The organism is Actinocrinis sp. (assembly GCF_035650855.1).
Lineage (GTDB): Bacteria > Actinomycetota > Actinomycetes > Streptomycetales > Catenulisporaceae > Actinocrinis.
This window is the reverse complement of sequence record NZ_DASRGV010000378.1, coordinates 1-46,337: the sequence shown is the minus strand read 5'-3', so window position 1 is coordinate 46,337 and position 46,337 is coordinate 1. Positions and strand designations below refer to the sequence as shown.

34 protein-coding genes are annotated in these 46,337 nt (G+C 70.0%); 19 read left to right on the top strand and 15 right to left on the bottom strand.

Features of this window, described 5'->3' with window-relative positions; all coding sequences use genetic code 11:
- A partial coding sequence (locus VFB40_RS26655; protein WP_324855443.1) for a LacI family DNA-binding transcriptional regulator occupies positions 1–954 on the bottom strand: 954 nt, incomplete at its 3' end.
- A gap of 59 nt (positions 955–1,013) precedes the next feature.
- Positions 1,014–2,294 carry a glycoside hydrolase family 6 protein gene (locus VFB40_RS26650; protein WP_324855441.1) on the bottom strand — a complete coding sequence of 427 codons (1,281 nt, stop codon included), beginning with the start codon at positions 2,292–2,294 and terminating at the stop codon, positions 1,014–1,016.
- A gap of 717 nt (positions 2,295–3,011) precedes the next feature.
- Here VFB40_RS26650 and VFB40_RS26645 point away from each other — a divergent pair.
- The 7 genes from VFB40_RS26645 (at position 3,012) to VFB40_RS26615 (ending at position 11,501) form a co-directional block, all read left to right on the top strand.
- Positions 3,012–4,400 carry a cellulose binding domain-containing protein gene (locus tag VFB40_RS26645; protein WP_324855439.1) on the top strand — a complete coding sequence of 463 codons (1,389 nt, stop codon included), beginning with the start codon at positions 3,012–3,014 and terminating at the stop codon, positions 4,398–4,400.
- A gap of 188 nt (positions 4,401–4,588) precedes the next feature.
- The gene (locus tag VFB40_RS26640; protein ID WP_324855437.1) at positions 4,589–5,320 is read left to right on the top strand and encodes a FadR/GntR family transcriptional regulator; all 732 of its coding nucleotides are present in this window, start codon (positions 4,589–4,591) and stop codon (positions 5,318–5,320) included.
- Between the two features lie 229 nt (positions 5,321–5,549).
- A complete protein-coding gene (locus tag VFB40_RS26635; protein ID WP_324855435.1) occupies positions 5,550–7,100 on the top strand; it encodes an amino acid permease in 1,551 nt (516 codons plus the stop codon).
- 2 nt (positions 7,101–7,102) lie between these two features.
- Positions 7,103–8,470: a glutamine synthetase family protein gene (locus tag VFB40_RS26630; protein ID WP_324855433.1), complete on the top strand. Its 1,368-nt coding sequence runs from the start codon at positions 7,103–7,105 to the stop codon at positions 8,468–8,470.
- Positions 8,467–9,231 carry a gamma-glutamyl-gamma-aminobutyrate hydrolase family protein gene (locus VFB40_RS26625; RefSeq protein WP_324855431.1) on the top strand — a complete coding sequence of 255 codons (765 nt, stop codon included), beginning with the start codon at positions 8,467–8,469 and terminating at the stop codon, positions 9,229–9,231. Before VFB40_RS26630 ends, VFB40_RS26625 begins: the two co-directional genes overlap by 4 nt.
- Positions 9,228–10,685 carry an aldehyde dehydrogenase family protein gene (locus tag VFB40_RS26620; protein WP_324855429.1) on the top strand — a complete coding sequence of 486 codons (1,458 nt, stop codon included), beginning with the start codon at positions 9,228–9,230 and terminating at the stop codon, positions 10,683–10,685. The genes VFB40_RS26625 and VFB40_RS26620 overlap by 4 nt, the downstream gene beginning before the upstream one ends.
- Positions 10,686–10,718: 33 nt before the next feature.
- Entirely contained in the window at positions 10,719–11,501 is a 783-nt protein-coding gene (locus VFB40_RS26615) for a 3-oxoacyl-ACP reductase (protein WP_324855427.1), read from the top strand.
- A gap of 60 nt (positions 11,502–11,561) precedes the next feature.
- Here the strand turns inward: VFB40_RS26615 and VFB40_RS26610 are convergent, their stop codons facing one another.
- From VFB40_RS26610 to VFB40_RS26595, 4 genes are all read right to left on the bottom strand, one after another.
- Positions 11,562–12,881 (bottom strand): SGNH/GDSL hydrolase family protein, encoded by a 1,320-nt coding sequence (locus tag VFB40_RS26610; RefSeq protein ID WP_324855425.1) that lies wholly within the window; start codon positions 12,879–12,881, stop codon positions 11,562–11,564.
- A 36-nt stretch (positions 12,882–12,917) separates the two neighbouring features.
- Positions 12,918–15,338, bottom strand: a complete 2,421-nt coding sequence (locus tag VFB40_RS26605) for a glycosyl hydrolase family 95 catalytic domain-containing protein (RefSeq protein ID WP_324855423.1) — start codon at positions 15,336–15,338, stop codon at positions 12,918–12,920.
- Positions 15,339–15,367: 29 nt separating this feature from the next.
- A complete protein-coding gene (locus tag VFB40_RS26600) occupies positions 15,368–17,218 on the bottom strand; it encodes an alpha-galactosidase D (RefSeq protein ID WP_324855421.1) in 1,851 nt (616 codons plus the stop codon).
- Between the two features lie 94 nt (positions 17,219–17,312).
- On the bottom strand, positions 17,313–18,485 hold the full coding sequence (locus VFB40_RS26595; RefSeq protein WP_324855419.1) for an ROK family protein: 1,173 nt from the start codon (positions 18,483–18,485) through the stop codon (positions 17,313–17,315).
- A gap of 254 nt (positions 18,486–18,739) precedes the next feature.
- Between VFB40_RS26595 and VFB40_RS26590 the strand changes: the two genes are divergently transcribed.
- Positions 18,740–20,398 (top strand): lectin, encoded by a 1,659-nt coding sequence (locus VFB40_RS26590; RefSeq protein WP_324855416.1) that lies wholly within the window; start codon positions 18,740–18,742, stop codon positions 20,396–20,398.
- A gap of 23 nt (positions 20,399–20,421) precedes the next feature.
- Here the strand turns inward: VFB40_RS26590 and paaK are convergent, their stop codons facing one another.
- Positions 20,422–21,804 carry a phenylacetate--CoA ligase PaaK gene (gene paaK, locus VFB40_RS26585; protein ID WP_324855414.1) on the bottom strand — a complete coding sequence of 461 codons (1,383 nt, stop codon included), beginning with the start codon at positions 21,802–21,804 and terminating at the stop codon, positions 20,422–20,424.
- 133 nt (positions 21,805–21,937) lie between these two features.
- Here paaK and VFB40_RS26580 point away from each other — a divergent pair, with 133 nt between their 5' ends.
- Entirely contained in the window at positions 21,938–22,753 is an 816-nt protein-coding gene (locus VFB40_RS26580) for a phosphatase PAP2 family protein (RefSeq protein WP_324855412.1), read from the top strand.
- Positions 22,754–22,791: 38 nt separating this feature from the next.
- On the opposite strand, the gene VFB40_RS26575 is transcribed toward VFB40_RS26580, so the two are convergent.
- From VFB40_RS26575 to VFB40_RS26565, 3 genes are all read right to left on the bottom strand, one after another.
- Complete coding sequence (locus VFB40_RS26575; RefSeq protein WP_324855410.1) at positions 22,792–24,231, bottom strand: flavin-containing monooxygenase; 1,440 nt, start codon at positions 24,229–24,231, stop codon at positions 22,792–22,794.
- A gap of 119 nt (positions 24,232–24,350) precedes the next feature.
- Entirely contained in the window at positions 24,351–25,166 is an 816-nt protein-coding gene (locus VFB40_RS26570) for an SDR family NAD(P)-dependent oxidoreductase (RefSeq protein WP_324855446.1), read from the bottom strand.
- Positions 25,167–25,255: 89 nt separating this feature from the next.
- On the bottom strand, positions 25,256–26,662 hold the full coding sequence (locus VFB40_RS26565; RefSeq protein WP_324855408.1) for a cytochrome P450: 1,407 nt from the start codon (positions 26,660–26,662) through the stop codon (positions 25,256–25,258).
- Positions 26,663–26,843: 181 nt separating this feature from the next.
- On the opposite strand from VFB40_RS26565, the gene VFB40_RS26560 reads away from it, so the two are divergent.
- On the top strand, positions 26,844–27,461 hold the full coding sequence (locus VFB40_RS26560; protein ID WP_349261645.1) for a TetR/AcrR family transcriptional regulator: 618 nt from the start codon (positions 26,844–26,846) through the stop codon (positions 27,459–27,461).
- 173 nt (positions 27,462–27,634) lie between these two features.
- Positions 27,635–29,461, top strand: coding sequence for an arabinofuranosidase catalytic domain-containing protein (locus VFB40_RS26555; RefSeq protein ID WP_324855404.1), 1,827 nt, complete (start codon positions 27,635–27,637; stop codon positions 29,459–29,461).
- A 65-nt stretch (positions 29,462–29,526) separates the two neighbouring features.
- Here VFB40_RS26555 and ligD read toward each other — a convergent pair whose 3' ends face one another.
- Positions 29,527–30,405: a non-homologous end-joining DNA ligase gene (ligD, locus tag VFB40_RS26550; RefSeq protein ID WP_324855402.1), complete on the bottom strand. Its 879-nt coding sequence runs from the start codon at positions 30,403–30,405 to the stop codon at positions 29,527–29,529.
- Between the two features lie 60 nt (positions 30,406–30,465).
- Here ligD and ku point away from each other — a divergent pair, with 60 nt between their 5' ends.
- Positions 30,466–31,542, top strand: coding sequence for a non-homologous end joining protein Ku (gene ku, locus VFB40_RS26545; protein ID WP_324855400.1), 1,077 nt, complete (start codon positions 30,466–30,468; stop codon positions 31,540–31,542).
- A gap of 78 nt (positions 31,543–31,620) precedes the next feature.
- Here ku and VFB40_RS26540 read toward each other — a convergent pair whose 3' ends face one another.
- The gene (locus VFB40_RS26540; protein WP_324855398.1) at positions 31,621–32,868 is read right to left on the bottom strand and encodes a chitinase; all 1,248 of its coding nucleotides are present in this window, start codon (positions 32,866–32,868) and stop codon (positions 31,621–31,623) included.
- Positions 32,869–33,093: 225 nt separating this feature from the next.
- On the opposite strand from VFB40_RS26540, the gene VFB40_RS26535 reads away from it, so the two are divergent.
- Both VFB40_RS26535 and VFB40_RS26530 read left to right on the top strand, forming a co-directional pair.
- Complete coding sequence (locus VFB40_RS26535) at positions 33,094–34,137, top strand: LacI family DNA-binding transcriptional regulator (RefSeq protein WP_324855396.1); 1,044 nt, start codon at positions 33,094–33,096, stop codon at positions 34,135–34,137.
- A gap of 87 nt (positions 34,138–34,224) precedes the next feature.
- Positions 34,225–35,433, top strand: coding sequence for a hypothetical protein (locus VFB40_RS26530; protein WP_349261644.1), 1,209 nt, complete (start codon positions 34,225–34,227; stop codon positions 35,431–35,433).
- On the opposite strand, the gene VFB40_RS26525 is transcribed toward VFB40_RS26530, so the two are convergent.
- A complete protein-coding gene (locus tag VFB40_RS26525) occupies positions 35,370–36,245 on the bottom strand; it encodes a DeoR family transcriptional regulator (RefSeq protein WP_324855392.1) in 876 nt (291 codons plus the stop codon). The two genes, VFB40_RS26530 and VFB40_RS26525, sit on opposite strands and share 64 nt — an antisense overlap.
- A gap of 41 nt (positions 36,246–36,286) precedes the next feature.
- Complete coding sequence (locus VFB40_RS26520) at positions 36,287–39,181, bottom strand: RICIN domain-containing protein (protein ID WP_349261642.1); 2,895 nt, start codon at positions 39,179–39,181, stop codon at positions 36,287–36,289.
- Positions 39,182–39,853: 672 nt separating this feature from the next.
- Here VFB40_RS26520 and VFB40_RS26515 point away from each other — a divergent pair.
- Genes VFB40_RS26515 through VFB40_RS26500 form a run of 4 tightly spaced genes read left to right on the top strand, consistent with a single transcriptional unit; the run spans position 39,854 to position 44,626 of the window.
- Complete coding sequence (locus VFB40_RS26515) at positions 39,854–40,972, top strand: ABC transporter substrate-binding protein (RefSeq protein ID WP_324855389.1); 1,119 nt, start codon at positions 39,854–39,856, stop codon at positions 40,970–40,972.
- A gap of 5 nt (positions 40,973–40,977) precedes the next feature.
- Entirely contained in the window at positions 40,978–42,642 is a 1,665-nt protein-coding gene (locus VFB40_RS26510) for a sugar ABC transporter ATP-binding protein (RefSeq protein ID WP_324855387.1), read from the top strand.
- Positions 42,639–43,604 carry an ABC transporter permease gene (locus VFB40_RS26505; RefSeq protein WP_324855385.1) on the top strand — a complete coding sequence of 322 codons (966 nt, stop codon included), beginning with the start codon at positions 42,639–42,641 and terminating at the stop codon, positions 43,602–43,604. Before VFB40_RS26510 ends, VFB40_RS26505 begins: the two co-directional genes overlap by 4 nt.
- On the top strand, positions 43,601–44,626 hold the full coding sequence (locus VFB40_RS26500) for an ABC transporter permease (RefSeq protein WP_324855383.1): 1,026 nt from the start codon (positions 43,601–43,603) through the stop codon (positions 44,624–44,626). Before VFB40_RS26505 ends, VFB40_RS26500 begins: the two co-directional genes overlap by 4 nt.
- Positions 44,627–44,728: 102 nt before the next feature.
- Here the strand turns inward: VFB40_RS26500 and VFB40_RS26495 are convergent, their stop codons facing one another.
- On the bottom strand, positions 44,729–45,754 hold the full coding sequence (locus tag VFB40_RS26495; RefSeq protein WP_349261643.1) for a LacI family DNA-binding transcriptional regulator: 1,026 nt from the start codon (positions 45,752–45,754) through the stop codon (positions 44,729–44,731).
- Positions 45,755–45,969: 215 nt separating this feature from the next.
- On the opposite strand from VFB40_RS26495, the gene VFB40_RS26490 reads away from it, so the two are divergent.
- The coding region (locus VFB40_RS26490) for an aldose epimerase family protein (RefSeq protein WP_527249215.1) at positions 45,970–46,337 on the top strand (368 nt) is incomplete at its 3' end.

Here is a 46,337-nt window from a genome sequence, read left to right as displayed (position 1 = left end):
CTCCCCGTTCATCAAGCCGATCAGCATCTTGGCCATCTCGCGTCCCAGCGCCTGAATAGGCTGGTTGACGGAGGTCAGCGGCGGGTCCGTGTGGCGGGCGATGGGCAAATCGTCGAACCCTACGACGGCGACGTCGGCCGGTACCGAGCGGCCGTGCGCCTTGAGGGCTCGCATCGCGCCCGCCGCCATGCTGTCCGAGGCGGCGAACAGCGCGTCCATGTCCGGGTGAGCGGCAAGCAGCCGGGCCGTGGCGCGGACCCCGCTCTCCTCGGTGAAGTCGCCGTACTCGATCAACGTGTTGTCGAGGCCTGCGACGGCCAGCGTCTCCTGGAAGCCGCGCAGGCGTTCGGCGCCGGCCCGGGAGTCGATCTCGCCGGTGATGGTGGCGATCCGGCGGCGGCCGAGCGCGATGAGGTGTTCGGTGGCCAGCCGGGCCCCGCCGCGATTGTCCGCGTCGACGTACCAGGCCGGTTCGCCGTGCAGCGGCCGTCCGCCGATGACGACGGGCAGGCCCAGCTGCTCGGTGAGGCGGTAGAGCGGGTCGTCACCGCGCAGCGACAGGAGCATGACGCCGTCGGCCCGCCGGGAGCGCAGCACCCGCTGGACCCGCTCCCGCCCGTGCGGCGAGTTGGCCAGCGCGAGCATCAGCACCAGGTCCGTCGTCTCCAGCGCCGCGCTGATCCCGACGATGATCTGGCCGAAGAACGGGTCGGCGAACAGCGCCGGGTCGTTGTGCGACACGGCCAGGATGACGGCCGTGGCCTGCTGGGTGGCCAGGGCCCTGGCGCTCGGATTGGGCACGTAGCCCAGCTCCTGGATCGCCTGCTCGACGGCCTCGCGGGTGGCCCGGCTCACGTGCCGGGCGTTGTTGATGGCGCGCGAGGCCGCCGAGCGGGAGACACCGGCGCGCAAGGCGACCTCGTCGAGGGTCGGTCGGCGCGTCGGCGTCTCCACGTAGGCGGGTCCTTTCCTGGGCTGGCGCGAAGGGCTGAAGCGGTGCGCGGGTGCTGCGCTCAGCCTAGATCGAAGTTGAACCTGAGGGCGGGTACCGCGTTGCCGGCGAGCGTCATCGCCTGCGTCGGCCACCACACCCCGGCCGCCGGGTCGACGGTGCCGCCGTAGACCGGGTCGCCGGGCCCGGCGGTGCCGCGGGTGCAGCTGCCGTCCGACTGGCCGATCGTCTTGATGTAGAGGTACGCATCAGCCAGCGGCACGCCGGTGTTAGCGGTCGGCCTCGCGCCCATGCCGCGGCCGGGCGGGTTGCACCAGGTCTGCGAATCAGGGTACGAGGTGCCCGCCGGAGGGGTCCACGCGCCGAGTCCGTTGCGGCTGGTGTCCACGACGAAGTGGGTCAGCTGCGCGGTCGGCGCGGCCGCGGTGTTCTGGGTGAACCAGTCGTCGGTCCAGTGCCAGGTGCTCGGATCGGTGGACGAGACCGAGTCGCCGGGCAGGCCGTCGTTGGGCGCGGCGGGGGAGTAGTACTGGCTCGCGCACCAGCTGGCGTGGCCGATCGCCCAGCTCGGGCCCTGGGTCGCGAACCAGATGCACTTCGAGACCCAGGTGCCGTAGTGGTCGGACTGGTCCGTGGGCTGATAGTTCGAGACGTTGAGCGAGAAGCCCTGCGTGTCCGCGACGTCCGCGTCGATCAGCCGCTGGGCGATGTCGCCGACCGCGTGCCACTGGCTGTTGCCGGCGTCCAGGTAGACCGCCGTACGCGGCTGCGCTTCGAGGACCGAGACGGCATAGCGCAGGTCCGCCATGCGCGCAGCGGTCAGTGCGCCGGTCGGGTCCGTGGTCGGCCCGCAGTCCTGCGGCAGGTTGGCCAGCGCGTCGGGTTCCAGGACCACCGCGGCCCTGGCCTGCCCGATGGCGTGGGCGAACGCCGCGATCCACTGGCGGTAGGCGGCGTCCGAGGACGCGCCGCCGCTGGAGTACTGCCCGCAGTCGCGCAGCGGAATGTCGTAGGCGACCAGCACGGGTACGGCCCGCTGCGCTCGGGCACCCCGCATCAGCGCGCTGACCTGCTGCGCCACCTGGTCCGGGGTTCCGCTGGTGAACCAGGTGGCCTCCGGCCAGCTGGCCAGCTGCGCCATCGTCAGCGCGCCGCGCAGGTCGCCGGCCTTCACATCGGTCAGCGCCTGCTTGGCCGCGTCGCTGTTCGGCTCGACGTAGAAGCGGGAGTCCGACGGGAGTGTGTGGTCGGCGGTCTGCGTCGCCGCGACGGCGGGCGCGGAACCGAGCGCCAGCGCCGCGGCGGCGAGGGCCAGGGCGGGTTTGAGCCGGTGAACCTTCAAGGGGGACTTCCTTTCGGGCGGCGCAACGGGACAAGAGGGGTGCAGTGCAAGCAGGCGTGAGAGCGCTCTCACGCCTTCCGTGCGACCGACCGGGACGGCGTTCGCTGGGTTTGGTTGACCGCTGACCGGCTGCATCGTGCCCCTCCCCGATCGCCTGGGGGCCGTCGGGGAGGGACTGGCAGCTCCGGTTGCACAAGGCCGGAAGCGCTTCCAGGCGGACCCTAGCGACAACGCAGATCGCTGTAAAGAGTCGGCTATCCACGACGATGGGTGACGCGACGGGGCGCCAGCTCATCCACGCTGGATCGCGGGCACTCTGGCGACTGGACGACGCTGGGAGCGCTTCCAGTCCTGTCCCAGTCGGCGGCTGTTTGTGGGGCTCCGGCGGGCGTCGCGGTCATGCGCGGCCGGTTCGAGCCGCCATCGCACCGTGTAACTTTCGGACCACGGCACGGCGCCGCCCCGGAGCTGCGCCGCCCCGAGCCGCGCTCTGAGCTGCGCTGTTCGACTCGGAGCAGCGAACAGCCGCCGCGGCCGCAGTCGGTCCCGCTCTTGAGCTTCCGGCGCGGACTTGGCACCTTCCCCCAGCGATGCGGTGTACGCCGACCAGCACATCCCATCACCAGCAAGCGCCAGTAATCGCCTGACGAGTCAGCAGCGTGAGCGCCCCGGCGCTCCGCCACCGCCTCGGCGGGCCATTGAAGGGATGACAACCGGATGTCACACAGACTCCTGCGGCCGCGCGCACTGGCGGCGGCGCTGGCGATCGCCGTCGCGGCGGCGGTCTCCACGGCCGCCGCACCGGCCGCACAGGCCGCCACCACCACCTGCTCGGGAACCGGCACGATCGCGGCCGGGGACTACATGATCCAGGCCAACGAGTGGAACTCCAGCGCGCAGCAGTGCATCACGTACACGGGCGGCACCGCGTGGAACGTGAGCACCGCCAACTTCAACCTGGGCACGAACGGCGCGCCGGCCACCTACCCGTCCATCTTCAAGGGCTGCCACTGGGGCCTGTGCACAGGCAACAGCGGAATGCCGATCCAGATGAGCAAGCTGGGCAGCGCCACCTCGTCGTGGAGCACCACCCAGCCCTCCTCCGGGGCGTACGACGTCTCCTACGACATCTGGTTCAACTCCACGCCCACCACCAGCGGCCAGCCCGACGGCACCGAGGTGATGATCTGGATCAACAGCCGCGGCGGGGTGCAGCCCTTCGGCTCGCAGACCGGCAGCGCGAACATCGCCGGCATGAACTGGAACGTGTGGACCGGCCGGCAGACCTCGTGGAACATCATCTCCTACGTGCTGAACCCGGGAGCCACCTCGGTCTCCAACCTCGATCTCAAGGCGATGTTCAACGACGCGGTGGCGCGCGGCTCGATCAACCCGAACCACTACCTGATCGACGTCGAGGCCGGCTTCGAGATCTGGCAGGGCGGCCAGGGCCTGGGCACCAACAGCTTCTCGGTCAGCGCCTCGACCGGGAGCAGCGGCGGCGGGGACACGACTCCGCCCTCCGTGCCGGGCAACCTGTCGGTCACCGGCGTGACCAGCTCCTCGGCCTCGCTCTCGTGGTCGCCGTCCACAGACAACGTCGGCGTGAGCGGATACCGGGTGTACCGCAACGGCACCCAGGTCGGCAGCACCGCCGGAACGTCGTTCACTGACACGGGCCTGTCCGCCTCGACGCAGTACACATACACGGTCGCCGCCTATGACGCGGCCGGCAACGTCTCCTCGCAGTCGTCCGGCGTGACCGCCACGACGTCCGCGAGCAGCGGCGGCGGTGGCGGCAGCAGCGGATGCACCGCGGCCTACACGGTGTCCAACCAGTGGGGCACCGGGTTCACCGCCAACGTCACGGTGACGAACAGCGGGAGCGCGGCCACCCACGGCTGGAAGGTGACCTGGAACTGGGGCGGCAACCAGCAGATCACCAACGTCTGGAACGCGGTGGAGAGCCACAGCGGACAGAGCGAGACGGTCACGAACGCCAGCTACAACGGCTCCATCGCCGGCGGCGGGAACACCTCGTTCGGATTCCAGGCCAACTACTCGGGCAGCAATCCGTCTCCGACGCTGAGCTGCACGGCGAGCTGAGGGCAAGCCTGACGCAGAACCCACAAGGCCGCCCGCCCGGAACCCGTCTCCGGGCGGGCGGCCTTCGCCACTCGGGCGCGAACATTTCAGGCAGGGTGGAAAGGCGCCGCGGCCGACCGCGTGGACAGCGGTCCGACCAGCCGGAACAATGGGCGACGAACAGACCTTGCGAGAGGGGCGGTCGGGCGGTGACTGCGTCCAACGGGAGCACGGGCGGGATCGTCGCATTCCAGCCGGTGCGGGCGGGTAACGCCTTCGAGGAGACAGTCGAGCAGCTGCTGCGGGCCGTCAAACTCGGCGCGGTGCCGCCGGGCCAGCGGATGCCGCCGGAGCGCGAACTCGCCGGCACGCTGGGCGTGAGCCGGGACACCCTGCGCGAGGCGATCCGGGTGCTGGCGGCCGAGGGGATCGTGGAGAGCCGGCGCGGCCGCTCCGGCGGCACCTATGTGCTCAAGGTGCCCGCCCCCGCAAAGACCGGGGGACTGCGCGACGCGCTGGCCGACCTGCCCGGAGGCCTTGAGGACACCCTCGTCTTCCGCCGCGTGGTGGAAACCGGCGCGGCCGAAGCGGCGGCGGGCCGCGCGCTCGAGCCGGCGTACCGCAGGCTGCTCACCGAGCGGCTGGTCGCCGCGGAGGAGGCTGACCTGCCCGACTACCGCCTCGCGGACACCCGCTTCCACCTCGCGGTCGCCGAACTGTCCGGATCCAGCGCCCTGGCCGCGGCGGTCGGTGAGGCCAGGCTGCGGATCAACGCGTTGCTGGACGCGATACCGATGCTCCAGGTGAACCTCAAGCACACGGCCGTGCAGCACGAGCGGATCGTCGCGGCCATCCTCGGCGGCGATCCCGAGGCGGCGCGACGCGCGATGGCGGAACACCTCGAGGGCACCGAGGTGCTGCTGCGCGGCTTCCTGGACTGACGGAGTCTGTATCAGCACCGCCTTGGGCTTACGGCGTCTGGACTAACGCGGTGCACGGCTCGAAACCGCCGCGCAAAAAATCAATGACCTGAGTTAACTTCCGGAGGCCGCGCGCCGTCCCCCTATTGACAGCGCGCCGGATCCCACCACACTAGGAGCAATAAAAGGACGAGCGATCGTCCATTTATGTGCCGCCCGATCCCGCACCGCCCGCCCCCGGGAGTCGCGCATGTCTCTTGACACCCCCTCCACAGACGCACCGCACCCGTCAGCCGAACGCACCGCGGACGAGCAACGGCTGCACCAGCTCGGCTACGCGCAGGAGCTCTCGCGCAGTATGTCGGGCTTCTCCAACTTCGCGGTATCCTTCACGATCATCTCGATCCTGAGCGGCTGCCTGACCCTCTACGGCTTCGGCATGGGCACCGGCGGCCCGGTCATGATCGTGTGGGGCTGGCCGATCGTCGGCCTGATGACGTTGCTGGTCGGCCTGGCCATGGCTGAGGTCTGCTCCAGCTATCCGACCGCGGGCGGCCTGTACTACTGGTCCGCGAAGCTGGCCGGGCGCAACGCCGCCGCCTGGTCCTGGTTCACCGGCTGGTTCAACTTCCTCGGCCAGGTCGCGGTGACCGCGGGCATCGACTTCGGCGCGGCGCTGTTCATCACCGCCTTCGCCAACCTGCAGTGGAACCTCTCCGCGACGCCGGGACACACGATCCTGATCTTCGCGGGCGTGCTGCTGCTGCACGGACTGCTCAACACCTTCAACGTCCGCCTGGTCGCGATCCTGAACCAGGTCAGCGTGTGGTGGCACCTGCTCGGCGTGCTGATCATCGTCGGCGTGCTGGCCATCGCCCCCTCCCACCACCAGTCCGCCTCCTTCGTGTTCGGGCACTTCGTCAACAACACCGGCTGGACCTCAGGGCTCTACGTCGCCCTGCTCGGCCTGCTGCTCGCGCAATACACCTTCACCGGCTACGACGCCTCGGCGCACATGACCGAGGAGACCAAGGACGCGGCGCGCAGCGGTCCGCGCGGCATCGTCATGTCGATCCTGGTCTCGCTCGGCGCGGGCTGGGTGCTGCTGATCGGCATCACCTTCGCCATCCAGAACTACTCCGGCGAGGCGGGCTCGGCCACCGGCGTGCCCCCGGCGCAGATCTTCATCGACGCGGTCGGCGCCACCGGCGGCAAGCTGCTGCTGCTCATCGCGATCGGCGCGCAGCTGTTCTGCGGCATGGCCTCGGTCACCGCCAACTCGCGGATGATCTACGCCTTCTCCCGGGACGGCGCGCTGCCCGGCTCCGCCTTCTGGCACCAGATCAACAAGCGCACCCGCACGCCCACCAACGCGGTGTGGCTCGCGGCGGTCGGCGCGTTCCTGCTCGGCCTTCCCTACCTGTGGAACGCCACCGCGTACGCGGCGGTCACCTCCATCGCCGTCATCGGGCTCTACATCGCCTACGTGATCCCGACCTTCCTGCGGTTGCGCCAGGGCGAATCCTTCGAGCGCGGGCCATGGCACCTGGGCCGCTGGTCCCGGCCGATCGGCATCATCGCGGTGGCCTGGGTCGCGTTCATCACCATCCTGTTCATGCTGCCGACCCTCTCACCGATCACCAAGGCCAACTTCAACTACACCGTCGTCGCGGTCGCGGTGGTGCTCGGCTTCGCCGGAACCTGGTGGCTGTTGTCCGCGCGGCGCTGGTTCACCGGGCCGAAGGTGCAGGGCAGCGCCGAGGAACTGGCCGCCATCGAGGCTGAACTGGAGGCTCTCTGAGCATGGCCGCACGACCCGGGATGCTGACCCTCGACGAGCTGCGCGCGCTGGCCGCGGCCGGGACCGTCGACACCGTCGAACTGTCGTTGACCGACATGCAGGGCCGCTTGCAGGGCAAGCGGCTGTCCGCCGAGTTCTTCCTCGACGAGATCGCCGCGCACGGCGCCGAGGCGTGCAGCTACCTGCTCGCCGTGGACGTGGAGATGAACACCGTCGCAGGATACGAACTGTCGTCCTGGGAGACCGGATACGGCGACTTCGTGCTGCGCCCTGACCTCTCGACGCTGCGTCTGCTGCCCTGGCAGCCGGGCACGGCCGGGGTGCAGGCCGACGTGCTGTGGGAGAGCGGCGAGCCGGTCGCCGCCTCTCCCCGGCAGGTGCTGCGCACGCAGCTTGACCGGCTCGCCGAGCGCGGCCTGACGGCGTACGCCGGCACCGAGCTGGAGTTCATCGTGTTTCAGGACACGTACGAACAGGCCTGGAGCAAGGGCTATCGCGACCTGGTTCCGGCCAACCAGTACAACGTGGACTATTCGGTGCTGGGCACCGCGCGCATCGAACCGCTGCTGCGGGCGATCCGCAACGGCATGACCGGCGCCGGGATGTACGTCGAGTCGGCGAAGGGGGAGTGCAACCTCGGCCAGCACGAGATCGCGTTCCGCTACGCCGACGCGATGCGGACGTGCGACAACCACGTGCTCTACAAGACCGGCGCGAAAGTCATCGCGGCGCAGCAGGGGTGCAGCCTGACCTTCATGTCGAAGTTCGACCGGCGCGAGGGCAACTCCTGCCACATCCACCTGAGCCTGCGCGCCACCGAGAGCGACGCCCCGGTGCTGGCCGGCGACGGGGAGCACGGCTTCTCCCCGCTGATGGAGCACTTCCTGGCCGGCCAGCAGGCCGCGATCAGGGAGCTGACGCTCATGTACGCGCCGAACATCAACTCCTACAAGCGGTTCGTCGCCGGCAGCTTCGCGCCCACCGCGGTGGCCTGGGGCCAGGACAACCGCACCTGCGCCCTGCGCGTCGTCGGGCACGGCATGTCGCTGCGCGTGGAGAACCGGGTGCCCGGCGGAGACGTGAACCCATATCTCGCCATCGCCGCGATGATCGCCGCGGGACTGGACGGTATCGACCGGCAGCTTCCGCTGGAGCCCGAGTTCATCGGCGACGCATACGCGGCCCAGCGCGAGCGCGTTCCGGCCTCGCTGCGCGAGGCGGCCGAATGCTTCGCGGCCAGCGACCTGGCCCGCAGCGCCTTCGGCGACAAGGTCGTGGCGCACTATCTGAACGCCGCGCGCATCGAGATCGAGTCCTTTGACGCCGCGGTCACCGATTGGGAACGCTACCGGGGGTTCGAACGACTGTGAGCGTGCGGGAGAAGTGGTCCGGTGCCGGTGCCGGGCCACTGATCGGGATCAGCGCGTACCGGGAGGTCGCGGCCTGGGGCGTGTGGCGCCAGGACGCGGCCGTGCTGCCGTACGCCTACGTGGATCAGGTCGCGTACGCCGGCGGAGTGCCGGTGCTGCTGCCTCCGCTCGGCGGACCGCGCTCGGCGCGCGTCGCGGCGGCCACTGTCGGGCCGCTGGACGCGCTGGTGCTGGCCGGCGGCCCGGACATCGACCCGCCGAGGTACGGCGCGCGGCCGCAGCCGACGACGACCGAGGTGCGCCCCGAGCGCGACGCCTGGGAGCTCGCGCTGCTCGAAGCCGCGCTGGAGCGTGACATTCCGGTGCTCGGGATCTGCCGGGGCGCGCAGCTGCTGAACGTCGCCTGCGGCGGAACGCTGCATCAGCACCTGCCGGACCAGATCGGGCACGCGGGCCACCGCCCCGCGCCGGCCCAGTACGGTCCGATCGAGATCGCCTTGGAACCCGAGGCGCTGCCCGGCGGGCTGCTCGGCCGCCGCGTGTGCGTACCCTGCTACCACCATCAGGCCATTGACAGGCTTGGCCGCGGCCTCGCCGTCACCGCGCGGGCGCTGGACGGCACGATCGAGGCGGTGCAGCTGACCGGACGCGAGTTCGTCGTCGGCGTGCAGTGGCACCCGGAGCAGGACAACGACCGTCGGCTGTTCGACGCGCTGATCGCGGCGGCGTGCGTCGGCGCGAGCGAGGGGGAGCGAGTATGACCTCGGCTGTTCACGAGACGGCAGCGCACGACAACACAGCGCACGACAACACAGCGCATGACAACACAGCGCATGGCAACACAGCGCGGGACAAGACCGTGCACGAAGTCGTCAACCCGGCGACCGAGCAGGTGATCGCCGAGGTCCCGGCCTCCAGCCCGCAGGACGTGGACGCCGCGGTCGCCCGGGCCCGGCGCGCGTTCCCGGCCTGGCGCGACCTGGCACCCGGCGACCGGGCCCGGCTGCTGCGCCGCTTCGCCCAGCGCGTGGATGAAGACCTCGAACACCTCGCCCAGCTCGAGGTGGCCAACGCAGGGCACACGATCGGCAACGCGCGCTGGGAGGCGGGCAACGCGCGCGACGTGCTCGACTACTACGCCGGGGCGCCCGAGCGGCTGTTCGGCCGGCAGATCCCGGTGCCCGGCGGCGTGGACCTCACGTTCAAGGAGCCGCTCGGCGTGGTCGGGGTGATCGCGCCGTGGAACTTCCCGATGCCGATCGCCTCCTGGGGCGTGGCCCCGGCCCTGGCCGCCGGCAACACCGTGCTGCTCAAGCCCGCCGAGCTCACCCCGCTGACCGCGCTGCGCCTGGCCGAACTCGCCCTCGAGGCCGGGCTGCCGCCGGACGTCTTCCAGGTGCTCCCCGGCCAAGGTGCGGTGGCCGGGGCGCGCCTGGTCGAACATCCCGACGTGGCGAAGATCGTGTTCACCGGCTCCACCGCGGTCGGCCGGCGCATCGCGCAGCAGTGCGCGAGCCGGATCATCCCGGTGACGCTGGAGCTCGGCGGTAAGAGCGCGAACATCGTCTTCGCGGACAGCGATCTGGAGCGGGCCGCGGCGAGCGCGCCCTACGCGGTGTTCGACAACGCCGGCCAGGACTGCTGCGCCCGCTCGCGCATCCTCGTCGAACGCTCCGTGTACGAACGCTTCCTCGAACTGCTCGAACCCGCCGTCGCGGGCGTGCGCGTCGGGGACCCGGCGCAGGAGGGGGCTCAGATGGGTCCGCTCATCTCCGCCGCGCACCGGGAGCGGGTCGCCTCCTTCGTCGACGACACGACGCCCATCGCCTTCCGCGGCACCGCGCCGGACGGGCCGGGATTCTGGTACCCGCCCACCGTGCTCGCCCCGATCGCCCCGGACGCGCCCGCGTTCACCGAGGAGATCTTCGGGCCCGTAGTCGCCGTCGTGCCGTTCGAGGACGAGGCGGACGCGGTGCGCATCGCGAACGACAGCCCGTACGGACTGTCCGGATCGATCTGGACCGGCGACGTCGGCCGGGCGCTGCGGGTGGCGCGCGCGGTGGAGGCCGGGAACCTGTCGGTCAACTCGCACTCCTCGGTGCGCTACTGGACCCCGTTCGGCGGCTACAAGCAGTCGGGCCTTGGCCGGGAGCTCGGCCCGGACGCGCTCGACGCGTTCACCGAGACGAAGAACGTCTTCATCGCGACCAACTGAGGCAACGCGAACAACTAAGCAAAGGGACGAGCGATGGTGGAGCGGTACAGCGGCAAGGTCGCGGTTGTCACCGGCGGCGCGGGCGGCATCGGCCTGGCCACGGTGCGGCGGCTGGCGGCCGAGGGCGCGAAGGTCGTCGTCGCGGACGTCGACAAGGCCGCGGGGCAGGCGGCCGCCGAGGAGGTCGACGGCCTCTTCGTGGCCACGGACGTCACCGACCAGACCCAGGTGGAGGAACTCTTCCAGGCGGCCGTCGACACCTACGGCTCGCTCGATCTCGCCTTCAACAACGCGGGCATCTCGCCGCCCGACGACGACTCGATCCTCGACACCGGCATCGAGGCCTGGCGCCGGGTGCAGGAGGTCAACCTCACCTCGGTCTACCTGTGCTGCAAAGCCGCGATCCCGCACATGCTGCGCCAATACGAGGCCGAAGGCCGCAAAGGCTCGATCGTCAACACGGCGTCCTTCGTCGCGCTGATGGGAGCGGCCACGTCGCAGATCTCTTACACTGCGTCCAAGGGCGCGGTCCTCGCCCTCTCCCGCGAGCTGGGCGTGCAGTTCGCGCGGCAGGGCGTGCGGGTCAACGCGCTGTGTCCGGGACCGGTGGACACCCCGCTGCTGCGCGAGCTGTTCGCGAAGGACCCGGAGCGGGCCGCGCGCCGGCTGGTGCACATCCCGCTGGGCCGCTTCGCCCAGCCCGAGGAGATCGCGGCCGCCGTCGCCTTCCTCGGCAGCGACGACGCCTCGTTCGTGACCGCCTCGACTTTCGTCGTCGACGGCGGCATCAGCGGCGCCTACGTCACCCCGCTCTAGCAAGCTATCGCGCCGTACTAGCCCTCGTGCCGGCGCGGGCTAATACGGCGCGATCGCGCGTCAACTACGCAGCAGACCTAGATCGACGGTGTCGGCCAGCGCCTGCATGCCCGTGTCGTTGGGGTGCAGGTGGTCGCCGGAGTCGTAGACGGGGTTGAGGTCCGCGATGTTGTTGGGGTCGCGCATGGCCTGGTCGAAGTCGATGACGCCGTCGAAGGCGCCGCTACTGCGAATCCACTGGTTGATGGTCTGGCGAAGCGTTTCCGCGGTCGGCGTGTAGTAGCCGTTGCCCTGGATCGGCAGCAGGGTCGCGCCGATGATGCGCACGTGCGCCGCGTGCGCCTCGTTGATCAGGGTTCGATATCCGTTGATCAGGTCTTGGGCGGTCAGCGGCGTGCCGTTCGGCCCGGCGTTGTTGCCGATGTCGTTGATGCCCTCCAACAGGATCACGTCGCGCACGCCGGGCCGGCCGAGCGCGTCGTGCTCGAAGCGTTTCAGGGCGCTGACGCCCTGCCAGGGGTTGGGTACGTCGGTGAGCACCCGGTTGCCGCCGATCCCCGCATCGACCACGCCGAGCTTCTGTGGGCCGGGTCCGGCCGAGAGCCGGCGGGCCAGGAAGTCCGGCCAGCGGCTGTAGGTGCTGACCGACGAGTTGTACCCGTCCGTGATCGAGTCGCCGAACGCGACCACGGTCCCCTTCGCGGTGGTGGCGACGAGGTCCAAACCGGAGAGGTAGTACCACGACGTGGTCGTGCTGCCGAAGGCCGCCGCGGTGTCGTCACCGACGTGGTTGCCGGAGGCGAGGTAGGTCCGGTCGAAGGCGTCCGAGTGCCAGGTGGAGGTGCCGGTGGGGCCGGGCACGTAGATGCTGACGAGCAGATTCTCCCCGGCGGTCACCGAGACTGGGATGACGTCGCTCACCGCCTCCTGACCGGCGGGCACGGTGACCAGTGCCGATTGGCCGAAGGTCGCAGTGCGCGTGGTGCCGCGTATCGCGTTGCCGCCACTGTCCTGCACGGCGATGTCCACGGCAGCGACAGTGAGCGGATTGCTGCTGTATCGGTTGGACAGGGTGATGCGCGCGTCCGAGCCGGCGACACTGCTGTGGGCGACCATCCGGATGGTCTGGTCGGTGAAGGAGGGGCCGCCCGTCGTCATGCCCGGCGACCAGGCGCTTACCCGGACTGGCCTGCTATCGCTCGTGTTCGCGGTGCCGGTCGTGCTCGCAGTGCCGGTGGAACTCGCCGTCGTCGCGCCGGAGGCGTGGCCGGCTCCAGACGGCACGACCGTGAGCGCCAGCCCGGCCAGCGCGGCGGCGAGGTATCGCAGGCCACTGCTGCTCAGGCGCCGAGGCGCGGCAGGGCGGAATCCTGCAGACATCGCTGACATCATCGTCGAATCACTCCGCTTTCCGCGTCAAAGGTTCGTCAGATTGACGGACCGGCCGACCTGGACGTTGACGTCGCGGGAGGTCCCGTTGGCCACGACCGTCGTGCTGCGCCCGCCGACACTGTGCAGCGTCGCCTTGGTGACCCTGCCGTTCTTCCAGCTCAGGTCCGCCACGAAGCCGCCGCGCACGCCCACGCCGGTCACCGAACCGGCCGCGGCCCAGGCGGCGGGCAGCGCGGGCAGCAGTTCGACGTGTCCGGGACGCGAGTAGATCAGCATCTCGACGACGGCCGAGGGGCTGCCGAAGTTCGCGTCGATCTGGAAGGCACCGCTGCCGGCCGAGAGGTTGAGGACGTCGAACAGGTTCTGCGCGGTCCCGTTGCTCCCGTCGGTCGACGGCTTCAGGTTGTTGATGTAGAGCTGATAGGCGTTCGACCCGTTCTTGAGCCGCGACCAGCACAGGCTGCGCCACGCGTTCGCCCAGCCGTAGCTGTTCATGCCGCGCGCGGTGAGCAACGCGGTCGCGCCCGCGAGGATGTCCTTCGGCGTCGAGTCGTCGGGGCGGATCCGGTCGCCCGGGAACAACCCGACCAGCGGGGAGAGGTGACGGTGCTGGGGGTCGCCGAGGTTGTCAGGGGTCATCCACTCTTCGAGCCAGCCGGTGGTCGGGCTGACCACGGGCAGGTACAGCCGCTGCCGGAGCCCCTGGATGGTCTGCGCGTAGGCGAGGTCCTCGCCGAGGATCTGCGTCGTGGACCGGTAGTGGCCGAACAGGTTCCACACCAGTTCCTGGGCATAGGTGATGCCCTTGGCGTCGAGCGGGCCCTGCTCCGGCGACCAGTCGCTGTCCGCGATCAGCACCTCCCGGGTGGAGCCGTCGGGCCCGGTGACCGTGGTGGTGATCAGCCGGGCCTCCCAGAACTGCACCGCGCCTTTGATCAGCGGGTAGATCTTGGCGAGGTACGCGCGGTCCTGGGTGTACTCGTAGTGCTCGAAGAGGTTGAGGCACAGCCATGCGTTCCCGGCCGGGTGCCACCACCAGCCGCCTCCGCCGTAGGGGTTGGTGGAGATGGCGACCGTCCAGCCGGCGATCCTGCCGCTGGAGTTGCGGTAGCGGTTGTCGGGGGAGTTGAAGAGCCGCTGGGTGATGTCGGTCCATGAGGGCAGTTGCGCGAGGCAGTAGTCGGTGAAGGTGTCGAAGCAGTCTGGCAGTCCGACCCGGTCCGGCATCCAGTAGTTCATCTGGATGTTGATATCGGTGTGGTAGTCGGCGAACCAGGCCGGGTTGTTGTCGTCCAGCCACATGCCCTGCAGGTTGAGCGGCAGGCTGCCCCGGGAGCCGGAGACCATCAGGTACCGGCCGAACTGCACGTAGGCCGCCTCAAGTTCCGGGTCGGGGACGTTGTCGCGCCACCGGGCCTGGATCCGGTCCCAGGTGTCCATCGCCTTCTGGTACGCCTGGGAGGCGCCGAAGTCGAGGGCGAACGCGCCGAACGCGGCACGGAAGTCGGCGACGTGTGTGTACAGCAGCGTGGTCGGCGACTGCCGCGCCGCCGCGAGGACCTTCGCTTTGGCCAGGGCCGGCGGGTCGATGGACGGATCGCGGAAGTTCGCGGCGAAGTCCGGTGCGTAGTCGGTGCCGCCGCTGACGATGACCGTCAGGTCCTTGCATCCGGTGAAGGAGAGCGTGGCGCCGCTGACGCTGACGCTGATCCGGCCGGTGCCGCTGTGCGCGGTGACTGCCGCGCCGTACTTCAGGCCGTTGGCGAGCGCGGTGCCGAGCGAGGCGAGAGGCCCGGCCTTGTCGGCGGCCGTGGATTCGCCGTGGGCGCCGGCGAGGGAGACGGTTCCGGTGTAGGAGCCGCCGCCGCTCTGGGTGAATCGCAGGACGATGACATCGTCGGGCCGGCTGGCGTAGATCTGCCGCTGGTAGGTGGTGCCGCCGATGTCGTATGTGGTGGTCAGGAGGCCCTGGGCCAGATCGAGCGTGCGGCGGTAGTCGTCGACCACGCTCAGGTCGTGCGCCGGGATGGCCACGGTCAGTTCGGCCAGCACGTTGAAGGACCCGAAGTCGTCCGCGCCGTACGGGAATTGGCCGTCGCTCTGCAGCGTGTCGTTGCGCCCGCCGGTCCACAGCGTGTCGTCGGTGATCGTGAGGTATTCGCTGGCGGGATCGTTGCTCGCCATCGCGCCGAGCCGCCCGTTGCCGACCGGCAGTCCCTGCACGATCATCGAGGACGGCGAGGCGGGCGCCGCCCACCACAGCTGGTTCTTCGCGGCCTGCGCTGCGGGCAGCAGCGGCGACTGCGTGGGACGCAGCGGGGCCGGGGAGGCGGCGAAAGCGGGCCGGACGCCGAACGCGGTGACCGCGCCGGACGCGGCGGCGAGGCCGAGGAAGCCTCTTCGGGTAGGGGGCAGGGTTCCAGTCTCGGTGCCAGGTATATCCATGGTCTTACACTCCGCGTCTGGATGAGCGGTCAGGAGGAGGTCGGCACGTCGATCTTGTCGAGGTCCGGCGAGTACCAGGTGCCGCTGTCGAAGGTGATCGAGTTCGAACCCGCCTTCAGGCCCAGCTGGAAGCTGATCGTGTGCACGGTGTTCCAGTCCCCGGTGTTGGGGAAGCGCAGGTTCGTGCCGCTGCCGGAGTTCGAGTAGACGGTCGCGGTCCGGTCCGAGTCGCCGCTGATGTAGGCGACGGTGATCGTGTACAGCCCGTCCTTCTGCACCGTGACGTCGTTGAACTGCAGCTTGCCGCCGAGGTAGAGGTTGCCGACCTTCTCGCCGCCGGAACAGGCCGGGCAGGAGGCGATCGATGCGTTTCCGGTCAATGTGTTGTTGCTTGCTTCGGCCTCGTAGCTCGTGGTGGTCAGCTTGCCGCCGCGGGGCCACACGGTGAACAGTCGCGAGCCGTGCGCGGGCAGCGCTTCGGTGATCTGGTTCTGGTGGCCGCCGAGGTTCTGGTGGTTCCACAGGTCGCGTACCGTGGCGTTGCCCTTGAAGCCGAGCGCCGCCCAGTAGGCGGTGACGGCCTCGGGCGCGGCGGCCAGGTTGAACAGCGCGACGGTGTAGCTGCCGTCAGCGTTCTTCGTCGCCCACACCTGCTGGTCGCCCATCGTGCTGACCGGCCGGGCGACCGGCGAGCTGTTCTGGTCGACGGCGATGACCTCGCGGTTAGTCAGCAGCGAGAGGCCGTAGCTGTCCAGCCGGGTCAGGTCGTCGCCGGTGAACAGCGGCGACTTGTTGATCGCCCACAGCGTCATGTAGCTCTGCCGCTCGGCGTTGGTGATCCCGTCCATGGCGCCGTTGCCGGCGTCGAGCGAGTCGAGGTCGTTCCATCCGCCCGGGCCGGCCTTGTCGCTCCACGCCGGGGCGTCGTTCCAGCGCGCCTTCACCGAGTTGTCCCAGGTGACCAGGGTGCCGCAGTAGCACTCCACGTCGGTGTCGATCCGCCAGCCGTTCGAGTACTGCTTCCAGTCGGCGGCGTTGCCGATGTTCAGCGACCAGGACAGCTCGAGGTGGATCGGGCGCCCGGTGGCGGCGATGGCCTGGTGCCAGGCGGCCACGTCGGGGACGTTGTCGTAGTTGGCGCCGGACTTGCCGGAGCCGGGACCGACGCCGTCGAGCTTGAGGAAGTCGTAGCCCCAGCCGGCCAGCAGCTGCGCCTGGGAGTCGACGTACTTCTGCGCGCACGGGTTGGCGAAGTCCAGCTTGTAGGAGCTGTCCCAGCCGTTGGTGGTGCGCAGGTCCGGGTAGACGACGTCCGCGGTGGTGCAGCCGGGGGCGTTCCAGATCGGCACCGCGCCGCCGCCGTACGCCTCCTTCTCCAGCCCGACCGGGAGGTATATACCGGCCTTGAGTCCCTTGGCGTGGATGTGGTCGGCGACCGCCTTCATGCCGTCGGGGAAGCGGGTCGGATCGGCGGCCTGACGTCCGTACTGGTCGTACTCCGGGTTCCACTGGTAGTCGCGCCACCAGCCGGCGTCGATGTTGACGTAGTCGTAGCCGTAGGCCTTGAGCTTGGCCGCGAGGGCGTCGGTCTGCGTCAAGACGTTGGCTTCGGTGAGGTAGCTGTAGCCGCCGTTCGGGTTCAGCCCCGGATACGACGAGGACTGCTGGCTCCAGCTCGACCAGCCCATGTACGGCGTGGCCGCGATCGTGGTGGCGAGCGCGGTGTCGGCCGCGGCGTTCGCGGCCGGGGCTTCGGCGGTGGTGGTCGTGGCGCCGGCCGGAGCGGCCGCGGTCAGGGTCGTCGTGACCAGGCCCGCGGCGGCGAGGGCCAGCGCCGCGCCGGCGAATCCGGGTTTGCGCGGGTGCGAGGAAGACAGCATGAGGCGAACCTCCGGTGATGTGGAATGCGGTTCTGATGACGACTCAGCCAGCCCGAACAGGATGAGCCCGAGGGTGTTGTAGCGAGGGGTTGTGTTAGGTAGCTGATTCGATGAAGGACTGGATCGCGCTGGCCGCCGCGCCGCGGGCCCACTCCTCGAAGGAGAGCGGACAGGTCATCACGTCGCACTGTCCGGCGGTACCGAACGCGGCCGCGGCGAACGCGTCCCGGATCCCCTCGGCGAACAGGTCGTACGCGGCCAGCCCTTCGCCCGAGATGATCACCCGGCCCGGTCCGAAGAGGTTGACCACGGCGCCGATCGCCTTCCCGATGGCCGCGCCGGCCCGCGCGTAGACCTCCCGGACCCCGGGTTCGCCGTTCAGGGCGAGTGCCAGCGCCTCGGCGGCGCTGGCCACCGGTTTGCCGGTGACCGCGCGCACGTCGCGCACGATCGCCGGATCCGCCGCGATGGCCTCCACGCATCCGTGGTTGCCGCAGTGGCAGACGGGACCGAGCGGATCAATGGGCAGATGCCCGATCTCCCCGGCCACGCCGTGGGCGCCGGAAACCACCCGCCCGTGCACCACCAGGCCGCAGCCGATGCCGGCCCCGACGGTCACGAGCGCGAAGTCGGACAGGCCCACGCCGGCACCGAACCACTGCTCGGCGACGGTCAGCGCGCGCACGTCGTTCTCCACCGTGACCGACAGCCCGGTGGCGGTCGCGACCATCTCGGCCAGCGGTACGTCCCGCCACTCCAGAAAGGGGGAGTAGCGGACCATGCCCTCGGCGCGGTCTACGTCGCCTGAGACGGCGATGCCCAGACCCCGCACCCGCACGCCGAAGCCGTCGGCCTCGGCGAGCAGTTCCTGCGTGAGCGCGGTGATCGACGGCAGCACCGCGGTGAGTTCGCGGTCGGACACCGGCACATGCCGGGCGACCCGGATCCGGCAGCACAGGTCGGTCAGGACGGCGATGATCTCGTCGCCGGTCACCTTGATCCCGATGAACAAGGCCTTGCCCTCGTTCACCCGCACGTGATTGGCCGGGCGCCCGAGTGCGGCCCGCGCACCGTCGTTGAGGTCTTCGACGAGATAGCCGACCTCCATGAGGGGGCGCACCGCCTTGGTGACCGCTGCGGCGGACAGCTCGGTGCGCCGCGCGATCTCGGTCCGCGTCAGCGGGCCGTGCGAGAGCACGGTCGCGAAGACCAGCGACGCGGCCGGCGTGGTTACCGGAACCGTCTCGTCGGCGAGGATGGGCTGCACGGCCGGAAACATAGGAGCATTCTTTTCTGTTGTCAATGAAAGAAGTTCGGTGCTTAGGAACCCCTTCCGCTGCCCCGCCCATCGCCTTTATTTCGATCCCATATCTGATGCTCTGCCTTGGATTACAAGTCAGGTCTCGACTACGCGAGCGCCCCTCGCAACTTCTCAACGGCACAGTAAAAAATCTCAACTTTTCGTTGAAAACACCGTAGTCATCTCTGGACTCGCGCCACCCGGTGCGCTAGAAACGCCGCATGAGCCTGTCACGCCGCGCCGTGCTCACCACGGCCGTCACCGCGGTCGCCGGGTCGGCCGCCGCGTCCGCAACCGCCCTCTGGCCGACGCCGGCGTCTGCCGCGAGCCCGGCCGGCGACGTGGTCGGCAAGATCACCGTCGGGTACCAGGGCTGGTTCGCCTGTGTCGGCGACGGGGCGCCGATCAATGCCTGGTGGCACTGGAGCCAGAACTGGTCGCAGGCTCCCTCGCCGAGCAACAACGTCATCAAGGCGTGGCCCGACATGCGCGAGTACGCCAAGACGTATCAGACCGCGTATGCGAACCTGAACAACGGTCAGCCGGCGACGCTCTTCTCCTCCTACGACCAGTCCACCGTCAACACGCATTTTCTGTGGATGCAGCAGAACGGCTGCGACACCGCGGCGCTGCAGCGCTTCAACCCCAACAGCAGCGAGGGCCCGACGCGCGACGCGATGGCGGGCAAGGTGCGTACCGCCGCCGAGACGTACGGCCGCAAGTTCTACATCATGTACGACGTCACCGGCTGGGCGAACATGCAGTCGGAGATCAAGACCGACTGGACCGGCAAGATGTCGGCGCACACGGCGTCCGCCGCCTACGCGCGCCAGAACGGCAAGCCGGTCGTGTGCATCTGGGGCTTCGGCTTCAACGACGCCAACCACCCCTGGGACGCCGCGACCTGCCTGGACGTGGTGAATTGGTTCAAGGGGCAGGGCTGCTACGTCATCGGGGGAGTGCCGCGCGAATGGCGCACCGGAACCGGCGGCTCGCGGTCCGGGTACCTGGGGGTCTACCACGCGTTCGACATGCTCTCGCCATGGATGGTCGGCGCGATCGGCAACGTCGCCGACTCAGACAACGCATATAACACCTACACGGTCCCGGATCAGGCCGACTGCACCGCCAACGGGATCGACTACCAGCCCTGCGTCCTGCCCGGCGACGTCTCGGCGAACCAGCGCGCGCACGGCGACTTCATGTGGCGCCAGTTCTACAACATGGTCCGCGCTGGAGTTCAGGGTATCTACATCTCCATGTTCGACGAGTACGGCGAGGGCAACCAGATCGCCAAGACCGCGGAGAACCAGGCGATGACCCCGGCCGGCTCCGGACTGCTCGCCCTGGACGCCGACGGCACGGCCTGCTCCTCGGACTACTACCTGCGGCTGACCGACGACGGCGGCCGCATGCTCAAGGGCCAGATCGCCCTGACCGCGACCCGCCCGACCCAGCCGGTACTCGGCGGCGGAGGGAACCCGTCAACCGTGGTCAGCCTGCGCGCCATGGCGGACAACGACTACGTGACCGCGGAGAACGCGGGCGCCTCGCCGCTGATCGCCAACCGGACCGCGATCGGCGGCTGGGAACGGTTCGACCTGATCAACAACCCGGACGGCACCGTCAGCTTCCGCGCCCACGCCGACAACATGTACGTGTGCGCCGACAACGCGGGCGCCTCGCCGCTGATCGCCAACCGGACCGCGATCGGCCCGTGGGAGTCCTTCCAGCTGGTCCACAACTCCAACGGCACGATCAGCCTTCTCGCCAAGGCAAACAACATGTACGTCACCGCGGAGAACGCGGGCGCGTCCTCGCTCATCGCGAACCGCACCGCGATCGGCACCTGGGAGCAGTTCACGCTCATCAACGATTGAACCGAACCGGCCGGCGCGCAGCTCTACCGGTCTCGCAGATCCTTGACTCGTTGCAGCTTGCCGACCGACCGCTCCAAGCAGTCGGGCTCGACGATCGCGACATCGACCGTCACGCCGATCCCGTCCTTGACGGCCGCCGCGATCGCCGGGCCGGCGGCGGCGCGCTGCGCGGGTTCGGCCTCGGGCCGGGCCTCGGCGCGCACGGTGAGGTGGTCCAGCCGGCCCCGCCTGGCCAGCTCGAGCTGGAAGTGCGGCGAGACGCCGGGCGTGCGCAGGACGATCTCCTCGATCTGGCTCGGGAACACGTTGACGCCGCGCAGGATGATCAGGTCGTCGCAGCGGCCGGTGATCTTCTCCATCCGCCGGAAGGGGGCCCGCGCGGTGCCCGGCAGCAGCCGGGTCAGATCCCGGGTGCGGTACCGGATGATCGGCAGCGCTTCCTTGGTCAGCGAGGTGAACACCAGCTCGCCGCGCTCTCCCGGCGGCAGCACGGCGTCGGTGTCCGGATCGACGATCTCCGGATAGAAGTGGTCCTCCCAGATGTGCAGGCCGTCTTTCGCGTCGACGCATTCCTGCGCGACGCCGGGCCCGATGACCTCGGACAGGCCGTAGATGTCCACCGCGTGCAGGCCGGCGCGCTCCTCGATCTCGGCGCGCAGCTGCTCGGTCCACGGCTCGGCGCCGAAGATCCCGACCCGCAGCGAGGAGTCGCGCGGGTCAATGCCCTGACGCTCGAACTCGTCGAGCAGCGTCAGCATGTAGGACGGAGTAACCATGATGATCTCGGGCTCGAAATCCCGGATCAGCTGCACCTGGCGCGCGGTCATGCCGCCCGAGGCCGGGATCACGACACAACCGGCCCGCTCGGCGCCGTAGTGCGCGCCGAGACCGCCGGTGAACAGGCCGTACCCGTAGGAGACGTGCACCTTGTGGCCCGGGCGCCCGCCGGCCGCGCGGATCGAGCGCGCCATCACGTCGGCCCACATGGCCAGGTCGTTCTCGGTATACCCGACGACCGTCGCACGCCCGGTGGTGCCGCTTGAGGCGTGGATGCGCCGCACCTCGGACATCGGCACGGCGAACATGCCGAACGGGTAGGTCTCGCGCGGATCCGCCTTCGTGGTGAAGGGGAACCTGGTCAGGTCGGCAAGCGTGCGGCAATCCTCCGGCTTGGCGCCGGCCGCGTCGAACTTGCGGCGGTAGTGCTCGACGTGCTCGTACGCGTGACGCAGCGTACTGCGAAGCCGGGCGAGCTGGAGTGCGCCCAGTTCCTCGGCGCTCAGGCGCTCGCCTTCGTCGCGCAGCTCGTCGGGCAGCGGATCGCCGAGCCGCCGCCGCGCGCCCTGCGAAGGCGCGGGCGCATGCGCAGGCGGGGGAGCGGTGGAGGTGCTTGATTCGCTCGTCACTGGGGACTCCTGCAGGCGACCGGCCGAACGTTCGGTAGCTTCGACCACGCAGGCTGCGCCGTCAAGAGCGGCGCGCGGAGCCTCACGCGTTCGCCGACGGATGAACGTCCGTTTCCGGGGAATGCGATGCGCCGTGTCACGTACTGTCGAAACCAGCCGGCCGCCGGCCGAAGCCCGAGCCCTAGGGGCCCGGCTCGGGCTCGTCGTGCTCGTATCGGTGCCCGCGTTCCTGATCGTCGCGCTGCTGGCCGTCGCCGTGGAGGGCGCCTGGGCTCCGCTGCACCGCCTCGACGGATCGGCCTCGGACCATATGCACCGGCTGGCCGTGGCCCATCCGGCTTGGGTGACGGCGATGAGCGTGGTTTCGAACGTCGGATCGCCGACGGTGATGCGGACGCTCGTGGGCCTGCTGGCCGTCGTCCTCTGGATACGGCACGCGCGGCGCCTGGCCTTGTGGGCGGCAGCCACCATCGCGGGCGGTGCGCTGATCGACGTCGTCCTCAAGGCGGCGGTCGGCCGGGCCAGACCGCACTTCAGCAACCCGGTCGCGCTCGCTTCCGGCGGATCGTTTCCGTCCGGCCATGCCTTCACCGCCACACTCGGCGCCGGGGTGCTGCTGCTCTGGGCCCTTCCGCTGCTCTCGACGCGCGGCCGGATCGCGGCGTGGATCGTCGCGGTACTGGTACCGCTCGCGGTCGGCGTCAGCCGGGTCGCCCTCGGCGTGCACTGGGTCAGCGACGTGGTCGGCGGCTGGCTGCTCGGCGCCGGCCTGCTCGCGCTGACCGCCGCCGCGTTCGAATCCTGGCGCCAGGAGCGCGGGCTCGGCCGCGCGCATCCGGTCACCGAGGGCGTGGATCCCGAGGACACGCACGTCGCCGCGCACTCGGACGAAGCCGCAGCGCACTCCGAGGAGGTCGCCGCGCGCTCGGACGAATCAGGCCAGCGCTAACCCTCCTGCCGCAGGCCCGCCACCCGCGAGAGCAACCGTCAGCGGCGCTCAAGCCTCGAGAACCGCATCGCGCCGTCGTCGATCCGGCCATGGCGCAGCTTCACCAGGTCGTGCGCGTAGCTCATGCCCATCTGCCAGGGCTGGCGCGAACCGGCCTTCGGGAACTCGTGGACCGAGCGCAGCACGTATCCGGCGTCGAAGTCCAGCAGCGGCCGCTCGGTAACCGTCGGGTCGTCGTTGACCGGGACGCACTGGTCGTAGCCGTGCCGGTCCATGTATCGCAGCAGCCGGACGATGTACTCGCTGACCAGGTCCGCCTTCAAGGTCCAGGAGGCGTTCGTGTACCCGATCGTGTAGGCGAAGTTCGGCACGCCGCTGAGCATCATGCCCTTGTACGCCATCGTCTCCGGCAGCTTGACCTCGCGCTCGTCCACCTGGAGCCGGATCGCGCCGAACACCAGCAGCCGCAGGCCGGTCGCGGTGACGATGACGTCGGCGTCGAGCTCTGCGCCTGATTCGAGCCGGATTCCCGTCTCGCTGAAGCCCGCGATCCGATCGGTCACGATCGACGCCCGGCCCGCCTTGATCGAGGCGAACAGGTCGCCGTCGGGGGCGAGGCATAGCCGCTGGTCCCAGGGCTGGTAGCGCGGCGCGAAGTGGGTGTCGACCGCGTAGCCGTCCGGCAGCCGCCGGATCGCGGCCTTGCGGATGAACGAGCGGATCATCTGCGGCCGCCGCCGGCTGAGCCGGTAGATCAGAGTACTTACCCCGATGTTCTTCCACCTGGTCACGACGTATCCGGCGCGGTCGCCGATGGTCCGGCGCAGCGCGTTCGCGATCGCGTCCTCGGCGGGCAGGGAGAGGATGTAGGTCGGTGAGCGTTGCAGCATGGTCACGTGCGCGGCCTGCTCGGCGAGCGCCGGGACCAGCGTGACCGCCGTCGCGCCGCTGCCGATCACCACGATCCGCTTGCCGGCGTAGTCGAGGTCTGACGGCCACTGCTGCGGGTGGATCACGCTCCCGCCGAACTGCTCGATGCCCGGCAGTTCGGGCGTGTAGCCGGCGTCGTAGCGGTAGTAGCCGGTGCACAGGTACAGGAAGTTCGCGGTGAAGCGGACCGGTCTGCCGTCATGGACCGCGTCGATGGTCCAGCGCGCCTCCCGGGTCGACCAAGCGGCCCGCGTCACCCGGTGCCCGTAGCGGATGTGCCGGTCTATGCCCGCCTCGGTGGCGGTATCCCGGACGTATTCGAGGATCGCGGGACCGTCGGCGATCGCCTTGGCCTGCTTCCACGGCCGGAACCGGTAGCCCAGGGTCTGCATGTCTGAATCGGAGCGCACTCCCGGGTAGCGGAACAGGTCCCAGGTGCCGCCGATGCAGTCGCGCGCCTCCAGGATCGTGTAGCTGCGCCGGGGGAAGGCCGACTGAAGGTGGTGCGCGGCGCCGATCCCGGAGAGCCCCGCGCCGACGATCAGCACACTGAAATGCTCGGCGGCAGCGTCGTCGGCGGGCTCGAATGCAGCGTCCGGTTGAGGTAGAGCGCCTGTTCCGAATGCGGCGCCCGATTCAGTTGTAGCGCCCGGTTCGGTTTCCGTCGTCACCCGGCAGTCTCCTTCTGGCGGGCGCGCAGCCTCGCCTGCAAACGCTCTATGACCCAGTAGTAATGCGTCGGCGCGACGCGGGCCAGCGCGTCGAACATGTACGCGTCCGGGCCCACGAGTATGCGGGCCTTGCCACGCTCGACGCCGCGGTGGATGATCTCGGCCGCCTTGTCCGGCGACGTGAGCGTGACGGCTTCGAACTGCGCCGCCATCTGCTCCTTGGTCCGGCCCAGACCCTCCGGATCCTTGCGCACGCGCGCGTTGCGGGCGATGTTCGTGGTCACGCCGCCAGGATGCACGTTCACCGCGCGTACACCGGTACCGCGCAACTCCTGGCGCAGCGCGTCGGTAAAGCCGCGCACCGCGAACTTCGACGCGCAGTACGCACTCTGATACGGCATGCCGACCAGCCCGAACACGCTGGAGGTGTTCACGATGACGCCCTCGTCCTGCTCCAGCAGGATCGGCAGGAAGGCCCGGGTCCCGTTGACCACGCCGCGGAAGTTGATGTCGATCAGCCAGTCGTCGTCTTCGGGCACTGCGTCCCGGACGCTGGACGCCACCGCGACCCCGGCGTTGTTGAACACCGCGGCCAGCTTGTCCGGCAGCCACGCGCGCACTTCCCCGGCGAAGCGCAGCTGATCGGTGGCGTCGCGCACGTCGAGCACGCGGCGCAGGACCGGCCCGGACAGCGACGCGGCGGTCTTCTCCAGACCGGCTTCGTCGATGTCTGCGATGGCCACCGGCGAGCCGAGCCGGGAGAGCCGCTGCGCCAGCGCGCGCCCGATGCCCGAACCGGCCCCGGTGATCATCACCGGCCGGCCCGCGATCCGCCGGCTCGGCGACCCTGCATTTGACCCAGCGTTCGACAACCCAGCGTTCGACAGCCCTCTGCGCACGCTCACGACTGCGCTCCCGTCGACTGTGTTCCCACCGTTCGGGCGGGCACCTGCGCCGACAAGCCGGCGGTCCGGCGGCGCACGACCAGCCGGCCGCCGTCCGCGGGCGCGCTCGCCACGCCGCGCGAATGCCACCGCTCATCCGGCTCGTCGGTCGGCTCAAGCCGGAAGTCCCGCAGCACCGTGCGCAGGACCACGTTCATCTCCATCGTCGCGAACGAGGCACCCAGGCACCGCCGGCTGCCGCCGCCGAAGGGAACCCACTGATACAGGTCCGGCTTGGCCGCCAGGAAGCGGGCGGGGTCGAAGAGCCGCGGATTCGGGAAGGTCCGCTCGTCGTCGTGCATCAGGGCGATGCTGACCAGCACCGCCATGCCCTTCGGCAGCGACCAGCGGCCGAGCTGGAAACCGTCCGCCTTCACCTGCCGCCCGACCAGGTCGATGACCGGCCGGGAGCGCTGCACCTCCGCGATCACCGCCTCGCGCAGCGCGCTGCCTCCCGTGTCCGCCTCGTCGGCCAGCTCGCTCAGGACCGCCGGATGGCGCCGCAGCCGCTCGACCGCCCACGCCAGCGTCGTCGCGGTGGTCTCGTGCCCGGCGGCCAGCAGGGTGAGCAGCTGATCCGCGATCTCGTCGCGGCTCATCGCCGAGCCGTCGTCATAGCGGCTCTGCAGCATCAGCGCGAGCACGTCGTCGCGTTCGTCCAGCGCCGAATCGTGCAGGGCCGTGTCGATCAGCCGGTCGACGATCGCGTCGTACTCGCGGCGCATCGCCCAGAACCGGCCCCACGGGCTCCACCGGCCCAGGTCGATCTTCGGCACCGGAACCACCGCGAGCTGGGAGCCGAGCTTGATCGCGCGCGGCAGCAGTGCCCGCAGCTCGTCGAACTGCGCGCCCTGCGCGCCGAAGACCGCGCGCAGGATGACGTTGAGCGTGATGCGCATCGTCGAGGGCAGCGTGGGGAACGGCTGTCCCTGCGGCCAGGCAGCGGTCTCCCGCAGGGTCTCCTCCTGCACGATCCGCTCGTACGCCGCCAGGCGCCGGCCGTGGAACGGCGGAATCAGCAGCTTGCGTTGCCGGTGGTGCGCCTCGCCGGCCAGCGCGAACAGCGAACCGGGCCCGAGCACCCGGCCCAGATTCCGGTCGAGGTTGTCCACCATCTCGGGCCGCGCCGTGAACAGCTGCTTGACCTCGGCCGGATTGCTCATCACCACGGCGTGACCGAAGATCGGCACATTCACCGTGAATGCGTCGCCGTAGCGGTCCCGCATCCGGCGCATTCCGCGCTGCGCCGACGTGAGTGCGACGGCGCCCTGCACGAATCGCGGCACCGAGGGGCCGGGAGGCAGCGCCGCGGAGGGAGCGGTGCGTGGGGGAGGGGCCGCAGCCTGCCGGGGACCAGCCGCCATGAGTCAGCACCCTTCTCGCCGTCGAGCGTGGTACGCGGCCGTACCAAGTCGCACGGTACGCCGCTGTACCATCAGTGGCAAGAGCGAGAACGATCGCGGCGCGCACGGCGGTCCGCGGCGGGTGGGCGAGGAGGGTGCTGTGTCGGCGACTGCGACGGCGAAGCCGCTCACCGGCGGCGGGGTGCCGCGGCCGGCCTCCGGGTCCTCGCCCGCCGACGAGGACGAGGGCGGTCGATTCCGGCGGCGGCTGCTCGACGCGCTGGCCGCCTCGATCGCGGACAAGGGTTACCGCGCGACCACGGTCGCCGACATCGTGCGCCGCGCCCGCACGTCACGCCGCACCTTCTACGAGCACTTCGCCGGCAAGGAGGAGTGCTTCATCGCGCTGCTCTCGGACACGAACGGGCAGACGATCCGCCGGATCGCCGCGGCGGTCGACCGGGAGGCGCCGTGGGAGCGGCAGGTGCGGCAGGCGGTCGGCGCCTGGATCGGCGCCTCGGAAGCCGAGCCCGCACTCACGCTCAGCTGGATCCGCGACGTGCCGGCCCTCGGCGCGGCGGCGCGCCGGCTGCAGCGCGACATGATGGAGGGCTTCATCGTGCTCGTCCAGCAGCTGTGCGACACCGAGGCGCTGCGCGCCGCCGGCATCCGGCCGGTGCCGCGGCCGCTGGCGATCATGCTGCTGGGCGGCCTGCGCGAACTGGCCGCGACCACCGTCGAGGACGGCGGGCGGATCGGCGACATCACCGAGACCGCGGTCCAGGCGGCCATCGCCCTGCTCGGCCCTGCCGTGAAATAGCACTTGCGGCGCAGCGGATGTCCAACGCCATAGCACAGATTGATTCATTCTGAGCTAGCGCCGATAAATTGATGCGCCATTTTCAAACACACTCTGTCGATCCGCAGGTTATTCGCGCATACTCGCAACGCCACCCTCATTTCGAATGACACCCACTTCCATTCGAGGTAATCGTGAGCGCTGCGTCGCGCGTCCGAATATATTTATCCCTCATCACCACCTTCGCGGTGCTCGTCAGCACCCTCATAGCCCTGCCGGCTCCGGCTCAGGCCGCATCCTCGCTGCCCTGTGACATCTACGGCGGGGCCGGTACGCCGTGTGTCGGCGCGTACAGCACGGTGCGAGCGCTGTACGCCGGCTACGGCGGGCGGCTGTATCAGGTCCGGCGATCCTCCGACGGCGGCGCCACCGACGTCGGCACCTTGCAAACCGGTGGATACGCCAACGCCTCGACGCAGGATGTGTTCTGCGCCAACACCAACTGCGTCATCACGACCATCTACGACCAGTCGCCGCAGCACAACGACCTGACGATCGAAGGGCCCGGCGCCGCCGGCGGACAAGACGTCGGGGCCAACGCCGCCGCGCTGCCGATGGTCGCCGGCGGACAGAAGGTGTACGGGGTCTACATCGGTCCGGGCACCGGCTACCGGCACTACGTCGGCTCCGGTGCGGCCCGCGACGGCCAGCCCGAAGGCATGTACATGGTGGCCAGCGGCACCCACGTCAACAGCGGCTGCTGCTTCGACTTCGGGAACGTGGAGGCGACGATCTCCGACAACGGCAACGGCCACATGGACGCGGTCAACTTCGGCACCAACTGCTTCTTCCCGCCCTGCTCCGGATCCGGACCCTGGGTCGCGGCGGACCTGGAGAACGGTCTTTTCCAAGGTGCCGGCTCGAATACCGGTGACCTCGGCAACAACAGCAACTTCGTCACCGCGCTGCTGAAGAACAACGGCCAGAGTAACTTCGCGCTCAAGGGCGGAAACGCGCAAAGCGGCGGATTGAGCACCTGGTACAACGGCGCGCTGCCGAGTAATGGATACCAGCCGATGCATCAAGAAGGCTCGATCGTGCTCGGCACCGGCGGCGACAACAGCAACGCGTCGGTCGGCTCGTTTTTCGAGGGCGTGATGGCCTCCGGCTACCCGAGCGACGCGGCGGACAACGCGGTCCAGGCGAACATCGTCTCCGTCGGCTACTCCGGCTCCTCCGCGATGCCCGCGACGGCCGGCACCATCACCGGCCCCGGCGGCAAGTGCACCGACGTGGCCGGTGACGACGTCGGCGGCGACTACACGCACGTGCAGCTGTGGGACTGCCAGTCCTACGCGGTTGACCAGCACTGGACCCACAACGCCGACCATTCGCTCTCCACGCTCGGCCGGTGCCTGGACATCGACGGCAACGGCACGGCTGCGGGCACGAAGGTCGAGCTGTGGGATTGCAACGGCGTCGGCGGCCAGCAGTGGATCCAACAGTCCGACGGCTCACTGCTCAACCCGCAGTCCGGCCTGTGTCTCGACGACCCGAGCGGAAACACCGCCAACGGCACGCAGCTGCAGATCTGGACCTGTAACGGCACCGGCGCGCAGAAGTTCTCGGTCAACGGCGGCGGTCCGGTCAACAGCCCTGGCGGCAAGTGCGTGGATGTGGCCGGTGACGACGTCGGCTCCGACTACACGGTGGTCCAGCTGTGGGACTGCCAGTCGTACGCGATCGACCAGCACTGGTACCACAACGCCAACGGCTCGCTAGAGACGCTTGGCCGGTGCCTGGACATCGACGGCAACGGCACGGCCGTCGGCACGAAGGTCGAGCTGTGGGACTGCAACGGCGTCGGCGGCCAGGTCTGGCAGCAGCGCTCCGACGGCTCGCTGTACAACCCGCAGTCCGGTCTGTGCCTCGATGATCCGGGCTTCAACACCGCCAACGGGATCCAGCTGCAGATCTACACCTGCAACGGCACCGGCGCGCAGCAGTTCCACCTGACCTGACCTGAGCCGCGCCTCGCGCTTGATCCCGTGCCTGGCGCCGGGCTGCCACAGCGGCGCCGCACCGCTTACGGCAACCCGGCCGCCAGGCGCGGATCCAGCAGGTCGGCGAGCAGGTCGCCATGTCGCGCAATCCGGTCGATGACCTGCTCGGGCGTGAAGGCCAGCTGCTCAGGCCGGGTGCAGGCTTCGATCTCGGGCCAGGACACCGGGGTCGAGACGGTGGGGGAGGAGCGGGCGCGCAGCGAGTACGCGGCGACCGTGGTCTTCGCCGTGTTGTTCTGCGACCAGTCCACGAAGACCTTGCCGGTGCGCGCGCTCTTGGCCATCGTCGCGGTCACCCGGTCCGGCAGCGCGCTGGCCAGGGCGCGGGCCAGCGAGCGGGCGTACGCGCCGACCCGGTCCGCCGACGTGGGCCGCAGCGACGCGTAAAGGTGCAGGCCCTTCGAACCGGAGGTCTTCGCGGCGCAGGTCAGGCCGTCGTGGGCCAGCAGCGCACGCGCGGCCAGAGCCACCTTCGCGCACTGCACGACCGTCACCCCCGGACCCGGATCGAGATCGACCACCAGTCGGTCGTGCAGGTCCGGCGTCGGAGCGGTCCACTGCGGGACGTGCAGTTCCAGGCAGCCGAGGTTGGCCAGCGCGATCAGCGAGGCTAAGTCATCCACCGTGACGTGCGGTTTTGTGCCCTCGGTGCGGCTGGGCACGTCGGCCCGCGGCACCCAGCGCGGTACTCCTGGCGGAGGAGTCTTCACATAAAACGCTTGGCCATCCACTCCATCGGGAAAGCGTAGGAAGGAAGCCGGCCGCCGCTGCACGTGCGGCAGCATCACCTGCGCCACTTGGGCGTAGTAGTGCAGCGCCTGGCCCTTCGTCCACCCGTCAGGCCACAGCGGCTTGTCGAGGTGGCTGAGGGAGAGGCGCCGTCCTTCCACTGTTGTCGCCACGCCCGGGGACATAATCTGGTTAATCCCCGGATAGCAAGCCGCTCATGCAGGTGGTGCCGGATGAGAAGCTCGTGGAAGGGCGCGATCAGCTTCGGGCTGGTCACCGTCCCCGTGTCGATCGCCCCCGCGGTCGAGGAGCACAACGTGTCGCTGCACCAGGTGCACGCCAAGGACGGCGGCCGGGTGCGGATGAAGCGCTGGTGCGAGCTGGAGGACCGCGAAATCCCGTATCGGGAGATCGCGAAGGGCTACGAGGCCGACGAAGACCACACCGTGGTCCTGACCGACGAGGACCTCTCCGGCCTGCCCATTCCCACCAAACGGACGATCGACGTGCTCGCCTTCGTCGATGAGAGCCAGATCGACCCGGTGTACTTCGCCAAGCCGTACTACGTGGCGCCCGAGAAGACCGGCGCCAAGCCGTACGCGCTGCTGCGCGACGCGATGCGGGAGAGCGGCCAGGTCGCCGTCACCAAGATCACGCTCTCGACCCGCGAGTCACCGGCGGTGCTGCGCGTCCACGACGACGTGCTGGTCCTGCAGCTGATGGTGTGGCCGGACGAGGTCCGCTCGGCCGAAGGCATCGCGCCGCAGGAGGCGGGGGTGCGCCCGCAGGAGCTGGCGATGGCGCAGTCGCTGATCCAGACGCTGTCCACGGACTTCCCCGAGCTCGCCGGCGACCTGCACGACGACTACCAGGCGGCGCTGCGCGAGCTGGTCGAGGCGAAGCTGGAAGGCGCGCCGGTCCCGCACGAGGCGCCGCGGCGCGCGGCCGGCGACAACGTGATCGACCTGATGGCGGTCCTCGAACGCAGCGTGAAGGCGGCCCAAGGCGGCCGCTCGCGCGGCCAGGACGAAGCAGCGGAGCCCGAGGAGGAGGCCGTCGCCCCGGCGCAGCGGACCTCCCCCGCCAAGTCGACGCCCACGCGGTCGTCCGCACCGAGAACCGCCGCGAAGAAGACCGCGCCGCGCGCCGCGGCCAAGACCGCCGAGAAGCCTGCGGAGAAGACAGCGGCCAAACGGGCCAGCGCAAGTAAGAGCGCTGCGAAAAAGACTGCAGCCGAGAAGACCGCAGCCAAGAAGACGGCCGCGACGAAGGCAGCAGCCACGAAGACCACTCGCCGCCGCGCCTCGTAGGCCGCTGCCCGCGGCGGGCTCGGAGACCGCGCCCCAGCCACCGGTGAGAGTCAGTGCTCGAGTGGCAGATGAACTGGTTCAGCAGGGACCGTTGTCGTTCCACGCTCCGGACGGGCCACCGGGCACCTCGTTGTAATTCCACTGGTTGGCGGTCCAGTTGTGCCCGTTGTATGAGACCTGATTACCGCTCGAGTAGGCCGTCGACGCGTTCCAGGCCGGGGCGCAACTGCCGCCGCCTCCGCCACCGCCGCCGGTCGACGAGGCGCTGGGGGTCGGGCTGGCGCTCGTCGGCGGCGGGCTCTGCGGCGGGGTCGCGCCGGCGAACTCGGCGTCGTACTTGGTGAAGTCCCAGCTGTTCTGCGGCACGCTGGAGCAGGTGCCGGAGAGCGTGCCGTTGTTGTCCGGCGGGTTGCACTGCCGGTCCCGGTTCACCGACCAGAACGAGTAACGGCCGAGGTGGTTGCTCTCCGCCCAGTTCAGCACGGTCTGGAAGTCGGACTGGTAGAAGTACTCGGCCGAGTCGGTGCGCCCGTTCATCGAGGAGATGCCCTCGTGCGCGTAGGCGGTGGCCGCGCTCCAGCCGAACGTGCCGGTCAGGATGGCGTTGAACGCCTGCAGCGCGCTGATCTGGCTGGACGCGCCGCTGAAGCCGCCGTCGAACGGCATGATCGAGTAGTCGTTCGGGGTGAAGCCCAGCGACTTGGCCTCGTTCAGCAGCTGCGTGCCGAACCAGCCGGTGCCGGCCGAGGTGCCCGGGATGGTGACCGAGATGTAGAGCCCCGAGTTGTTGCGCTGCAGGATCTGCGCGGCGCCCAGCTCGTTCGCGATCGCGCCGGAGTTCTCGTATTCGGGCTCCTCCAGGTCCAGGTCGATGGCGTGCAGGCCGTAGGCGTTGATCACCTGCTGCTCGGCCGCCGCGGTCGCGGACGCGCTGCCGCAGACCTGGCCGAGCTTGGTGCCGTTGTAGCCGCCGAAGGACACCGAGACGTCCCCGCCGGCCGCGCGCAAGGCGTTGATCTGGCTGCCGACGGCGTCGGAGGAGGAGACGGTGGAGCCGCCGCCGTCCCAGGCCGGGGCGCACGAGCTGTTGTTCTGAGCGAGCACGAACGCCAGCTCGAAGGCCTTTTCGCCGGTCGCGGCGAGCACCTGGGTGAGGTTGGGCGGGTTGTTGTCCAGCGGCATGTCGTACGGGGCGGAGGCATACCAGTTGTTCGACAGCGCGGCCGTCGCGGCCTGGGCGTTGCCGGACACGACCACGGCCAGCGCCCCCGCGCCGATCATCGCGCCCGATGCGGCCGCCGCGATGGCGGCCCGGTATCTGCGCATCACACGCTCCCTGTGCGAAGTGGGCGGATCAAGGGAAGCGAGCAGCGCTGCGCCGAACGCCGCATCTGCTGTGAAAATGGACTAGACCGGTTGCGATGTCAAGGGGCTGCGGAGGGCAATCCGGAATCGTTTCCGGATTGCCTGCCGCGGCGCTCCGGGCGGCCTCTCACCCCCGTGCAGAGAGCGCTCTCCAATTTAGTACGCAGCGTGCTATAACTGGCCGCTATGAGCGATCCGCTGCGGCCGTCCGCCACCTTGGAGGACGTGGCGCGGGTGGCGGGGCTTTCGCGCTCGACCGTCTCCCGCGTGATCAACGGCAGCCGCAACTTCGCGCCAACCGTGCGCGAGGCAGTGCGCAAGGCGATCGCGGAGACCGGATACGTGCCCAGCATCGCCGCGCGGTCCCTCGCCTCCCGGCGGGCGGGGGCGATCGCGCTGGTGTTCTCCGGCATCGGCGAGAGCACGGACGAGGGCTCCTACAACGGCGAGGTCTTCGCAGACCCCTTCTTCGGCCGGATCGCCAACGGGGTGACCCGGTTCCTGCGGCCCCGCGGCGTGCACCCGACCCTGATGTTCGCCGAGACGCCGGAAGACCGCGACCACGTCATCGCCTACCTGCGGCGCGGCAACGCCGACGGCGCCCTGCTGGTCTCCACGCACCCGAACGATCCGCTGCCGGAGCAGTTCGCGGACGCCGGACTGGCCGCGGTGCTGTTCGCCCGGCCCGCCCGGATGCTGCCGATCAGCTACGTCGACCTCGCGCACCGGGACGGCGCCGCCTTGGCCGCCGAGCACCTGCTCGCCCGCGGCTGCACGCGCGTCGCCACGATCTGCGGGCCGCTCGACGTCGCCGCCGCGCAGGACCGCCTCAACGGCTTCCGGGAGGCGATGGCGCGACGCGGCCACGGCTACGTTCCGAGCGTTGAAGGCAACTTCACGCTGGAGAGCGGCGAGCAGGCGATGAGCCGGCTGCTGGCCCAGCAACCGGACCTCGACGGGGTCTTCGCCGCCAACGACGTGATGGCGCAGGGAGCGCTGATCGCCTTGCGCGAGCACGGCCGCCGCGTACCCGAGGACGTCGCCGTGGTCGGCTTCGACGACAGCAGCGCGGCCACCTTCTGCCGCCCGACCCTCACCACGATCCGCCAGCCGGTCGAGGAGATGGCCGGCGAGATGACCCGCATCCTGCTGGAACAGATCGACCAGCCGGAGCACGCGATCACCTCGGTGATATTCGACCCGGTGCTCGTGGTGCGGCAGTCCGCCTGACCGGCCGTCGCCGCGCGAGCCGCCCGATACAAGCCACTGGATTCTCCCGCGCGCACGGGCAGGCGTGGATAGGATCGCGCGGTGGCCATCTCGCGTCGCGCCGGTTTCCTGCTCGCCGTTCTCGTCAGCGGCGGGTTGACCGCGGCCTGCGGCACATCTTCGCCCTCTGCGACGCCCGCGGGCGTGACCGCGTCGGCGAACGCGTTCGCCATACCAGGCGTCGCGCCCACAGCGAGCGCGAGCCCGACAGCCGCGCCGTCATCCGCCAAACCGTCGGCCTCGGCCGCACCCGGCTCACCGCTCGCAGCCGGCAACCCCGACGGCCACGCCGCAGTCCCGGCGGACGGTCAGCCGCTCGACACCTCGCACCCGGACCACGTCGTCGGCAACGGCGCCCCGGCGAGCTGCACCTCGGCCGCCGTCGTCGCGGCGGTCGCGGCCGGAGGCGTGATCACCTTCTCCTGCGGACCGGACCCGGTCGTGATCACGATGGCGGCGACCGCGAAGATCCGCAACGCCTCGGCGCGCGTGGTCCTGGACGGCGGCGGCAAGGTGACGCTCAGCGGCGGCGGCGCGCGCCGGATCCTCTACCTGAACACCTGCGACCAAGCGCAGGGCTGGACCACCTCGCACTGCCAGAACCAGCAGTATCCGCAGCTGACCGTGCAGAACCTCACCTTCACCGACGGCAACGCGACGGGTCTGACGGCGGACGTCACCAACGGCGGCGGAGGCGGGGCCATCTTCGACCGGGGCGGCCGGCTCAAGATCGTGCACTCCCGCTTCACCGGCAACCGCTGCGACTCCGCCGGCCCTGATCTCGGCGGCGCGGCCGTGCGCGCCCTCGAGCAGTGGCAGGGCATGCCGGTGTACGTCGTCGACAGCACCTTCGGGGGAGCGCCGGGACAGGGCGGCGTGTGCTCCAACGGCGGCGCGCTCAGCAGCATCGGCGTCTCGTGGAGCGTGCTCAACTGCGTCATGACCTACAACGACGCGATCGGCCACGGCGCGAACCCGGCCCGCAGCGGCACCCCCGGCGGAGGCAGCGGCGGCGCGATCTACACCGACGGCAACACCTACACGGTCACGATTCAGGGCTCGGTCATCGAGCACAACACCGCGAACGAGGGCGGCGGCGCGCTGTTCTACGTCAGCAACGACCGCACCGGCACGCTCTCGATCCGCGACTCGACGCTGTCCGGCAACCCCAGCAAGGGATTCTCCACCGCCGGCTACCCCGGGATCTTCTTCCTCGGCTCCGGAAAGCCCTCCGTCAGCGGCTCGACGCTGAACTGAGCGGCGAGCGACCGCACCGAGGACCTTCGCGCCTTGGCTGAGGCCGGCGAGCCGCCGCGCCGAGAGTCGGCGTCGATGATGGCGTGCAGCTGCGCGGGTGCGGCGAAGGCGCCGAGTGCGCTGTTGCCGAGGCTGGCGCGCTCGACCAGCAGGACCACACGCTCGGAGACCTCGACGGCGTGGCGACGCAGATCGGCTTCGTAGAGATCGTCGACCGTCGCGCCCGAGCGCGAGTCGAAACCGGCGCAGTCGAAGTAGGACGCGTCGAGCCGGAGGCCGGCGAGCGCGGCGGTGGCGAGGCTGCCGAGCATCGTGCCCGCCGGGCTGAGCGTTCCGCTGAGCAGGGTCACCTGTGGGGCGCGGCGCAGTTGCGAGTCCCGGTGTACATGCGGCTCGAAGAGCGATGTCGGCGCGGCGAGGATACGGGCGACAGCGAGCGAGTTGGTGACGACATGCAGCTCGCGGCGGTGCGTGTGGCCAGCAAGGCGGCGGGCGAGGTCGCGGACCAGGGGACCGCCGAACAGGCCGAGCTGCTTGACGTCGCTCGCCGCGATCGCGTCGGCCGCGGCCCGGGTTATCGCCTCGTGTTCGAGCGCTGCGACGCCGTGTGTACGGTCGGCCGGCAGCAGCGCCCCGCCTCGGGCGTTGACCGCTTCGCCCGCGTCGACGAGCGCGTGCAGGTCGCGGCGCACGGTCGCGCGGGAGACGCCGAGGCTGTTCACCAGGTCTCTGATACGCACGCCGCCGGCACGGGCCAGCTCGGCGCGGATGAGTTCGTGGCGCATCCTGGTCAGTGCGGGCGCCGCTCCCATCGTTCCCTCTCTTTCCGCGTGGGCTCGTTGCGACTGCCGGGCTAGATCAGTTGCCAGAGATGGTCCGCGGTGCCGTTGTCAGAGAACTGCACCACGTCGGCGCTGTCGGCGGTGGACATGCCGGTGACGCCGAGCAGCTTGCCGCTGTTCTTGTTCTGAACGCGCAGCCACGGGCCGCCGCCGGGCAGCAGCCGCCACAGGTGGTCGGCGGTGCCGTTGTCGTCCCACTGGGTGACCAGGGCGCTGTCCGCGGTGGACATGCCGCAGACCGCGAGGACCTTGCCGCTGTTGGCGTTCTGGATCCGGAAGTAGCCGTCCGCGTCGGGGAGGAAGACCCACAGGTGGTCGGCGGTCCCGTCGTCGGCGAACTGCTGGATCCGGGCCCCGTCCGCGGTGGACATGCCGCAGACCGCGAGGACCCTGCCACTGTTCTTGTTCTGCACCCGCACCTGGCCGTTCGGGATCAGCTGCCAGACGTGATCGAGGGTGCCGTTGTCGGTGAACTGGACCACGGCGGCGCTGTTCGCGGTCGACATGCCGGTGACGCCGAGCACTTTGCCGCTGTTGGCGTTTCGCACCCGCAGCTGCCCGTCGCCGTTGTCGATCAGGCCCCAGACGTGGTCCAGGGAGCCGCTGTCGTAGAACTGCTGGACTTGCGCGCTGTCGTCCGTCGACATGTTGTGCACGGCGAGCACCTTGGCGCTGTTCCTGTTGCGGATGCGCACGTTGCCGTCGCCGTTGTCGATCAAGGTCCAGAGGTGGTCCGCGGTGCCGTTGTCGTCGTACTGGACCACGTTGGCGCTGTCGCCGGTGGACATGCCGTCCACGCCCATCACCTTGCCGCTGTTCGCATTGCGCAGCCGGAACCAGGCGCCGGCCGAAGCCCAGGCGCTGCCGGTGGCGGCGGTCGTGGGGAAGGCGGTGACGCGCAGTCGGGCGGCGCCCATCGGGATCAGCGTGACGGTCGCGGTCGAGCCGTCATCGAGCACGGGGCTCTGTTGCAGCGTGCTGATGATGCCCTGATCGTCGGCCTGCCAGGCCGGGATCTGCTGGGCGGGCGCCGAGATCGTGAGCGGGTTGCCGCCGTGCGTGAACGGGTTCGAGGCGAGGGGAACGCCGGAGTCGGCGAGGCTCAGCGATGAGGCAGGGTTCGACGCATCGAGTGCGAGGCCGTAGTTCCAGGACGTGGTGGCGTGCACCTCGTACTGCGGGAATTCGCCGGTGCCGGCGAACTGCACGTAGTTCTCGCCGATCTGGAGCGAGTAGGCCAGCGGACCGTGGTACACGCTGACGCTCGCGTGGTTCGCACCCCAGGTGCGCACGCTGGTCTGCTGCGGCAGCCGCAGCGTGATCGTGTCGCCGTCGTGCCACAGCCGGTTGACGACCGTGAAGGCCGGTCCGGGTGGAGCGGAGACACTCTGCCCGTTCACTTTGAGCGCGGGGGCGGCGCACCAGCCGGGGACGCGCAGGTAGAGCGGGAAGGCGAGGGCGCGCGGCGCGGACAGCTTGAGCGTGATGGTCTCAGCGAACGGATAGTCCGTGCTCTCGGTGAACGTCACCGCGGTGCCCCCGGCGACCTTCGCAGCGACCGTACACGGTGCGTACATCGCCGCGCACAGGCCGTTGTCCGGGGTGGCGAGCCAGAGTTCCTCGGTGAAATAGGGCCAGCCCTGGCCGTAGTTGTGCGGGCAGCAGCGGTACTGATCGACGCCCGGCATGTACGCAAGCCGGGCGTCGGCGTACTCGTTGAACTGGCCCTCGGTAGTGTTGCCGTTGTTCAAATCGACGCTGTTCGCGCTGGTGAGATAGTGCGTGCCCTTACCCCACGGATCGAGTGCGGCCGGCAGCAGGTTGAAGGCCAGTTCCTCGCAGCGGTCCGCCCAGACCGGGTCGCCGGTGATCCGGGTCAGCGCCTCGTGGCTGGCCATGAACTCCACGATGCCGCAGGTCTCAAAGCCCTGACGCGGATCGGTGAAGCCGGTGCGGTAGTTCTCGTCCCCGGCGAAACCGCCGCCGGGGAACTGCCCGTAAATCCCCATCACCGTCGCGTAGTTCTGGTACGAGGCCTGCGTGAGCGAAGCCTGGCCGCTGCGCTGCGCGTAGAACGCGGGCTCGCAGAAGCCCTGCGCGATGTTGACGTTGTGCGGCGTCGGGATGTTGTTCACCCAGTTCTGGCCGTTGGAGTGGATCGTGTCGGTAAGGGTGAGCAGGAAGGCGTCGCCGGTCCGGTTGTAGAGCCAGAACACGCTGTCCAGCGCGTCGGCTAGGCGGTAGGAGACCCAGCTGGAGGCGAAGACGGAGCCGGGTTGCGCGGCCATGTACGAGAAGAACGAGCGCAGCGCCGGGATGATACGAGCGTCCGAGCTGTACTCCTGGAACATGCGCAGGGTCTTGATCAACGGCAGGTACGGCCAGAAGTCCGGGCCGCCGTTCAGCGAGGTGCGCAGCGCGCCCGGGCCGAAGAAGCCGTCAGGCTGCTGAGTCGCCAGGATGCCGTTGATCCAGCGTTCGGTGTCGGACAGCGCGGTCTGGTCGCCGGTGGCGTAGGCCAGATCGCTGTAGCCGCGCAGCCAGTACGGCACTTCTTCCCATCCGGCGTTGGCCGGGTTGGTCCAGCCGGTGGCCGAGTAGTCGAGGAAATGCGAGATGTCCTGGTAGCGGCCGCACAGCCCGGCGAGCTGGAGCTGAAGCTGGCCGCCGAGCCACCCGGCCGGGCGCACGCTGCCGGGCGGCAGGCGCTGGAACGCGGTCGGTTGTAAGGGTGCTGCGTTAGGTGCGTAGAGGCCGCCTGTGGCGGGGAGGGCACGGCGGTGAGAGCCGGGCGGCGGTGTGAGGTCACGTGCCGCCGCGCCAGCGGTGCCGGTCCTGCTTACGGTGGGCAAGGCGGCGGCCGACAGCGCGGCGCTCCGGACGAACCCTCGGCGTGACATGGGCACGGGACAGCTCCGGGAGAGGTCGTTTGTCAAGGTGCTGCGTCTTTGACCGGGCGATCGTGGCGCGGGACAAGCTGGAACTGGGGTGGATGGCTGAAGCGCTACATCGTTGTAACGCCCTATTGAGGCACCGTCGGAAGGGTGCGTCAAGGCTCTCATCGCCCGATCACGGAAACTTGGCGCGCATTTTGAGCGGGGCCCGATGTAAGGAACCTTTTCTGGTTTCGGATAGTCGCAGCTAGCAGCCGGAATTACCGGCTTCGACGCCGTCTCGGGAGGCGCGGGGTCTTGCGTTCCGGAAACGCTTGCGGTACAGACCAATCTGTGATGGAAACTCATCGCCGCAGCACCGGGCGCTGCGCTGCTGACGCGTCCCGGCGGGAGCCGAGGCGCGGACTCGCCTTGCGGCCGCGCCCAGACTGCCTCCGTGTACTGACGAAAACGGACGTGCTTCTACGGCGCGCAGCGGTCCGCGTGTCTCGTTTCGGTCTCGTTTTCCCGGTCGCGCCGGTTCCGCAACAGCGGACCGGTTGACAGGTCCAGACCTCCATGCCTCAATGATGCGCGTTACATCGTTAGAACGACCTTGAATCCGTGGCCCGCCGGACGGCCGCCGCCTCGCCACGGACTTTCTCCCACGCCCACCACCTGCATCGACGAGGATGTGATCGGCGTATGACCGCCCTTGCGCGAGGCAAGGCCGTCCCGGCCGCCGCGTTGGCCGCGCTGTCCCTGACCCTGGGCCTGACCGCGACCGCGTGCACCAATTCCGGCAGCTCAGGCGGCTCGAGCACCGCCGCGGCCGCCAACAACACCGCGGCCGCGCAACAGGTGGCCAACCCCACCTCCAGCGCCGGCCCCGCCTGCACCTATCAGACTTACGGCGGCGGCGTGCCGCAGCTGAACATCGCGGACGGCAAGACCGTCGTCGGCTTCTCCCAGTCCGAGTCCACCAGCAACCCGTTCCGCGCCACCGAGACCAAGAGCATCGAGGAGCAGGCCAAGTCGCTCGGCGTCAAGCTGATCGAGCGCAACGCCAACGCGGACGTCAACGCGCAGAACTCGCAGATCCAGGACATGATCGCGCAGGGCGCGCAGGTCCTCATCGTGGCCCCGGAGAACTCCGCCGGACTGGGCCCGGCGCTGGCCGCGGCCAAGGCGAAGAAGATCCCGGTGCTCACCATCGACCGCACCGTCACCGGCACCGCCTGCTCCGACTTCATCGCCTTCATCGGCTCGAACTTCTACGGGCAGGCCCAGATCGCCGCGGACGACCTGGCCCAGGCGACGGGCAGCAGCGCGAAGGTCGCGATCCTCTCCGGCACCCCGGGCAACAACGTCTCCACGGACCGCACCAACGGCTTCACCGACCAGCTCAAGGCTAAGCACCCGAGCATGACGGTCGTCGCGTCGCAGACCGCGAACTTCGACGAGACCGACGGCCAGAAGGTGATGGAGCAGCTGCTCCAGGCCCATCCGGAGATCAACGCCGTGTACGCGGAGAACGACGAGATGGCGCTCGGCGCGATCCAGGCGATCACCGCGGCCGGCAAGACGCCGGGCAAGGACGTCAAGATCGTCTCGATCGACGGCATCCAGCAGGCCGTGCAGGACGTGGCCGGCGGCAAGATCTTCGCCGACATCGAGACCAACCCGCGCTTCGGCCCGCTGGCCTTCCAGTCCCTGCAGAACTTCTACGGCTCCGCCGGCGTGCAGCAGAAGGTGATCATCAAGGACAACCACTTCACCAGCGCCAACGCCCAGTCGGCGCTCAGCGGCGGCTTGGTGTACTGAGCGGCATGTCGGCTACACAGCTACCGGAACCGGGCGTGGACCCCTCCGTACTCGAGGCCGATGACCTGGCCAAGAGCTTCGCCGGGGTCCACGCCCTGCGCGGGGTGGATCTCGCCCTGCGCGCGGGCGAGGTGCACGCGCTGGTCGGCGAGAACGGCGCGGGCAAGTCGACCCTGATCAAGGTGATCACCGGCGTATACCGTCCCGACGCCGGGACCGTGCGGCTCGCGGGGCGGGAGCGCTCGTTCCGCACCCCGCTGGAGGCGCAGGCCGCGGGCATCTCAACGATCTACCAAGAAGTCAACCTGGTGCCGCTGATGTCCGTGGCCCGCAACCTCTACCTCGGCCGCGAACCGCGCCGCCTCGGCCTGGTCGACCTGCGGGCCATGCACCGCGGCGCCGCCGAGACCCTGGAGCGCTACGGCGTGCGGGTCGATGTCGCCCGGCCGCTGCGCACCCTCGGCCTCGGCGCGCAGCAGATGGTCGCGATCGCGCGCGCCGTGCAGACCGAGGCGCGCGTGGTCATCATGGACGAGCCGACCTCCTCGCTGGAGACCCGGGAGGTGAGCACGCTCTTCTCGGTCATCAGGACCCTGCGCGAGCAGGGCATCGCAGTGGTCTTCGTCAGTCACCGGCTGGACGAGCTGTACGAGATCTGCGACCGGGTGACCGTCATGCGCGACGGCAGCGTGGTGCACACCGGCGAGCTCGCCGGCCTCGGCAGGCTCGAGCTGATCTCGCTGATGCTCGGCCGCGAACTGTCCACGGTGCGCGCGGGGGGAGCGACCGCGTTCAACACGGCGACGCACGCGGCCAGCGCCGACAGCCGTCCCGCCCTGCGCGCCGAGAACCTGGACATGCGCCACCGGCTGCACGGCGTCAGCCTCGACGTGCACGCGGGCGAGGTCGTCGGGCTCGGCGGACTGCTCGGCGCGGGCCGCAGCGAGACCGCGAAGGCCATCATCGGCGCGCTGCCCACCGACGGCGGCAGCGTGCAGGTGGACGGCAAGCGGCTGCACCGGCGCAACCCGGCCGCCGCGATGCGGGCCGGCGTGGTCATGCTCGCCGAGGACCGCAAGGCCGAGGGCATCATCCCGAGCCTGTCGGTGCGCGAGAACATCGTGCTGGCGGCGCTGCCGCGCATGGCGCGCGCCGGAGTGCTGTCCGCCGAGAAGCAGGACGCCGTGGTCAAGCTGTTCATGGACCGCTTGCGGATCAAGGCTTCCGGCCCGCACCAGCGGGTCAGCGACCTGTCCGGCGGCAACCAGCAGAAGGTGCTGCTGGCCCGCTGGCTGTGTATGAACCCGAAGGTGCTGCTGCTCGACGAGCCGACCCGCGGCATCGACGTCGGCGCGAAGGCCGAGGTGCAGGCGCTCATCGACGAGCTGGCCCGCGAGGGGCTCGCCGTGCTGCTGATCTCCTCCGAGCTCGAGGAGCTGATCGAGGGCTCGGACCGGGTCGTGGTGCTCAAGGACGGCTCGGTGGTCGGCCACCTGGACGGCGACGAGGTCACCGAGGAACGGCTGCTGCACGCGCTGGCGGCAGCGCCGGGCGATCCGGCACGCGGCGATCAGGGTGCTGATTCAGCCTCTGGTGCGGGCACGGGCGGACCGATCGCCGCCGAGACCGCTGCGGCCGCGGACTCCCGCGATGAGGAGCAGAAGCGATGAGTTCCACCACCTGGTCTCCGACCGCCGTCGGCCGCGACCGGCTGCTGCGCCGGCTGCAGGACTACGGAGTGTACGGGGCCTTAGTCGTCCTGCTGATCGTGGCGGTCGCGCTCAACAGCGGCTTCATGTCCGCGAGCAACTGGCGGGTCCAGCTCTTCCAGCTCAGCCCCACCCTCCTCGTCGCGCTCGGCATGGCGCTGGTCATCGGCACGGAGGGCATCGACCTGTCGGTCGGCGCGGTGATCGCGCTCGCCGCGGCCGTCGTCCCGCTGTACATCGGCTATGGCGCCTGGCCGGCGCTCGGCATCGCGCTGCTGCTCGGCGCCGCGTCCGGAAGCCTCGGCGGGTCGATGGTCGCCTTCGCGGGAGTGCAGCCGATCGTCGCCACCCTCGCGCTGATGATCGGCCTGCGCGGCCTCGCCGAGCTGATGAACGGCGACGCGGCCAAGCCGGTGGTTGACAGCACCCTGCTGGGGCTCGGCGAGAACAGCGCCCTCGGCGTTCCGGTGATGGCGTGGATCGCGCTGGCCGCCGCCGTGATCACGGGCCTGGTCATGCGGCTGACCACGTTCGGCAGGCAGCTGGTGGCGATCGGAGATAACAGGCCCGCCAGTCGGTTGGCCGGGCTGCCGGTCCGCAGGGTGCTGATCACCGTGTACGTGATCTCCGGCGTCCTGTCCGCGCTCGCCGGCGCGCTGATCGTCGGGCACGGCGCCGAGGCCGACCCGGCGAACCAGGGCTTGAACATGGAGCTGAACGCGATCACCGCGGTCGTCGTCGGCGGAACCCCGCTGACCGGCGGGCGGGTGCGCGTGCTCGGTACCGTGGCCGGCGCGCTGTTCATGCAGCTCATCACCGCCGTGCTGACCCAGCACAACGTGCACACCTCGTACACCCAGATCGTGGAGGCGGCCATCATCTGCTTCGCCGTCTACGCCTCCCGGGAGCGAGGAACCCGATGAGCAGCAGCACCCTGAATCGCACGCTGCCGCCGGGGCCCGCGGCCGGTCCGGCCGCCGAGCCGCAGCAGGCGCCGACCCTGCGCGAACGGATCTCCTACCAGGTGCAGCGGCGCGGCGCGCTCGCCGTGCTGGTGCTGGTCGCCGCCCTCGCCTCCGGCCTCTCGCCGACCTTTCCCACCTGGTCGAACATCAGCAGCATCCTGGGGAACAACGCCTTCGTCTGGCTGCTGGCGCTCGCGATGACCTTCGTGATCACCACCGGCGGCATCGACCTGTCGGTCGGCTCGCTGTACGCGCTCGGCGGAGTGCTCGCCGCGCGCGGTGCGCAGACCGGATCCTGGCTGGCCATCCTGCTACCGGTCACGGTGTGCGCGGCCTGGGGCGCCGTCCAAGGCCTCCTCGTCGCCAGGGCCCGGATGGCGCCGTTCATCGTCACCCTCGCCGGGTTGCTCGGGGCGCGCGGGCTGCTGCAGGCGATCACGAATGAGGGTTCGACCACCTATCTGGTGCCGCAGGGCTCGTGGTTTCGCGACCTGGGTCAGGGCACGTGGACACCGGTGCTGATCGTCGCAGCCCTCTTCGTTGTCGGCTGGCTGCTGCTGGAACGCACCGGCTTCGGCGCCTCGCTGACCGCGATCGGCGGCAACGAGAACGCGGCCAGGCTGCTCGGCCTGCCGGTGGACCGGGCTAAGGTGCTGGTCTACCTGCTCTCCGGCACGCTGGCCGGCGTCGCCGGGGCGCTGGGCGGATCGCGGCTCGGTTCCGGCGTCACCACGATCGGCGTCGGCTACGAGCTGACCGCGATCGCCGCGGTCGTGATCGGCGGCACGCTGCTGAGCGGCGGTTTCGGCTCCATCGGCGGCACGGTGTGCGGCGTGCTGCTGCTCGCGGTGATCCACAACCTGATCGACCATTACTTCTCGCAGTACGGCTCCGCGTTCACCGACGCGGTCAACGGCGGCTTCCTCGCGGTGGTCGTGCTACTGCAGACCGCGCTCAGCCGGGCGCGCCGGCTCGGCTGAGCGCGCCCGCGCGGCTGGGTGACCGGCCGAAGCGGGCTCGCCGCGCGCGAGGGCGCGCGAGGCGGCGCAACTTGCACCCGTGATCCGGGCGGGCGGCCGCCGTCAGCTGCGGCGACTGCTCTCCCGTACCACGAGCCGGTACCCCGGCTGGATCAGCCGGCACGGCTCGCCGTAACCTTCGTTGATCCGGTAGAGCAAGGTGCCGACCGCCGCCTCGGCGATCTTGGTCTTGTCCGGGGCGATCGTGGTCAGCGACGGGATCGAGTACTCCGCCTCCTCCACGTCGTCGAAGCCGACCAGCGCGATGTCCTGCGGCACCCGCAGCCCGGCCTCGTGGATCGCCCGCATCGCGCCGAGCGCCATCAGGTCGTTGAAGCAGAACACCGCGTCGGGCAGGTCCGGCAGCTTGAGCAGCTTGCGCATGGCCGCTGCGCCGTCCGGCCGGAAGTAGGAGCGCACAGGAGGGAAGAGGGCTTGCTCGACCGGCAGTCCCGCGCCGCGCAGCGCCTCGGTGTAGCCGAGCAGCCGCTGCTGCGCGGTGGCGCGCGGGGCCGGGTCCTGCCAGCCGATCGCGCCGATGCGCCGGTGGCCCTGGTCGATCAGGTGTTGCGTCGCGTCGCGCGCGGCCGAGACGTTGTCGATGTGGATGTGGTCGCACACCAGCCCGTAGTCGGCCTCGCCGAGCAGCACCAGCGGGATCTGCCGGTCGCGCGAGGCCAGCTCGTTCTGGTCGAGGCCGAGCGGGCTGAGGATCACCCCGTCGATCATCGGGTCGCCGAGCCCGGAGGCGATGCGCAGCTCGGCGCCCGGGTCGCCGGCGGTGTCGTCCATCAGGACCGTGCAGCCGTGCCGCCGCGCGCTGGCGATCACCTCGACCGCGAGCTCGGCGAAGTAGGGGTTCGGCATCTCGGGGAAGGCGAGCGTCAGCACGCCGCTGCGGCCGGTGCGCAGCCGGCGGGCCATCAGGTTCGGGTGGTAGCCGAGCGCGTCGATGGCCTGCTGCACCCGCTGCCGCGTCTCGTCGGCGACCCGCGCGGTGCCGTTGACCACGTTCGAGACGGTCTTCACGGAGACCCCGGCGGCCTGGGCGACGTCGCGCAGGCGTGCCGCGCCGGCTCGTGTGGTCATGCGCTCCCCGGTCACGACCGGTCCGTCCATGCCCTCATCCGCCCTGCGCTCCATCCGATCGGTCTCCGCGAGGAGTGTCACACACCCGCCGCGGCGCACGCCGTCAGCCGGCCCATTACAACGTTAGAATCACTGAACTGCAGAGTACCGGGTTTCCCGCCCGCCGCGCCGGGATTCCGCCGAGAACCGCCGACCCGATCAGGAGTAATCCGTCCGTGACTTCCTCTCCCGCCACCTCCGCCCCCGTTCGCGACCTGTTCGGCACGCTGCCGGACGGCCGCTCGGTCGACCGCTGGACATTCACGGACGCCACCGGTGTGACCGCCTCGGTGCTGACCTACGGCGCCGTGATCCAGGCACTGAACGTGCCCGGTCCCGGCGGGGCGGACGAAGACGGCGGTGCGGCCAACGTCGTGCTCGGGTACGACAAGCTCGCCGACTACGTGGAGAGCAGCTACTACTTCGGCTGCGTCGTAGGCCGGTTCGCGAACCGTATCGCCGGCGGGCGCTTCGTGCTCGACGGACGCGAATACCGTCTGCCGATCAACGACGGCGACCGGCCGAACGCGCTGCACGGCGGCCC

Coding starts and splice junctions, on each gene's coding strand:
- VFB40_RS26645 (WP_324855439.1), top strand. CDS start 3,012: ATGTCACACAGACTCCTGCGGCCGCGCGCACTGGCGGCGGCGCTGGCG.
- VFB40_RS26635 (WP_324855435.1), top strand. CDS start 5,550: ATGTCTCTTGACACCCCCTCCACAGACGCACCGCACCCGTCAGCCGAA.
- VFB40_RS26630 (WP_324855433.1), top strand. CDS start 7,103: ATGGCCGCACGACCCGGGATGCTGACCCTCGACGAGCTGCGCGCGCTG.
- VFB40_RS26620 (WP_324855429.1), top strand. CDS start 9,228: ATGACCTCGGCTGTTCACGAGACGGCAGCGCACGACAACACAGCGCAC.
- VFB40_RS26615 (WP_324855427.1), top strand. CDS start 10,719: ATGGTGGAGCGGTACAGCGGCAAGGTCGCGGTTGTCACCGGCGGCGCG.
- VFB40_RS26610 (WP_324855425.1), bottom strand. CDS start 12,881: ATGTCTGCAGGATTCCGCCCTGCCGCGCCTCGGCGCCTGAGCAGCAGT.
- VFB40_RS26605 (WP_324855423.1), bottom strand. CDS start 15,338: ATGGATATACCTGGCACCGAGACTGGAACCCTGCCCCCTACCCGAAGA.
- VFB40_RS26600 (WP_324855421.1), bottom strand. CDS start 17,218: ATGCTGTCTTCCTCGCACCCGCGCAAACCCGGATTCGCCGGCGCGGCG.
- VFB40_RS26590 (WP_324855416.1), top strand. CDS start 18,740: ATGAGCCTGTCACGCCGCGCCGTGCTCACCACGGCCGTCACCGCGGTC.
- VFB40_RS26570 (WP_324855446.1), bottom strand. CDS start 25,166: ATGATCACCGGGGCCGGTTCGGGCATCGGGCGCGCGCTGGCGCAGCGG.
- VFB40_RS26565 (WP_324855408.1), bottom strand. CDS start 26,662: ATGGCGGCTGGTCCCCGGCAGGCTGCGGCCCCTCCCCCACGCACCGCT.
- ku (WP_324855400.1), top strand. CDS start 30,466: ATGAGAAGCTCGTGGAAGGGCGCGATCAGCTTCGGGCTGGTCACCGTC.
- VFB40_RS26540 (WP_324855398.1), bottom strand. CDS start 32,868: ATGCGCAGATACCGGGCCGCCATCGCGGCGGCCGCATCGGGCGCGATG.
- VFB40_RS26535 (WP_324855396.1), top strand. CDS start 33,094: ATGAGCGATCCGCTGCGGCCGTCCGCCACCTTGGAGGACGTGGCGCGG.
- VFB40_RS26525 (WP_324855392.1), bottom strand. CDS start 36,245: ATGGGAGCGGCGCCCGCACTGACCAGGATGCGCCACGAACTCATCCGC.
- VFB40_RS26515 (WP_324855389.1), top strand. CDS start 39,854: ATGACCGCCCTTGCGCGAGGCAAGGCCGTCCCGGCCGCCGCGTTGGCC.
- VFB40_RS26510 (WP_324855387.1), top strand. CDS start 40,978: ATGTCGGCTACACAGCTACCGGAACCGGGCGTGGACCCCTCCGTACTC.
- VFB40_RS26505 (WP_324855385.1), top strand. CDS start 42,639: ATGAGTTCCACCACCTGGTCTCCGACCGCCGTCGGCCGCGACCGGCTG.
- VFB40_RS26500 (WP_324855383.1), top strand. CDS start 43,601: ATGAGCAGCAGCACCCTGAATCGCACGCTGCCGCCGGGGCCCGCGGCC.
- VFB40_RS26495 (WP_349261643.1), bottom strand. CDS start 45,754: ATGACCACACGAGCCGGCGCGGCACGCCTGCGCGACGTCGCCCAGGCC.